Genomic DNA, 54,607 nt, shown 5'->3' with positions numbered 1-54,607 from the left:
TGATGCTCAGGCCCCGCGCACGCTACCTGGGATAGCCGGGCGCCGTCCGCCGCGTCTTCCCTCTAAAATCCGTGGTTTTGGGGGCCGAGTCTTGACCGAATACCTGTTGTGGGGCAGCGCCGCCGCTGCCGTGCTCGCGGCATTGTTCGCACTGTTGGCGCTGCTGCGCAAACCGGGGGCGGATCCGCGCCTGGACCAGATCCTGACCGAGCAGGAGCGCCTGGAGCGCACGCTGCGGGCCGACATCACCGAAAGCCAGCGCGGCCTGCGGTCGGAACTGGCCGAGTCCACACGCGGACTGCGCACCGAACTGGGCCAGACGCTGGCCCAGGGCCTGCATGCCCTGGGCGGCCAGCAGGCGCAACAGGCCCAGGTGCTGAACCAGCAGCTCGATGCCTTCGCCCAGAACCTGACCACGCTGACGGCGCAATTGCAGGAACGCTTCGAGGCGCTGCGCATTTCTCTGACCCGCGACGCCGCGGCCAACCGCGACGAGAGCGCGCAGGCCCTGCAACGCTTCGCCGACCGTTTCTCGGAACAACTGCGCGTGCTGACCGAGGCCAATGAGCGCCGCATGGCCGAGGTCCGTACCACCGTGGAGCAGCGCCTCAAGGACATGCAGGCCGACAACTCCGTCAAGCTCGAGGAGATGCGCCGCACCGTGGACGAGAAACTGCACGCCACGCTGGAACAGCGGCTGGGCGAGTCCTTCAAGCTGGTCTCCGACCGGCTGGAGGCCGTGCACAAGGGGCTGGGCGAGATGCAGTCGCTGGCGGCCGGGGTGGGCGACCTCAAGCGCGTGCTGACCAACGTGAAGACGCGCGGAACCTGGGGCGAAGTGCAGCTGGGCATGCTGATCGAGCAGACCATGACGCCGGCGCAGTACGCCCGCAACATCAAGCCGGTGCCCGGCAGCGACGAACTGGTGGAATTCGCCATCCGCCTGCCGGGTCGCGGCGACGATGCCGTGCCGGTATGGCTGCCGATCGACGCCAAGTTCCCCAAGGAGGAATACGAGCGCCTGGTGGACGCGCAGGAGCGCGCCGACCTCGATGCCGTGCGTACCGCCGGGCAGGCCTTCGAGCGCGGCGTGGAGCTGGAGGGGCGCCGCATCGGTTCCAAGTACATCGCGCCGCCGCACACCACCGACTTCGCCATCATGTTCCTGCCCACCGAGGGGCTGTATGCCGAGGTGCTGCGGCGCGCCGGATTGATGGACAAGCTGCACGCGCTGCGCATCAACGTGGCCGGCCCCAGCACTCTGGCCGCCTTGCTGAACAGCCTGCAGATGGGATTCCGGACGCTGGCCATCGAGCAGCGTTCGTCCGAGGTCTGGAAAGTGCTGGGCGCGGTCAAGTCGGAGTTCGGCAAGTTCGGCGATGCGCTGGCCAGCGTGAAAAAGACGCTGGAAACCGCCAGCAACAAGATCGGGCAGACCGAGGTGCGCACCCGCGCCATGCTGCGCAACCTGAAAACCGTCGAGGCCCTGCCGGAAGGCGAGACGCGCCAGTTGCTGGGGACCGAGGACGACAACCTCGCGGCCGACGAGGCCGATGGGGAAGCGGAAAACTAGGAGACGCGGGGCCAGACCCCGGGAGGCCGGCATGACCCTCGCATTCTGGTGTGTGTTCGTCGCGATACTGATGCCCTACGTCTGCTTCGGCATCGCCCGGAACCGCGCCCGGCCCCTGCGCGACAACCGCGATCCGCGCGATTTCCCGAACCGCATACAAGGCATCGCCAAGCGCGCCTGGAGCGCGCACCTGAACGCGTTCGAGACCCTGCCGGGTTTCGCCGCGGCCGTGATCATCGCCCACCTGGCGGGTACCCCGCAGAACCAGGCCGACGCCTGGGCGCTGGCGTGGGTCGCGGCGCGGCTGTTGTTCATCGGCTGCTACCTGGGCGACAAACCCGCCCTGCGTTCGGCCGCGCACGTCGCCAGCATGATGTGCGTGCTGGGGTTGTTCGTGTCGGCGGCGATGGCGGGGCGGACCGGGGGCTAGGAGCGAATAAAGAGAAAGAACGCAGGAGCAACAAAGGAGACAATTGCCTCGCATTGTCCGTCGTCTCTCGAAGCGGCGAGTGCCAAGATGGCGGCACTTGTTCATGGATTCGTGGAATGAAGATGACAGTGACAAACGGGCATTTCAGCGTTGGGCGCTATCTCGTCGGCGACAGGGTCGTCGTCGGCTGCCCCAAGGACGGCTACGTCGATATCGTGTGCGAGGGCGATGAGCTTCCCCGCATCCTGGAAACGGGCGCCGGCAGCCCCACCCGCAGGGTGTCCGCTGCCGAGGCACGGCTCCTTCCTCCCCTCGATCGGGCATCCCGGGTCTTTGCCGTCGCCGTCAACTACCGGGAACATGGCGCCGAAGCCAAGACGCTTCCTCCCATCCGCCCGGTCATTTTCTACAAGGCCCCTTCGAATTTCGTCGCGCACGGCGGAGTCTTGAATCCCAACGCGGGAATGACGGCGAAGTTCGACTACGAAGGAGAGATCGGTGTCGTCATCGGCCGCGTCTGCAAGGATGCGACGCTCGAAACGACACTGGATCACGTCGCCGGGGTCTGTGCGCTGGACGACGGCTCGGCGCGCGACCTGACCCGGGTGTCGCTCGGCCCTCCCGGACCGGACGCGAAGACCTGGCCCGACTGGACCGCGGCCAAGGGGCTGGACGGCGCGTCCGCCCTGGGCCCGACCATTGCCTGCGGGCCGGACATCGTCGACGCCTTGCGCGCACGCACCCTGCGGATCTCCACCCGGCTCAACGGCGAAGTCGTGCAGGACGAGAGCATGACCGAGATGATCTTCTCCACCGAGGAACTCATCGTTGCGCTGTCGTCCTACATGACGCTGCTGCCTGGCGACGTCATCGCGACCGGCACGCCGGCGGGGGTCGGTTCCGCGCGCAATCGCTTTCTCGCCACGGGCGACGATCTGCAAATCCAGGTCAGCGGACTGGAGCCGCTGTGCGTAAAGGTGGGATGAACATGGAAAAAATCGACGGCAAGAGTTCGCACAAGCAGGCGGAGCGCTTGAGGCGCCTGACGGAAACCGCGGGCGACACCACCATGGGCAAGGTGCTGCGGCAGTTCTGGCACCCCATCGCGCTTTCGAAAAGCGTGGCGGCGGGGACTGCCAAGCGCGTCCGCCTGTTGAGCGAGGACCTGACGCTTTACCGCGGCCAGGGCGGGACCGTCCATCTGGTGGGGGCCCGGTGCGCGCATCGGGGCACGCTGCTGCACACCGGCTGGATCGAAGGCGACCAAGTGCGCTGCATGTACCACGGCTGGAAATACGATGGCAGCGGCCAATGCACCGAGCGGCCGGCCGAGCGCCCCGGCAGCGAGGGCAGTGTGCGGATCGGCGCCTATCCGGTCCGGGAATACTGCGGCGTGATTTTCACGTACATGGGGGAAGGGGCGCCGCCGGATTTCGATCTTGTCCGCAGGAGCTCCTGCGAGCAGGAAGGCGTTTTCCTGTTGCAGCGCAAGGAGATATGGCCGTGCAACTGGCTCCAGGTCGCGGAAAATTCCCTGGATGCGGTGCACGTGAGTTTCGCGCACCAGATGGGGAAAGTGGGCGCCTTCGGCGAAGCCGTCCCCGCCGAGGTGCCGGAGATCAGCTATGAGGAAACCTCGGCGGGGATATGCCAGACCGCCGTCCGCAGGCTTGGTGAAAAGACCCAGGTCCGCGTCAGCGATTGGACGTTTCCCTATGGCAACACGGTCGTCATTCCCGGCGTCAAGGCCGGCGACCCCTGGATGGAAGTGACGAACTGGATGGTGCCCGTCGATGACGAACACACCATACGGATTTCCCTGCGGGCGGCTCCGTCGACGTCGCCGGAAGCGGACGAAGCCCTGAAGCGCTACTTCGACGAATGCGATGACTACAACTCGGCCGACCATCACGACGAACTGTTCGCGGGGCACTATCCCGACGACCCGCTCGTGCGCCTGACCAGCGCCCAGGATTACGTGGCGCTGATCGGCCAGGGAGCCATCGCCGACCGGGCCAGCGAATGCCTGGGGGCATCGGACCGCGGCATCTCGATGCTGAGAAAGATCCTCTGGCGCGAAATGGACGCCGTCGAGACAGGAAAGCCGCCCAAGCAATGGCGGCGGCTCGACCAGCCATCGAAGCTCATGGGCTACGTGAAAGAAACCGATTGAGTCGGGCTCCAAGGAGGAGAGAAAAATGAGACACCAAGCGATGAAGTACGCCTGCGCGTTGTTGGCGGGGGCCTGTGCCATGCCCGCCATGGCGGCGGCACCCGAAGGCAGCTTTCCGGCAAGGCCCATTACCCTGGTCGTGCCGTTCGCGGCGGGCAACGTCGCCGACGGCATCGCCCGCATCGTCGCGAACGCGCTGGGCGAGGATCTCGGCCAGCAGGTCGTCGTGGAGAATCGTCCTGGCGCGGGCGGGATCGGGGCGATCAGGCAGGTGGCCGCCGCGGCGCCCGATGGCTACACGGTGATATACATCGGCGTCGGGACGGCGATCAGCCAGTCGTTGTTCCGCACGCCTCCCTACGATATCGAAAAGAGCTTCGTGCCGATTTCGACCATGACGAGCAACGATGTGTTGATGCTCGCCAGCAGCAAATCCCGGCTCAAGAACGTTCAGGACGTGGTCCGCGAAGCGAAGGCCAAGGGCGACCGGTTCACCGTGGGCATATCGCTTATCGGGACGCTGCAGCATCTGACCGCCGAGCTGTTCAAGTCGAACGCGAAACTCGACTACACCATCGTCCCGTTCAAGACGGCGGCGAACTTGAATACCGCCTTGCAGAGCGGCGACATAGATATCGCGTTCGAGTATCTGCAGCCGATGTATGGCCTGATCGCCGATGGCGGCCTGAGCGCATTGGCCATAGGAAACGGCGCTCATCGTTCTCCCAGGCTGCCGGATGTGGCGACGTTCACCGAACTCGGCTATTCCAAGGTCCAGGTCGCGTCCTGGGGGATGCTGCTGGCCCCCGCGAAGACGCCCGACGCGGTGGTGGAGCGCCTGAACAAAGGGATGCAGAACGTCTTGAACAATCCGGAGATCAGGGCGCGCCTCGAGAGCAATGGGTCGCGTGTGCTGGGCGGCACGACGGCGCAGGCGCGCGAGCTGATCTCCAGCGAAATAGCCCGGTGGCGCAAGGTGATCCAGGACGCCAGGATCGAACTGCAGTAGCCGGGCCGGCCGGGCGGCTCTATACGTTCATCACGGATACGAGCCGCGTGTCGAGATGGGCCTCCAGGGCCTCCGGGCCGCCGTCCGAGCCGTAGCCCGAGTCCTTCACTCCGCCGAAAGGCAGCTCCGGCCAGGCGGCGGCAGGCTGGTTGATCCACAGCATTCCGGCCTGGACGTGTTGCGTCAACTGGTGTGCATGCTTCAGCGAGCGCGTGTAGGCATAGGCGGCCAGTCCATACGGCAGCCGGTTCGCCTCGGCGATCGCTTCCTCCAGCGTCGCGAACCCCTGGATGGTGGCAATCGGACCGAAGGGTTCCTCGTTGAGCAGTCTGGCATCCTGCGGCACGCCAGTTAGGACGGTGGGTGTCCAGAAGTTGCCGGCCGTGCCCAGCCGCTCGCCGCCGGTCTCGATCGAGGCGCCGCGCCGTACCGCATCTTCGGTGAGCTGCGCCATGGCCGCGAGCCGGCGTGGATTGGCCAGCGGTCCCATCTGGGTGTCCGAGGCGAGGCCGTCGCCAAGCCGCAGGCTCCGTGCATGGGCGCTCAGTGCGGACGCGAAGTCCGTGCGTATGCTGTCGTGCACGAGGAAGCGGGTGGGGGCGATGCAGACCTGGCCGGCGTTGCGAAACTTGGCGGCGCCGGCGGACCGTATCGCCAGGTCGATGTCGGCGTCGTCGGCCACGATGACGGGGGCATGGCCGCCGAGTTCCATCGTCACCCGCTTCATATGCCGGCCGGCGAGCGCGGCCAGCTGCTTGCCCACCGGGGTGGAGCCGGTGAACGAGACCAGGCGGATCGCGGGGTGGGCGATCAGGTGGGCGGAAATCTGGGCGGGGTTGCCGTAGACGAGGCCGATCACGCCCGGCGGCACCCCCGCGTCGGCGAAGGCCTGGAACAGGGCCGCCGCCGCCGCGGGGGTTTCCTCGGCGGCCTTCAGAATGATCGAGCAGCCCGCGGCCAGCGCCGCCGCGATCTTGCGCGTCGCCTGATTGATCGGGAAGTTCCAGGGCGTGAACGCCGCGACCGGGCCCGCCGGGACCTTCAGCACCAGTTGCTGGGCCCCCGGCACGCGCGAGGGTACGATGCGTCCATAGACCCGCAATGCTTCGTCGGCGAACCACTCGATCATTTCGGCCGCCATCGAGGTTTCGTGCTTCGCTTCGGCCAGGGGCTTGCCCTGTTCCCGGGTGATGATGGCCGCGATGCCTGGCGCGCGCTCGCGCAGCAGTGCCGCCGCGCGCCGCATGAGCCGTGCGCGCTCGGCTGCCGGTGTGTTCCGCCAGGTGTCGAAACCCTGCCGCGCGGCAAGGAGCGCGCGGTCGAGGTCGGCGATCCCCGCGTGGCTGACGCGGCCGATTTCCGTGCCGGTGGCCGGGTTGACGACCGGCAGGGTACGGCCGTCGGCCGCATCCTGCCACTGATTGGCGATGAAGAGCCGCGTATCGGGATAGTTCATGCCGGTCCCGCCTCGCGCGCTGCCTTCTCCAGGCGTTCCAGGGCCTGGGTGCGCAGCTGGGTCAACGTGGAAGAAGGCGTGATGGCCTCGGGGTCGATCACGCAGTGCAGCAGGCTGGGCAGGCCCGAGGCCAATGCCCGGCGCAGGGCGGGCCCGCAGTCCTCGGCCGTGGCCAGCCGCTCGGCGTACCCGCCGAATGCGCGGGCATAGGCGACGAAGTCCGGATTTTGCAAGGTCGTGGCGGAGACGCGCCCCGGATACCCGCGTTCCTGATGCGCCCGGATCGTTCCGTACATCCCGTTGTCGACCAGGAGCACGATCAGCGGAAGCCTGTACTGGACGGCCGTCGCGAATTCCTGGCCGGTCATCAGGAAGTCGCCGTCGCCGGCCAGCACCAGTACCGTCCGCTGCGGGTACAGCCGCTTGGCGCCCACGCCCGCGGGAAACCCATAGCCCATGGAACCGGAGGTCGGCGCCAGCTGGGTGCCGAACGCCTCGAACGGCCAGAATCGCTGGGCCCATGTGCAGAAGTTGCCGGCGCCATTGCAGACGATGGTGTCCCGCGGCAGTTCCGCCTGCAGGGCGCGCATGACGGCGGGCATCTTGACCGCTCCGGGAACCTGGATGTCGGACAGGTCGCGCCAGCGCAGCGCATCGGCTGCCGCCTCGCGCGTCCATTCGCGCACTTCGCGCCCGGGCGCGGCCTGGAGGGCCGCCAGGCTCTCGCAGAATCCTCGCGGAGTCGCATTGATGGCCAGATGGGCCCGATACACCCGGCCAAGTTCGTCGGGGTCTGCGTGCACGTGCACCAGTGTCTGCGCCGGGGTCGGCACATTCAGCAGCGAATAGCCCTGCGACGGGACTTCGGACAATCTGCCCCCGACCAGCAGGACGAGATCGGCCTGTCTGATCCTGTCCAGCAGCCTGGGGTTGGCACCGTAGCCGAGTTCTCCCGCATAGCAGGGATGGGCCTGCGAAAACAGCATCTGCCGCCGGAACGAACAGACTACCGGTAACTGGAAGGCCTGGGCGAAATCCTGGAAGCGCCCGACGTCGGCCGCGGACCAGCGGCTGCCGCCCAGGATGGCCAGGGGGCGCCGCGCGCCCGCCAGCAGTGTTCGCAGTTGCTCGATCTGATCCGGCGCCGGATGGGTCTCGGTGATCCGGTAGGGAAGCGCATCCGGCACGTCGACGGTTTCCGCCAGCATGTCCTCGGGCAAGGCCACCACCACGGGACCGGGACGGCCGGAGGTGGCCACGTGGAACGCGCGCGAGACCAATTCGGGAATGCGCCGGGCATCGTCGATCTCGACCACCCACTTGGCCATGGTGCCGAAAACGGCCTGGTAGTCCAGTTCCTGGAAGCACTCGCGGCCCCGGGTGCCGCGCTCGATCTGGCCGACGAACAGTATCATCGGCGTCGAGTCCTGGCTCGCGACGTGGATGCCGGCCGCGGCGTTGGTGGCGCCCGGGCCGCGCGTCACGAAGCAGATGCCGGGGGTTCCCGTCAGCTTGCCCTGTGCCTCGGCCATCATCGCGGCACCGCCCTCCTGGCGGCAGACGGTGACTTCCACGGGCACGTCGAGCAGCGCATCGAGCACGGCGAGATAGCTTTCCCCGGGAACGCAGAAAATGTGCTTGACGCCGTGCAGCGCGAGTTGGCCGGCCAGGACGGCGCCGGCGGTGCGCGCCGTGGCCGGTCCGGAGCCGGGAAGGGGAGGTGCCGTCATGTTCATCGCGGGTCCTTGATAGCATTGCTCTGGGCCAGGGGTGGCAGGCCGGCGCAAAGTGTAGGTAGCCCGGTATCTCGCAACAATGAGGAAAGCACGGCGATTGTCCTGTTTGTTGCTATGTGTCCGGCGGGAGAAGGCCTCTTCCGTGGTCGTAGGCAAGCACGAGGAAATCCGAGGTTATGGAAAATACGTTGGTCAGGCTGGTGATATCCCAGTCGGAGCTTTTCTCTACATGGCCCGCGGAGACGATTTCTCGCCTCGTGTCGGCAGCCGACCTGTGCACGGTCGAGGCGGACACCTGTCTGATCAGGACCGGGGAAACCGCCCACTTCCTGTACATCCTGGCAACGGGGTCCATGCATCTCGTGCGCGGGACGCCGTCGGGCAGGAACTTCACGGCGGGTCTGCACCTGCCGGGGGACTACCACGGCCTGGGGCCGGTCCTGACCCAGGTGCCCTATTTCTACACGGCGATATGCAAGCAGAAGAGCATCCTGGTCAGGATTCCGGCGCCCCTGCTGCGTGAAATCCTGTGCGAGGATGGGCAGCTGTCGTTCACGCTGTTTGCCGGGCTTGGCCAGCGGCACCGGCGCGCGCTCGATCATTTCGAAAGCGCGGCCACCCACCCGACGAATGCCCGGGTCGCGCAATTGCTGAAGGCCATCCATGCCCGATCCCGGCGCGGCATCGAGTCCGCGGACGTCAGCCTGTCGCAGGTCGAAATCGCCACGATGCTGGGAACGCGAAGGCAGGTGGTCAACCGGGTGCTGCGTGCCATGGCCGAAGAAGGCATCGTCGAAATCCGGTATGGAAAGATCTCCATCACGGATTGGGCGAAGCTGGAAAAAATGGCCGGGGAGCCGTCCTTGCCGCCCTCGCTGTAGAAAAACGCGCTGAAGCAACAAAGGAGACACTTGCTCCGCAATGTCCGTCGCCTTCCGCGGCGCCGAATGCCAACATGGCCGGCCGATAAGCGTTGAAACATGTCTGGACAAGGAGGTTTGCGGATGAACGGCGCGAAGAGCCTGGTGGAAACCTTGTTGGCCGCCGGGGTGGATACCTGCTTCGCCAATCCGGGGACCAGCGAAATGCATTTCGTCGCCGCGCTGGACCAGAGCCCCGGAATGAAGTGCGTGCTCGGCTTGCAGGAGAACATCGTCACCGGCATGGCCGATGGCTATTTCCGGCTGGCCCGCAAGCCCGCCTGCACGCTGTTGCACTGCGGCCCCGGCCTGGCCAACGGCATGGGCAACCTGCACAACGCGCGCCGCGCGCGCAGCGGCATCGTCAACATCGTGGGTGACCAGGCGACCTACCATCGCCCCTACGATGCGCCGCTGACCGCGGATACCGCCGGCATGGCGCGGACGGTTTCGGCCTGGGTGCGCACCAGCGCCGGGACTGCTGATCTCGGACGGGACGCGGTGGAGGCGGTGCGCGCGGCGCGCACCTTCCCGGGGCAGATCGCCACGCTGATCCTGCCCGCCGACGTGTCCTGGCAAGAGGGGGGCGTGCCCGGGGAACCCATGGATCCGCCGTTGCCCCCCGCCATCGACGGCCAGGCGGTCGAGGCGGCGGCGCGCCTGCTGCGCGATCGCCGCGACGTGTTGATCCTGCTGGCGGGGCATGGTGTGCTGAGCGAGGCGCAGGGTTTTGCCTGGCGGGTCGCCCATGCGACGGGGGCGGCGGTGATGGCCAGCTATGTGACCGCGCATCTGGCGCGCGGCCGCGGCCGCATGCCGCTCGAACGGGTGCCCTATGGCATGGACGACGCCATCCAGGCGCTCGATCGGTACAGGCACATCATCCTGGTGGGCGCCGAGCCGCCGGTCGGATTCTTCGGTTATCCCGGCAAGCCCTCGATCCAGTACCACCCGGATACCCGGTTCCATGTCTTGTCCCGCCCGGACCAGGATCCCGTCGAGGCGCTTCGGGCGCTGGCGCAGGCGCTCGATGCGCCGGCGGCGGCCATGCCGGATCCCGGCCCCCGCCCGAGCCCGGGAGCCGGCCTGCCCACGCCCGAAGGCCTGGCCCGCACGCTCGCGGCGACGATGCCCGAGCATGCCATCGTGTCCGACGAGAGCATTTCCTACGGCCGGGGCTTCTACCCGTTCACGCACGGCGCGCCCGCGCACGACTGGCTGCATCTGGCGGGCGGCGCCATCGGCGATGGAATGCCCGTGGCCACCGGTGCGGCGCTTGGCGCCGGCAAGCAGCGCAGGGTGATCAATCTGCAGGCGGACGGTTCCGCCATGTACTCGCTGCAGTCGCTGTGGACGCAGGCGCGCGAGGCGCTGCCCGTTACCACGATCATTCTCAACAACCGCAAGTACAACATCCTGATCGGCGAGTACGCGAGCGTGGGCGCGACGCCGGGCGAGACGGCGATGAGCATGCTGGACCTGGGCAACCCGCCCCTCGATTGGGTCAAGCTTGCCCATGGCATGGGCGTCGAGGCGGCGCAGGCCACCACGCTGGAGCGTTGCGCGGACCTGATGAAGAGCAGCTTCGGCAGGCAGGCGCCGTTCCTGATCGAACTGATGGTGTGACATCGCCTGGCCGGAAGGCCGGTTTCCGTAAGCGTGTGCAACAGAAACGTTGCGCGTCTGGATGGACCTGTATATTGCAACCAAACGGTTGCAATAGGAGTTCCGCCATGACATCGCTCGACCGCATCGAAAAGCAGGTCGTGTTGCGCGCGCCGGTCGAGCGCGTGTGGCGCGCCTTGACCGACATCCAGGAGTTCGCGCAGTGGTTCGGCGTCAAGCTGGACCAGCCCTTTGCCCCCGGCCGCGCCATTACCGGCAGCTTCGAGGGCGGGTTCGACCAGGACGAGATCACGCGCTACCAGGCCTCGCTGGGCCTGCAGCCGGCCGCGATACGCCAGCCGCTTCCCCACGCGGTGTTCTGCACCGTCGAGCGCATGGAAGCGCCGCGCGTTTTCAGTTTCCGCTGGGTGCCGTTCGGCATCGATGCCGAGTGCGATCACGAGCAGGAGCCCACGACCCTGGTCGAGTTCCAGCTGGAGAGCGTGCCCGAGGGTACGCGGCTGACCATCACCGAGTCGGGATTCGAGCGCGTGCCGGCGCACCGCCGCGAACGCGCCTTCATGATGAACGACGGCGGATGGGCCGCCCAGGCCGACAACATCCGGCGCCATGTCGAAGGGGCGTGAGCACGAGCTGGCGCGGGTGTTCGCCGCGCTGGGCGACGCGACCCGGCTGGCCCTGGTCGCCCACCTGCTGGCCGGCGGGGCCTTGTCGGCCACCGCGCTGGCCGAGGGCCGGGACATCTCGCGGCAGGCCATCGTCAAGCATCTCCAGGTGCTGGAAGCGGCGGACCTGGTCGTGCGCGAGCGCCTGGGCCGCGAGGTGCTGTACACCCTCGATCCACGCCGCGTGGACGAGGCAAGAGCCTTCCTGGACGCGGTCTCGGCCGGGTGGGACCGCGCCATCGGGCGCTTGAGGAAACTCGTCGAGGCGCCGTGACGCGGCGTCCGGCCACACACGACAGGAGCATCATCCATGAAAGACATCGCCACCTTCCTGATGTTCTCGGGCGAGCGGCATGGCCGGGCCGAGGAAGCGATCGGCTTCTACGTCTCGCTGTTCCCCGGTTCGGCCATCGACCGCATCGACCGCTACGGTCCCGGCGAGAGCGACCCCGAAGGCACCGTCCGCACCGCATGGTTCACGCTGCACGGCCGGCGCTTCATGGCGATCGACAGTTCGGCTCCCCATGCCTTCAACTTCACCCCGTCGGTGTCGCTGTTCGTGGAGTGCGACCAGGAGGAGGAGATCGACCGGCTTCATGCCGCGCTGGCCGACGGCGGCCAGGAACTGATGCCGCTGGGCAATTACGGCTTCAGCCGTCGCTTCGGATGGGTGGCCGACCGGTTCGGCATATCGTGGCAGCTCAACCTCGCGTGACGCCGGGCCTGATCCGTGGTTTGCAGGATCAGGCAAAACACAGGCAGGAATCGGTATTGTCCCCAGGTAGCCGCCTTACGTAACCTCTGTCACGGCCGGATAGGGATCCGGCATCTTTTCCGCAGGGGACGTGGCAATGGCGATTCAGCTCGAGATCAATGGCAAACAGACTGCGCTGGACGCGCCCGGCGAAATGCCACTGCTATGGGCCCTGCGCGATCTGGCAAACCTGACCGGCACGAAATACGGATGCGGGATGGCGCTGTGCGGCGCCTGTACGGTGCATGTGGACGGCGCGCCGGTGCGCGCCTGCGTGACGCCGGTCTCCTCGGTCGAAGGCAAGCCGGTCACGACCATCGAAGGCGTGGGGAACGACGCCGTGGGCCGGGCCGTGCAGGCCGCATGGCAGGAACTGGACGTCGTGCAATGCGGCTACTGCCAGTCGGGCCAGATCATGTCGGCCGCCGCGCTGCTGCGCACGAACCCGCGTCCCACGGACGAGGACATCGACGGGGCGATGAGCGGCAATGCGTGCCGCTGCGCGACCTATGTGCGCATCCGGGCCGCGATCCATCGCGCCGCCCAGGCACTGGCCTGAGGAGGAAGGCATCATGATCTTCACCCTCGACAACACGACGGATCGCCAGCAAGCCTCGCTGGTCAATGTCAGCCGCCGCCGCTTCGTGCAGGGCGCGGGCGTGCTGGTGCTGGGCTGGCAACTGCCCGGCGCCCTGGCCGCGACGCCGGCGGCGGACGGGGCGGATGCCTTCGCGCCGAATGCCTTTCTGTCCATCGATGCCCAAGGCCGGGTCACGGTGTATGCCAAGCACGTGGAGATGGGGCAGGGGGCCTATACGGGCCTGGCGACCCTGGTGGCCGACGAGCTGGACGCGGACTGGGCGCAGGTGCGGGTCGAAGGCGCGCCCGCCGACACCGCGCGCTACAAGAACCTGGCCATGGGCATACAGGGTACCGGGGGCAGCACGGCCATGGCCAACTCCTTCAAGCAGATGCGCGAGGCGGGCGCCGCCGCGCGCGCCATGCTGGTCGGCGCGGCGGCGCAGGCCTGGAAGGTCGACCCGGCCACGATTACCGTGCGCGAAGGCGTCGTCCGCCATGCCGCCTCGGGCCGGAAAGCCGGATTCGGCGAATTGGCCGGGGCCGCGGCGGCGCAGCCGGTGCCTGCCAAGCCCCGGCTGAAGTCGCCCAAGGAGTTCGGCCTGATCGGCAAGGCGTCGCTGCGGCGCGCGGACTCGGCCGACAAGGTGCACGGCCGCGCCCGGTTCACGCAGGACGTCAAGCTGCCCGGCATGCTGATCGCGATCGCGGCTCATGCGCCGCGCTTCGGCGCGACCGTGGCCGGCTACGACGCCAGTGCCGCCCTGGCCGTTCCTGGCGTGGTGGCCGCGATCCCCTTCGAGGGGTCGGCGCACCGCTCGGCCGGTGTCGCCGTGCTGGCGCGCAATACCTGGGCCGCTCGCACCGGGCGCGATGCCCTGAAGGTGCAATGGGACGAGCGCCGCGCCTATACCGAGGGCAGCGACGAACTTTTGGCCCGGTATCGCCAGGCCGCCGCGCGCCCTGGCCTGCCCGCCGCCGCGCGCGGCAATGTCGAGGCCGCGTTCGCCCAGGCCGCCAAGGTGATCGAGGCGGACTACGAGTTCCCGTTCCTGGCCCACGCCAGCATGGAGCCGTTGAACTGCGTCGTGCAACTGGGCGACGGCCGGTGCGAGATCTGGAACGGCGAGCAGTTCCAGACCATGGACCAGAAAGCCGTGGCCGACTATCTCGGCATTGCGCCCGAGCGGGTCACGATCAACCAGCTGTATGCCGGCGGCAGCTTCGGCCGGCGCGCCAGCCCGCATGCCGACTACGTGGTCGAGGCCGTCGCCATCGCGCAGGGCGCCCGCAAGGCGGGGTTCGACGTTCCGGTCAAGATGGTCTGGACGCGCGAGGACGACATGCGCGGCGGATACTATCGGCCCGCCTACCTGCACCGCGCCCGGCTCGCCCTGGACGAGCGGGGCAGGCTGCACGCCTGGCAGGTGCGCGTGGTCGGACAGTCGCTGATCAAGGGTTCCGTGTTCGAGGAATTCATGATCAAGAACGGTATCGACGCCACCTCGGTCGAGGGCCTGTCCGACCTGCCCTACGGCATCCCCAACCTGAGCGTGGAGTTGCATACCCCCGACGACGTGAGCGTGCCCGTGCAGTGGTACCGGTCGGTCGGGCACACGCATACCGCGTTCACGGCCGAGACGCTGGTGGACGAGGCGGCGCATGCCGCGCGCCGCGATCCGGTCGCGCTGCGGCGCGACTTGCTCAAGGGCCATCCGCGCCACCTGGCCGCGCTGGAGACGGCGGTGCGCGCCGCGCAATGGGACCGTCCGCTGGCGGCGGGGAAAAGCGGCATGCGCCGGGGCCGGGGCGTGGCGGTGCACGAGTCCTTCAACAGCGTGGTGGCACAGGTGGTCGAGGTGAGCGTGGACGCCGAGGGCGGACTGAAGGTGGACCGCGTGGTCTGCGCCGTGGCGTGCGGATTGGCGATCAATCCGGACGTGGTCAAGGCGCAGATGGAGGGCGGCATAGGCTTCGCGCTGTCGACCGCGCTGCATGGCGCCATCACGCTGGACAAGGGCGCCGTCGTGCAGAGCAACTTCCACGACTATCCCGTGCTGCGCATCAACGAGATGCCGCGTGTCGAGGTGCACATCGTGCCGTCCCAGGACGATCCCACCGGCGTGGGCGAGCCCGGCGTGCCGCCGCTGGCGCCGGCGCTGGCCAACGCGATCTTCGCCGCGACCGGCGAGCGCGTGCGGACCCTGCCGATCCGCACGCCTTTGCGCAAGGCGGTCTGAGCATGGCAATATCGTCGCTTGTCCTGCGCTTTCCACGATGACCATGTCCCAGCCGGCCTTTCCCGCCGATAGCGTCCCACGCGACGAGGAACCCGGTCAGCTGGCCGCCGCGCGGCGCGAGCTGGCCGGCCGCATCGCGCGGCACGCCCCGGTCGACGGGGCACACCCCAGCACCTACCCGGGGCTGTCGTTCGTGCGCTTCTCCGGTCCCTCTGAATCCAACTGCGGCTTCTACCGGCCTTCGCTGACGATCGCCGCGCAGGGTGCCAAGCGCGTCGAGCTGGGCGAGGCCGTCTACGAGTACGACGAACGTCACTTCCTGCTGTCCTCGTTCGACCTGCCGGTGCAGGCCCGCATCACCTGCGCGTCGCAGGCAGAGCCCTACCTGTGCGTGGCGCTGGACATCGACCCGCAGCGCCTGGGCGAACTGGTAGGCGAGCACGGCCTGCCGCCGGCGTCCGAGGCACCGGGCATGCGCGGGCTGGCCGTGGGCACGACCCCGCTGGCCCTGATCGAGCCCATGCTGCGCCTGGTTCGCCTGTTGGACACGCCCGAGCACCTGGCGGTGCTGGGGCCGCTGGCCGAGCGCGAGATCCTGTACCGGGTGCTGACCGGCGAACTGGGCCGGCGGCTGCGCCAGGCGGCCCTGTCGGCCGGGGCTTCCAGCCAGGTCGCCCGCGCCATCGCCTGGATCAAGGAAAACTACACCGTACCGCTGCGCATCGAGGCGCTCGCCCAGGCGGTCAACATGAGTCCGTCCTCGCTGCACCACCATTTCAAGGCCGTCACGGCCATGAGCCCGCTGCAGTTCCAGAAGCAGCTGCGGCTGCGCGAGGCGCGCACGCTGATGCTGTCCGAGCTGCTGGATGCCGGCAGCGCGGCGCGCCGGGTCGGCTACGAAAGCGCGTCGCAGTTCAGCCGCGAATACAGCCGCCTGTTCGGTTCGCCGCCCTTGCGCGACGTGGCCAGGCTGCGCAACGGCGATCCGGCGGAGACCGCGGCGGCCTGACCCGCTGGCGCTCGGCGCTACACTCGACGCATGGCGACGATGCCGCCGCGACGGCGGGGGAGCGATCATGACGGACAGCGACCGGGACGACGCGTTCAACGTGGTGGAGCCGTGCACCGGCTACAACCTGTACGACACCGATCCCGCGCTGCGGGAAGCGGTCCGGCGCGAAGGGGCCGGCCATGCCGAGGCCTCCCTGCGCGAGCAGGGACGCTGGCTGGGCAGCCGCGAGGCCATGGACGCGGGCCGCGACGCCAACGAGCACCCGCCGCGCTTCGTGCCCCTGGATCCGGTCGGGCGGCGCATTGACGAGGTGCGCTTCCATCCCGCCTGGCATGTCCTGATGACGGGCATCGTCGCGCGCGGACTGCATTCCGGGCCATGGGCGGCGCCCGCGCCGGGCGCCATGGTCGCGCGGGCGGCGGGCTACCTCATGCAGGGCCAGGTCGAGGCCGGCACGCTGTGCCCGGCCACCATGACCTTCGGCGCGATTCCCGTGCTGGCGCGCGAGCCGGCCGGTGACATCGATTTCGCCCGCGACTGGCTGCCGCGTCTCCATGCGCGCCACTACGATGCCTCGGATGCGCCGGTGGCCGGCAAGCGCGGCGTGTTGATAGGCATGGGCATGACCGAGAAGCAGGGCGGCTCGGACGTGCGGGCCAACACGACCCGGGCCGTGCCGTGCGGGGCGCCGGGCCGGGGGCGGGGCTATCTGCTCGAGGGCCACAAGTGGTTCTATTCGGTGCCCCAGTCCGATGCCCACCTGGTGCTGGCCCAGGCCGATGAAGGCCTGTCGTGCTTCTTCGTGCCGCGCTACGCGCCCGACGGCCGCCGCAACGGCGTCCGTATCCAGCGCCTGAAGGACAAGCTGGGCAATCGCAGCAACGCCAGCGCCGAGGTCGAGTTCCATGGCGCCTGGGGCGCCATGCTGGGCGAGCCGGGGCGGGGCGTGGCCACCATCGTGGAGATGGCCACCTACACGCGGCTGGACTGCGTGCTGGGCAGCGCCGCGCTGCTGCGGCAGGCCACGGTCCAGGCGCTGCACTTCTGCTCGCGGCGCCAGGCGTTCGGCCGGCCGCTGTGCGATCAGCCCCTGATGCGCCACGTCCTGGCCGATCTTGCGCTGGAAAGCGAGGCCGCGACCGCGCTGGGCCTGCGGCTGGCGCGCGCCTTCGAGTCCGATGCGCCGCTGGAGCGGGCCATACGGCGCATCGTCACGCCGGCGGCCAAGTACTGGGTCTGCAAACGCGCCGTGTCGGCCATTGCCGAATGCATGGAGGCATGCGGCGGCAATGGCTACGTCGAAGACGGCCCGATGCCCCGGCTCTACCGCGAAGCGCCCGTCAACGCGATCTGGGAAGGATCGGGCAACGTCATGTGCCTGGACGTGCTGCGCGCGATCCGGCGCGATCCCCAGGCGTTCGAGGCGCTGGGCGAGCACCTGCGCGAGCGCGGCGGCGGCAGCCCGGAGTTCCGCTCGGCCTGGCAGACCTGGATGGACTTGTGCGCGGGCAACGGCGAGGCCGAGTTCAAGGCGCGCCGCATCGCCGGCCTGCTGGCCGGGCTGATGCAGGCGGCGCTGCTGCTGGACGCGCCGGGGGGGCTGGTGGGGGACGCGTTCGTGGCGGCCCGGCTGGCGCAGGCCAGCTGGCTGTACGGCGACAGCGACACCGGCCACGGCGACGCGGCGTGCGCGGAACTGCTGGCGCGGGCGTGGCCGCCGGGGGATTGACTCCGATCTAACGCGGCGCCGGTTCCGCCTTGAAATAACGCTCGGCGGCGTCGTGCATGGGGATGGTCACGCCTTCGCGAGCCGTCGCGCGGGTGATCTGTCCGCCGGCCGGGCTGCCCGCCGCCACGAAATCGGCCTGTTCGAACACCGCCTGCAACACGCCGCGCACTTCGTCCGCGGGCGTGTCGGTGCCCGTGACCAGCAGCGCGGTGACGCCCACCGTCGCAATGGGCGCGCCCTGGCCCGGATAGGTGCCGGGGGCGAGCACGAGGCGCACGAAGGCGGGATCGTCCCGCGCGAGCTGTGCGATGGCTGGCGGCGACAGCGGCAGGATGCGCAGGCGATGGTCGGCGGCCAGGCGTTGCAGTTGGCGCGCCGGGGCGTGGATCACGCTGGCGATTGCGTCGACCTGCTTGTCGAGCAGGGCCCGTACCGCCTGGTCGAAGTTGGTACTGGAGACCAGTTCCACGCTGCCGGCCGGGAGTCCGTGCGCCGCCAGCACTTGCAGCGTCGAGGCGCGGGTGCCGGACGCGGCCAGGCCGGCGTCGAGCCGGCGGCCGCGCAGGTCCGCGATGGACTGGACCGGACCGTCGGCCAGCACCGCGATGTGGAAGGCTTCCGGGTACAGGCTCGCGATGGCGCGCAAGTCGGGGTTGTGGGCCGTGCCGCCGAAGGCGCCCTGGCCCAGGTAGGCCTGTCTGGCGATGTCGCCCTGCGCGAGCGCGATGTTGGCCGCGCCCCGTTGGAGCAACTGGAGGTTCTCGATACTTCCCTGGGTGGACGAGCCGCTGGCGCTGAAGCCCTGTGCCGTCAGGCGCGCGGCGATGGTACGGGCGACCAGGTCGTACTCGCCGGCTTCCGGTCCGCCCGCCACCACGAAGGCGCGGCGCAGCCGGTCCAAGCGGCGCGTGATCTGCCGGTCGGCCGCGGCGAGTTCCTCGGTGATGATGGCGCGGGCGCGCGGGCTGTTGGGGGGCAGGGTATTGAACAGGTTCTGGATGCGCTCGATGGTCGTCCGGGCCGGCGAGCCGGCTGCGGCCTGGCTGGCCGTGGCCTGTGGCGGCGGCACGAAGTCCACCGCCTGCCATCCGTCGGGACCTTCGCGGAAGGTGACCGAGCCGCGGACCTGCAGGAGGTCGCCGGCGCGGTTGCCGTCGCGCGCGATGCCTTCCACGCCGCGTTCGGTGGCGCCCAGCAGCGTGGCCAGCGCGGCCGGATTGAGCGACTGCCAGTCGCTGAAGGCATAGTCGCGGGCCAGGCGGAAGCGGCCGTTGAAATAGACGATGCGGCGGGCCGCGCCGTCGGGGGCGTCGGCCAGCGGACCGCTGCCCAGGCGCCGCAGGGATTCCACATCCAGCACCGGCTTGGCGAAGACCGCCTGCAGGCGGTGCTCCACGGCGGCCTGGACCTGGGACTGGTCGGGTCCGCGGCTGCAACCGGACAGCAGCACCGCGGCCAGGACGAGGAGAAGCAATCGTCGGATCATGGTTGCGCTCGCTGTCAAAAGCCGAAAAGAGGCAGGCTGAGATAACCCTGAATGACCAGCGCGTTGGTGATGTCGATCAGGAACGCGCCGACGATGGGCAGTATCAGGAAGGCCTGGGGGGAGGGGCCGTACTTGTTGGTGACCGCCTGCATGTTGGCGATGGCGGTGGGCGTGGCGCCCAGGCCGATGCCGCAGGCGCCCGCGGCCAGCACCGCGGCGTCGTAGTTGCCACCCATGATGCGGAAGGTGACCAGGCTGGTGTAGGCCGCGACGAAAGCGGTCTGTACCGCCAGGATCGCCAGGATGGGCAGCGCCAGCGACACCAGTTCCCACAGCCGCAGCGAGATCAGCGCCATGGTCAGGAACAGCGACAGCGCGACGCCGCCGAACAGTTGCACGGCGCCGTCGTCGACTTCGCGGATGCGCGCCAGGCCCAGCACGTTGCGCAGCACGACGCCGGTGAACAGTGTCCAGACGAAGGGCGGCAGGGTCAGCACCTTGCCTTTCATCAGTTCCCCCAGCGTGCCGCCGGCCACCACGCAGGCCACGATCAGCAGCAGAGTTTCGAGAAAGAGCGGAATGGTCAGCGGACGGGACGCTTCGGGTGGCGCGTCGGCGCTGGCCTGGCCGGATGGCGCCGAGGCGCCGTCGCCCGGCGTCAGGCCATGGCGCGTGATCAGGCGCTGGGCGACGGGGCCGCCGATGATGCCGCCCAGCACCAGGCCGAAGGTCGCGCAGGCCATGGCCAGTTCCATGGCGCCCTGCAGGTTGTCGACGTCGGAGAACTGGGTGGCATAGGCCGCGCCGGTGCCGTGGCCGCCCAGCATCGTGACCGATCCGGCCAGCAGCCCGTTCAGGGGATGCAGGTCCATGCTGAAGGCGCCCGCCAGGCCGATGGCGTTCTGGAGCATGAGCATGATGGCGATGGCGACCAGGAACAGGATCACGCCCCGGCCGCCGCGTACCAGCGTCCTGACGTCGGCGCTCAGGCCCACGGTGGCGAAGAAAGCCAGCATGAAGGGCGTCTGCAGCGCCATGTCGAACGACAGCTCGGTGCCGGCGGCGACCTTGGCGATCGTGATGACGATCGCCGCCAGCATCCCGCCCACCACCGGTTCGGGAATGTTGTACCGCTGCAGCGGCGGTATCCGGCCGATCAGCCAGCGTCCGATCAGCAGCACCACGATGGCGACCAGGAGTGTGGTGATGATGTCTATTTCTATCAGCATGAATGCCCCTTCAGTGCGCGCGTGCCCGCGCGTCGGCCGGAACGCCGGTGGCGTTCGCGCGTCCAAGTGCTAAAGTGTCTGCTGGCAACCCTTAGCACCGTCTTTGCACCACCTATTATGCTTTCTCAACAGGAACTGAAACAGCAGGCGGCCGACGCGGCGCTTGCCTTCGTCGCCGACGTGGCGGCGCCCGACGTGGTCATCGGAGTCGGCACGGGGTCGACGGCCGACCTGTTCATCGACGGACTGGCCGCCTACAAGGGGCGCATCCGCGGCACGGTCGCCAGTTCCGAGCGCAGCGCGGCACGCCTGGCCGGCCACGGGCTGCCGGTGTTCGACCTGAACGACGTGGCTTTCATGCCCATCTACGTCGACGGCGCGGACGAGATCGACGACCACCTGCACATGATCAAGGGCGGCGGCGGTGCACTGACCCGCGAGAAGATCGTCGCCTCGGTGGCCGAGCGCTTCATCTGCATCGCCGACGAGTCCAAGCTGGTCGAGCAACTGGGCGCCTTCCCGCTGCCGGTCGAAGTGATCCCCATGGCCCGCGAGGCCGTAGCCCGCGCGCTGCGCCTCTTGGGTGGGCAGCCCAGGCTGCGGGAAGGTTTCGTCACCGACAACGGTAACGTCATCCTGGACGTGCACGGCATGCGGATCGCCGAGGCCCAGGGCCTGGAAAAGGTGATCAACGACCTTGCCGGCGTGGTGACCTGCGGCCTGTTCGCGCTGCGCGGCGCGGACGTGGCCCTGCTGGCCACGCAGTTCGGCGTGCGCCGGCTCGACAAGCCGCGCCACGCCTAGCCTACATTCGTCGCGCGGCGAACCGCCAAGACATATTCCTGTCACATGACGTTCATATACTGCGCGATGCATTGCCCATGCGGCCGGGGCACAAACGGCCAGGCCCATTGTTCTTCCGCTGGGAGCCGGCATGACTGAACATACCCACAAACAATACGACGCCGAACTCGAGGAGGTCCGGTCGCGCTTCCTGCAGATGGGAGGCCTGGTCGAGTCCCAGATCACCGGCGCCATCGACGGCTTGGCCAACGGCGATCTTGCCGCGCTGGAGCGCGTGATCGTGCGCGATACCGAGGTCAACCGCTTCGAGGTGGACCTGGACGAGGCGTGCAGCCACATCCTGGCCCGCCGCCAGCCCACCGCCGGCGACCTGCGCATGATCATCACGGTGATCAAGATGATCACCGACATGGAGCGCGCCGGCGACGAGGCCGAGAAGATCGCCCGCATGGCCAAGCTCATCCACGAGGCCGGCCGCGTCAACATGCCCGCCGTCGAGCTCTGGCACATGGCCAATACCGTGGTCACGATGCTGCGCAAGGCCCTGGACGCCTTCGCCCGCCTGGACGCGCAGGCCGCGGCCCAGGTCGTCCGCCAGGACAAGTCGGTGGACTCGGAGTGGCAAGGGGTGATCCGCCAGCTGATCACCTACATGATCGAAGACCCGCGCAAGATCTCGCGTTCGATCGAGCTGCTGTTCATCGCCAAGGCGCTCGAACGCATCGGCGACCACGCCAAGAACATGTGCGAACTCGTGGTCTACATGGTCAAGGGCCGCGACGTGCGCCACACGGGCGTGGACAACGTCGAACGGGAAGCTGCTGCGGGGTAGTGGGGTAGACCCCCCCCTACGCCCTTCGGGCGCCCCCCAAGGGGGCGATGCGGGTGGACCGGAAGGGAAGCCCACCCCACGCGGCCATGGCCGCGCCCCTCAAGGGGCGGCGCTGGCGGACCGGCAAAGCCGGATCCGCTGCGCCCTGGGCCTGAACCGATCGCGAATACAAGAGCGGCCTTGCATCCTATGCAAGGCCGTTTTTTTGAATCCAAGCGGCTGCCAGGCAGTATCGCCAGTCCCCGCCAGTCCGTTGTTACCCCAGGATGCGGTGGATCCGGCTCCGCCAGTCCACCCGCATCGCCCCCTGGGGGGCGCGCGAAGCGCGTAGGGGGGGCTTAGTACGGGGGGGCTTAATTCGGCGGGACGTAGCCCTGGGCTTCCACGTTGCCGTCTTCGAACAAATAACGCTGCATTTGCTGTTGCAGGTACTTGCGGGCGCGGGCGTCGGCCAGGTTCAGGCGGTTTTCGTTGACGAGGCGGGTCTGGGTCTGGACCCACTCTTGCCAGGCCTCTTTGGAAATGCTTTGCCAGATCTTGGTGCCGAGTTCGCCCGGGTAGGGGGGGAAGTCCAGACCTTCGGCTTCTTTCTTGAGCTTGACGCAATAGATCATGCGAGCCATGTGACCACCTGTTCCGCGATAGTTTGCAATGGGCTCTATTGTAGCGGCCGCGCCGTGTCCTTACCTGGCCGCGCGGCGCAGGGCGTCGATGCGGAGCTGGTAGATGCGGCGCTTGTTGTCGCGGCTGCGGCGCACGTGTTCGCGCATCAGGCCTTCGGCGCGCGCGCCTTCGCCCAGTTCGATGGCCGCGACGATGTCGTCGTGGTCCTGTTGGGCGCGATGGATGTAGGCGTATTCGGGCTGCGGCATGGTGTCGTCCAGGCCCAGGCCCAGCACGGCTGCGCCCACCAGCGGGATCTGCGAGACGTGCGCCAGCGCGCTGGCCAGCGGCGGGTTGCCGGCGGCCTGGATCAGCACCGCGTGGAATTTCTCGTTCATGGCGGACCAACGGGGCGTTTCCACGCGATAGCCGTCGGCGGCCGCGTCCTCCAGCAGGTTCCAGCCTTCTTCCACGCAGTCGCGTAGCGCTTGCGCCACTTCCGCAGGCGCGCCTTGCTCGGCCACCAGCCGTGCCGCCATGCCTTCCAGCGTGCCGCGCACGTCCAGGGCGTTGGCGAGGTCGTCCAGGTCCACGGCCTTGACCCGGAAACCCCGGGTAGGCAGCCGCTCCAGCAGGCCTTCCTTGACCAGTTCCTCGAACGCGAGGCGGATAGGCGTGCGCGAGACGCCCAGGTCCGCCGCGAGCTGCAGTTCGACCAGACGTTCGCCGGGCGGGTAGGCGCCGGACATGATGCGTCGGCGCAGTTCGCCTGCGACCGTGTGTATTTGTGTGGCCATCTACCGGTAGAGCATGGGTGTCCTGTGTCGGAGGATAGTAACCGCTATGCCCGACAAACGATTATTTGCATGCAAAATTAGATTTATATTGAAGAAAAAATCGTTTTATCCAATAATTTGCACGCAATTTAATTATAGCTCTAAGTAAGAGGAAGCCATGATTCCATCTTCCGCCTTCGTGGGCCTGCCGCCTGCGCTGGCCGACTCGGTCGTACAGACCAAGCATTTCTTCCAGGCGCTGGACAATTTCGCCAAGGTGTTCGCCATCCGTCCGGGCGAACGCGTGCTGATGTTGACCGACCAGTTGCTCGACACCCGTGTGGTCGATGCGGTGGTGGGGCTGGCCAAGGCGCGTGGCGCGCAGGTGCGCGTCTATACCGAGCCCGACTCGCGCGTGACCGAGGTGCCGGAACCGGTGAAAGGTTTGCTGGAGCAGGCGGACTTCGTCGTGTCCACGTGGTTCTGTTCGATCGAGGATCCGTTCTGCATCGCGATGCGCAAGAAGGGACAGCGCTGGGTGAAGATCACCTATTTCCGCAATCTCGACCTGCTGCATACGCCCCAGGCGCGTTTCCCGAGCGAGATCGTCGGGGCGCTGTGCCGGGCCACGGCTGGCCGCTATCCTCAAGGCCAGGATTTCGACCTGCATTTCACCGATGCGCGCGGGACCGATTTCCGCATCGGCTTCACGCCGGAAACGCGCGACACGATGCTGTCGTCGAACCGCTGGCGCGGCGTGACGACGGCCGAGGAGCCCGGCTGCTACGTGCACTACCTGCCCACCCATGGTCCCAACCTGTGGGACCGGACGTCGGTGCGCAACGACCATGCCGTCAAGACGCCGATGTCGGGCGTGATCTATCCGCAGTGGGCCGTGGGCTTCGCCCGGCCCTTCGAGGAACGCATCGCCGTGCGTTTCGAGGGCGAGTACGTCAGCGCGGTCGAAGGCGGTTCCAAGGAAGCGGACATCCTGCGCGACATGCTGGTGGGCGGCCGGATGATCGAGGGCGGCGGCTGCGGCTTCAATCCGAAGGCGCCGCGCCACACGATTTATCCCGCCGGTTCGAACGCGCCGGGCGCGCTGCATTTCGGCATCGACCTGGCCAAGCCGAGCGACTACATCCGGCGCGTGCTGCCCGACTGGGAAGAGCCGCCCGTGCACATGGACCTGGTCTGCCTGGACGCCACCGTCACGGCGGGGCCCAACACCCTGATCGACCAGGGCTTCCTGTGTGCGCTGCGCGATCCCGAGGTTGTGGGGATCGCCGCCCGCTACGGTGATCCGGTCGAGTTGCTCGAGGCCGGCGTGGATTGACCGGGCCAGATCCGAAAACACAACAGGAGACAAGCATGCATGTGAAAAAGAACGGGAAGCCGGCCCGCATCCTCGGCACCCTGGCCCTGCTGGGCGCGATGGTGTCGGGTGCCGCAGCGGCCGGCGCTTCCGACTGGCCCCAGCGTCCGCTGACCATGATCGTGCCTTTCGTCGCGGGCGGCGGAGGCGATACGCTGGCCAGGCTGTACGCCCGGGAAATGGAAAAGCAGCTGCGCCAGCCCATCATCATCGACAACCGGGCCGGAGCGGGCGGCAATATCGGCACGGCCGCCGGCGCCCGTGCCGCCCCGGACGGGCAGACGGTGGTGTTCGGCACGAACGGCACGATGGCGACCAACCACTGGCTGTACAAGTCGGTGGGCTATGCCCCGGACGATTTCGAACCGGTCGCGCGCTTTTCGGTCATCTCGATGGTGATGTTCGTCAGCCCCGATTCGCCGTTCAATTCCACGCAGGAACTGATCGGCTACGCGAAGAAGCATCCGGGTGAACTGACCTGCGCCTCGGCGGGCAATGGCACGGCCTCGCACATGGCCTGTGGCCTGCTGCAGCAGATGGCGAAGATCGACCTCACGCACGTGCCCTACAAGGGCGGCGCGCCGGCATCGACCGACGTGCGGTCGGGCCGCGTGTCCTTCATGATCGACGTGGCGCCGTACCTGGTGCCGCTGGCCAAGAGCAAGCAGATCAAGGTGCTGGCGGTGTCGACGCCGCAGCGCATTCCCACGCTGCCGGAGGCGCCCACGCTGTCCGAGAGCGGGGTGCCCGGGTATGAGCTGTTCGCCTGGGATGGCCTGTTCGTGCCCAAGGGGACGCCGCCCGAAAGGCTGGATCGCCTGCACCAGGCGGTGAACGCGGTGTTGAGCGATCCGGCGTTCGAGCGTTCCATGGAGGAGCGCGGTTCGATCAACTCGCCGATGACCCGCCGCGAGTTCGCCGATTTCGTGCATAAGGAATACCGGCGCCAGGGCGAGCTTGCGAAGATGCTGGGCGTGCAGGTGGATTGAGCGTTGCGCGGCCGGCCGGGCATGGCGCCCGGCCGGCGCGCGGGAGGGGCGGCGCGGATGCGCCGCCCGCAGGCCAGGCTATTGCGCGGTCCCGCCGGAACGGGTTTCCTGCGCCGGCAGCACGACGAAGCCGCCCTGGTCGGGCGCGGACTGCTTGCGGTTCTGGGTGGCGGCCTGGCCGGCGTCCAGGCGTACCGAGAAGGCACTATGCCGCCCGTTGGCCGTGACGTACACGTTCAGGTAGTGCACGCCCGTGCCCAGCACGGTGACGGGCACCTCGACGACGGCGCGCCGCTGGGCATCCAGCGGGACGACGGTGGGCGAGGCCGCGTCCACGCGCACCGCGCCTTCGACGCCATACTTCAGTTCCACCTGGGTCACGCCCGGCGATCCGCGCAGCGACAGGCCCACGGAGGTGGGGCCGGTGGCCAGCGGCGCCGACGGAGCGCGGACCGAGACGGCAACGACGTCGCCGGGCTTGCCGGGCCGTGCCACGAAGGCGTTGGCGCCGGTAGCCGCGGCCGTCGCGGCGGGCGCCTGCCGGGCTTCATGGGCGCAGGCGGGAAGAATGGGAAGGGCGGCCGCCAGCAGGACGGCCAGGCGGGTGACGGCGGCGCGCGGCGCGCGAGCGCGCACGGCGGAGATGTTCAGAGGCGGGCGCATTACAGAGCTCCTGCGGAAGTACGTTCGAGACTCACCTGGTAGCAGACACGGGTGTTGGCGGGGACCGGGGTGGGGCCGGGGGCGGGCGCGGAACTGCCTTCCTCGTCCTCATCGTCGTCGCCGCTGGTCAGGGCAGTATCCACCAGGAAGGCGGTATAGGTGCCGGCTTCCAGCGCACCCTCGACCGCTTCGTCGTCTTCCTGGATCTTTACACCCTGGCGCGACAGCCACAAGTGAGCCTTGGTCACGAGAGCCGGGGGCGAGATCAGCGCCGCGCTCAGCCGGTAGGTGCCCGCGCTCGGCACGTCGAGCCGCAGGAAGCGGCCCTGGTCCAGCTTGTTGTATTCCCCGCCCAGCATGTTGGATACGCATACCTGCTGCGTGGCGGCGGGGGCTCCGGCGGCGGGCGCATCGAAGCGGACGTAGGGCTTGGCGATCTCGGCCGGCACGGTCGGAATCGTATAGGACGCGGGGCCGCCCCAGTCGTCCAGCTCGTCCAGCGTGGGCGTGCCGACCGAGGTCAGCAGCGTGTTCACCTTGCCGATCACGGTGGCGTCGGTCAGGCGCTTGGCCAGGGCGGTACCGAACGGGAAGATGCTGGTGAAGGCCGGCGTGAGCTTCTGCTCGTTGCGCAGGATGGAGATCGTGGTCTCGAAGCCGCCGGGCAGTTGCGCGAGCTGGTAGATGAAATACTGCATGGCCGCTTCGTTGTACCAGGCAGCATCGTTGGGCGGTGCGGGCAGGGCGCTGACGTCGAAGAAGAAGCTGTCCTGCTGCTTCTGGCCCGAGGTGTCGATGTAGATGGGATCGTTGCGTACGATGCCGGCCAGTCCGTTGCCCCAGCCTTCGCCCCAGGACACGCGCATGTCGAGCTTGTCGCCTTCGCCGTGCGCGCCGCCCACCGAGTCCGAGCGGGAGATCCGGCCCTCGAAGTAATGGCCCCATTCATGGACCAGCACGCCGGTGTCGTATTCGTCGGTGTCGACGTCGGCCTTGCCCAGGATGTACAGGCCGGGGGCGGGGCCTTCCGGATTGAAGTGACTGGTGCCGATGTCGCCGTTCTTGGGCTCGCCTTCGGACGGCGCGTTGTTTTCGCTCCAGTAGATGTTCAGGTGGGGGAAATTCAGGTCCGGCGCGATGGCCAGGAAGCGCTGCATGGCGCCATAGGCCTGGTCGAGCACCGAGAACGGCGCGGCGGCGCGGGCGCTGGCGTACTTGCCCGCGGCGTTGCTGCCGGTCCAGCCCGACGCCGCGTGCAGGTCGAGGACCACGCCTTCCTGGGGGACGGACAGCGACTTGCTTTCCATGGCATAGATGGGCGCGTTGGTGGGAACCGCCGTGTAGCCCGGCTTGGTGTTGTCGCGTATCGCCACGCTCCAGGCGCCTTCCTTGCTTTCGCGCAAGAGGCGCGCCTGCACCCGTATCTTGACCTCGCGGCCCGGAGGCAGCACGAGGGAATACTTGCCCTGGGCATCGGTCACGGTGCTGCCCAGGATCTCGGTCGCGCTGAAGGCTTCCACCACCGCGCCGCGCACGGGCAGGGCGCGGGCAGCGGCGTAGTCCAGACCCTTGGACCGGACGGCCGGCACGAAGTCGTAGGTGACGGCGCCGGATACCTTGCCGGCTTCGGGTTCCGGCTTGGCTCCGCTGCCGCCGCCGCAGGCGGCCAGCACGGCCGACAACAGCATTACGGCCACGGCCGTCCGGCCCTGGCGCATGCCATGATGCCCGGACCGGGCCGAGGGCGCGGTCGATTGCCCCTTTTCGGCGAGTATTCTCATCTGTGCGATTCCCCCATGGAATTGGAATTCAGTTACAGAATGATATACGGCGTGACGCAAGAAGGGCATTACTCATTTCTAGGTATTCTCGGGAAGGGCGGAAAAATGCATGGACCCGCGCGGCGTTATCGCACTTTCGACGAGTTCTACCGGTTCTACCTGGGGGAACACGCTCACCCGGTTTCCCGGCGCCTGCACGTCGTGGGCACGAGCCTGGCCCTGATCCTGGTGCTGCTGGCGGCCGGGCTGCGCCAGCCCTGGCTGCTCGTGGCCGCGCTGGCCTGTGGGTACGGCCTGGCCTGGACCGGGCATTTCTTCTTCGAGAAGAACCGCCCCGCCACGTTCACCCATCCCTGGTGGTCGCTGCGGGGCGATTTCCGGCTGCTGGCCGAAACGCTGGCCGGCCGCCGGAAGTGGTGACCCTAGGCCGCCAATTCGCGTTCGACGGCAAGGCCGAGCGCCAGCAGGGCTTCGTCGCGGCCGGTCGCCATGGCCAGGCTCATGCCGGCGGGCAGGCCCGCGCCGTCGGTGCCGCAGGGCAGGGCGAGCGTGGGCATGTCCAGGTAGCTGCCTATCATGGTGTTGCGCAGCACGCGCGCATTGCATTGCGCGAACCAGGCCGGATCGGCCGCCAGCGCCGCGATGGGCGGGGCCGCCATGGGCACGGTGGGGAACAGCAGCGCTTCGCCGGGAGCCAGGGCAGCGGCCATGGCGGCCACCAGCAGGGGTCGGTTGTCGCGCAAGGCCTGCCGGTTTTGCGCGGGAAGGGCCTGCCCCAGCCGCAGCCGCTGGACGATGCGGGCATCGACGCGGGCCAGCGCGGCCGGATCATCCAGCAGTTCGCGGTGCACGGCGGCCGCCTCGACGCCCACCAGCGTGCCGAAGGTGGCGAACAGGTGATGGGTCAGGTCCAGCACGGGGACGGCCCGGCGTTCGACGATGAAGCCGCGCGTGGCCAGGCGCTCGGCCGTGTCCTCGAACGCCGCGGCCACGCCCGGTTCGAGTTCGCTCATGACGATGCCGGAGGGAATCACCAGCCGTGCGGCGGGGCGGTCGGCGCCGGTCCGCAGGGTGGGCGCGCGGCCCAGCAGGGCATCGTCGATCAGGCAGGCATCGGCCACGGTCTGGACCAGGGGGCCGATGCTGTCGAGCGAGGGCGCCAGAGGAAAGACGCCGCGCTGATCGTAGCGGGCCGAACTGGGCTTCCATCCGACCAGTCCGTTCAGGGCCGCCGGCACCCGGATCGAACCCGAGGTGTCGGTGCCCATGGCGCAGGGGACGACCTGCCGGGCGACCGCCACCGCGGATCCCGACGACGAGCCGCCGGGGATGCGCGGGAACGCGGCGTCGTACGGGTTGGGCGGCGTGCCGAAATGCAGGTTGATGCCCAGCCCGGAGAAGGCGAACTCGCTCAGGTTGGTCTTGCCCACGCTGACCATGCCGGCGGCGGCCAGCGCGCGCACGGCGGGTGCGTCGTCGTCGGCGGGGGCAGCTTGCCGGCGCGTGTCCGACGCGCAGGTGGTGACGGTGCCCGCTATGTCGAACAGGTCCTTCCAGGCCAGGGGCACGCCATCCAGCGGCCCCAGCGGCCGGCCCTCGCGCCAGCGGGCCTGGCTGGCGCGGGCCTCGTCCAGGGCGCGCGCTTCCAGCAGCGTGATGAAGACCGCGTCCATGCCGGGGGCGCGGGCCTGGTCCAGCGCCTGGCTCGCGACCTCCACCGGATCCAGGCTGCCCTGGGCGTAGCCCTGGGCCAGTGCGGCGATTCCCCGTGCGTCAGTCATGGTGTTCCTTCGTGTCCTGGACGTGTCCGGCCAGCCAGTTGGCGATGACGGCGGCGGCCTCGATCTCGTGGCCGGCGTACCAATGGTTGCCGCCCAGCACGGCTGACGAGAACGATAGCGCGGATGTCGCATGGCCACGCAGCAGCTCGATCGCGCCGCGCACGCCGGCGGTGCCGACGATCTCGCCTTCGGATCCGTACAGCGACAGGATAGGCGCCGTTACCGCCGAGAGATCCCGGAAGGCCTGGGACGAGCGGCGGCCGTGGAAGTCGAAAGTATCGGCGGGCCGGCCTTCCTCGAAACGGTCCAGCAGGGTCTGCGCCGAGATGCGCTGCCGCAGCAGGCCCAGGACACAGTCTTCCCCCATCAGCACGCGGCCCTGGCCGGCATCCACCAGTTGCCGGGCCTGGGCCAGGAAGGCCGCGGCCTGGTCCTCGCCGTGCAGGGCGAAGAAGGCGCCGCGCAGGTCGGCGGCGGAGGCCAGCACCAGGCCGCGCACGCGCGCGTCGCCGGTTGCCGCGGCATAGCGCAGGATTTTCGATGCGCCCAGCGAGTGGCCCATCAGGACGATGGGGCCGCCGTGCGACCGTGCGGCGAAATCCATCCACGCCGCCAGGTCGGGAATGCAGTCGTCGAAGTATTCGAACGCGGAGCCGGTCAGCTTGTAGGCCGGCTCGGCGCCGACCCGCGACATGGCGATGTTCCCGTGTCCGCTGCAGCCGATGGACAGCAGGTGGATGCCGGCCAGGTCGGGACTTTGCAGGAAGTCGTAGGTGAAGCTCGTGTCGAAGTTGCCGCTCAGGCCGTGCAGGCTGATCAGCAGGGGCGCGTCCGCCGTGGGGGCGGGCGCGAGGAATCCGGTCAGTTCGACGTGCTGGGTGGTGCGCACGCGCACCAGTCGGCCGTTGCGCGGCTCAATCTTCATGGTCATGGGTACGTCTAGTACGCGCTTAGCGCGCCATGTCGGGAAGGAACAGCACCAGGCTGGGGAAGGCGATCAGCAGGCCGATCCGCAGCAGGTCCACGAGGATGAAGGGCGTGACACCCTTGTAGATGGTCCAGATGTCGGTCCGCTTGGACAGGCCCTTGATCACGAACACGTTCAGCCCGAAGGGGGGTGTGATGAGGCCCAGCTCCACGCACATGGTCACGATCACGCCAAACCAGATCGGGTCGAAGCCCAGCTGCATCACGATGGGATAGACCAGCGGCACGATCAGGATCACCACCGCCAGCGCATCGATCAGGCAGCCCAGCACCAGCATGATGCCGATGATCACGAGCAGCGTGCCGTAGCGGCCCAGGTTGGCGTCGATGAGCAGTTGCGCCGCTTTCTGCGGGGTCTCGGTCACGGCCAGGAAGTAGCCGAACAGCACGGCGCCCGCCATGATCAGCAGGATGGCCGCGCCCATGCGTACGCTTTCCGCCAGCGACGAGAACAAGGTGTTCCAGGACAGGCGCTTGCCCAGCGCGACGATGGCGATGGCGCCGGCGGCGCCCACGGCGCCGGCCTCGGTGGGCGTGAACAGGCCGCCGTAGATGCCGCCGATGACGAACATGATGAGCAGCATGATGGGGCCGAGCCGCGTCAGGCTGGACAGGCGTTCACGCATCGCGGCCCGCTGGCCCACCGGCGCATCCTGCGGGCGCACGGCCAGCCATACCTTGACCACCAGCATGTACATGGCGATGGCCAGGATGCCCGGCACGACGCCGGCCATGAACAGCAGGCCCACGCTTTGCTGGGTCAGCAGGCCGTAGACGGCCAGCGCGATCGAGGGCGGGATCAGCACGCCCAGCGTGCCGCCGGCCGCGATCACGCCCGTGGCCAGCCGCTCCGAATAGCCGTGCTTCTTCATTTCGGGCAGGGCGACCCGGGTCATGGTGGCGGCGGTGGCGGCCGACGAGCCGCAGATGGCGGCGAAGCCGCCGCACGAGGCCACCGTGGCCACGGCCAGTCCGCCGCGGAAGTTGCCCAGCCAGAGCTGGGCTGCGCGGAACAGTTCCCCGCTCATGCCCGAGGTCACGGCCACCGCGCCCATCAGGATGAACAGCGGCACCAGCCCCATGGTGTAGTCGGAGAACGTGGAGATGACGGAGTGGGACAGCAGCTTGAAGGCGGGCTCGAAGCCGGTCATCAGGCCGAAGCCCAGGATGCCCGCCGTGCCCATGGCCAGGCCGATGGGAACGCGCAGCAGGCAGAGCAGAAGCAGGGAGCCGAAGCCGATGAGGATGGCGAGGTTGGGGCCGATCATGGTGTACGTCCGTTCAGACCGTGGCGTCCGGGTGGCCGTCATGGGCCTCCGGTTCCGGGGGAGCGATGACTTGCTGGAGCAGGATGAAGAAGCAGGCCAGGGTGCCCAGCCAGGCCGCCGTGTAGAAACCCCAGACCGGCAGTTCCAGGTCCACGGTCAGCAGTCCCGCTTCGAAGACGTCGACGACCTTGGTGCCCAGGGCGTAGGCGAAGCCGCCGATGATGCACAGGCACAGCGCCGCGCCGATGCGGGTCAGCGTGCGCTTGGCGCGCGGGCCGAGCACGCTCCAGAAGATATCGAGCTGGATGTGGTCGTTGTGACGGAAGGCCGCCGCGATGCCCCAGCACACCACCACGCTCAGCAGCAGGCGCGAGATCTCGTACTCGTCCGGAAGCGGGTAGGCGAAGAGGTAGCGCGAGGCCACCGACACGGACGTGAGTATCGCCATGAACAACAGCAGTACCGATGGCACGAACTCGAGGAAGGCAAGCAGACGTTGTTTCATGGCGATGCTCGTCGGACGGTCAGTAGGCGGCGTTGTATTTCTTCAGCGTGTCCTGCAGTTCGCCGAACACCTTGGCGCCGTCGACGCGGTTCTTCTTGACGCTGGCTTCCCAGTCGGCGCGGACCTTGGCGGCCATGGACTTCCATTCGCCGACCTTGGCGTCCGAGATCGTGTAGACCGTGTGGCCCGGCTTCTTCAGCAGCGCGGCGCGGCCTTCCTGTTCCCAGTTGTACCAGGGCATGGGCAGGCGTTCGGCCCAGTCGGCGTTGCAGTGGTTGTCTATGACCTTCTTCTGGTCGGCCGACAGTTTCCCGTACGACGACTTGTTCATCAGGATGGCCGTGCCCAGCGAATAGAAATTCATGTCCAGGTGATAGGTCAGCGCGCGATCGGCGCCCAGCGCCTGCAGCAGGTTCCACGGGAACGAGATCGCGTCCACCACGCCGCGCTCGACCGCCTCGGCCGCGTCGGAGGCCGACAGCTGGACGGGCGAGGCGCCGGACAGGCGGTAGAAGTTGGCCGCCATGACGTTGGGCGAGCGGATCTTCAGGCCGGCCAGGTCGGTGGGGCTTTCGATGCGCTTCTTGGAATGGATGGTGCCGCCGCCGTCGTAGAACATGGTGCAGACCTTGACGTCGGCCATCTCTTTCTTGGCGTAGGGCTGGTACCACTCGTACAGCGCGCGCGAGCCCTTGGCGGTGTCGGCCACCAGGAAGGGCATTTCGGCGGCGGTCACGATGGGGAAGCGCCCCGGCTCGATGCCGACCAGATAGAAGGCCAGGTCGGCGATGCCGTCGCGGGCCAGGTTGTAGTGGTCCTTGGCGGGGCCCAACTGCTGCGCCGGGAAGACCTGGATCGCGATGCTGCCGCCCGAGTCCTTCTCGATCGACTTCGCCCACGGCACCAGCACGCCGTAGTGCAGGGGGTTGGTGGTGGGCAGGTTGTGCGACAGCCGCAGGCTGACTTTCTTGTCGGCGGCGTGGGCCGGACCGGCCAGGACGGCGGCTGCCATGGCGGCGGCCACGAGCGGCTTCAAAGCATGGTTCTTACGCATGGAGTTCCCCACTGGTTCGATGAAGAGAGCCGGTCTGGCTCGGCAAAAAAAGTTCCGTTTTTCGGAACTAATCTATCGTTATATGGAACATAATGCAGGTTTCGGTGTAATTTCGTCAAGACGTTTCATTGCGGGCAAAATTTCGCCTGGTCACATGGGGGGTGATGTGGAAGAAGAGTCGTCCAAGAACCGGTTCCTGCTGGAACGGCAGATGGAAGTGATCGAACTGGTCGCCCGCCATCCCGCCGGACTGGCGTTCGGCGAGATACAGGCCGCGCTGGACATGCCCAAGGGCACGCTGCACCGGATGCTGGCCGGCCTGTGCCGCGCCGGCTGCCTGGATGCCGAGCCGCCGTTCGAGGCGGAGGCCGGCAACGCGCGCCGCACCTATCTCCTGGGCGGACGCATGCGCCGGCTGCTGGGAACGGCGATCTCGCCCGACCAGATGGCGGCGGTCGCCCATACCGTGCTGTACGGCCTGGTCGAGCAGTTCCAGGAAACGGCTTTCCTGAGCATGCTGCGCGGCAACCGCATCGAGAGCATCGTCATGGCCACGCCGCCCAAGGACTGGCACGGCTACGTCAACCCGGGCCACGTCATGCCACCCCATGCGGCGGCCTCGGCCAAGGCCATCCTGGCCTTCCGCGACGAACGGGAATGGGAGGCGCTGCTGGACGAGCCGCTGCCGGCGCTGACGGACCGCACCATTACCTCGCCGCAGCTGTTGCGGGACGAATTGCGGCGGGTCCGCAAGACCGGCATCGCCTATTGCCGCGAGGAGATCGATCGCGGGCTGGTCGCGGTGGCCGCGCCCATACCGCTTTCGCAGGTCGGCGTGATGTTCTCGGTGTCCATCGTCGGGCCCTCGCAGCGCATGCAGGGCTACGACGACGAGAAGATGAAGCGCGCCCTGCTCGATGCCGCCAGCAAGCTCGCGGCGATTTTTTCCAAACAGATGAACGCGGACCTCAAATGACCCGACCCACCATAGCCGTGATCGGACTGGGCGGGATCGCCCGCGGCCTGCTGGATGCCCTGGCCGGCGATGCCTGCGCCGACGTACGCAACGTCGTCGTGCGCGCGGGCAAGGAAGGCGAGGCGTCGGCGTCGCTACCGTCCTCGATCAAGCCGGTGGGCGACATCGCGTCGCTGGCAAGGGACGTCGACCTGGTGATCGAGGCGGCGGGCCAGGGCGCCGTGGCGCAATACGGCGCCGACGTGCTGCGCAGCGGCCGCCATTTCGCGCTGGTGTCGGCCGGCGCGCTGGCCGACGACGGCCTGCTGCGGACGTTGAGGCAAGAAGCGGCCCGGGCCGGCTGCCGGCTGCATCTGATCAGCGGCGCCATCGGCGGCCTGGATGCGCTGGCGACGGCCCGCGCCGCCGGCGCGGTCGAGGTCCGCTATACCGGCATCAAGCCGCCGCGCGCGTGGCTGGGCACCCCGGCGGAACAGGCCTGCGACTTGCAGGCCCTGGCCGGACCGGCCGTCGTGTTCGAAGGCAGCGCCCGCGAGGTCGCGCGGCGCTATCCGCAGAATGCCAACGTGGCGGCCACCGTCGCCCTGGCGGGAGCCGGGCTGGACGCCACCCGGGTCACGCTGATCGCGGATCCGGCCGCCACGCGCAACAGCCATCGGGTCGAGGCGCGCGGCGTGCTGGGCGAGTTCCGCTTCGACACGCAGGCCGAACCCTCCGCCGCCAATCCCAAGACCTCGGCCAGCACCGCCTGCAGCATCCTGGCCTACCTGAAAGGCGGCCCCAACGCGCTCGCGCTGCAAGGCTGAGGGCGGGCGGATCAGGCCTCGCGGTAGAAGCAGAACTCGATTTCCACCGTGGCGTTCAGCGGCAGCGCCACGACGCCCATGGCGGTGCGAGCGGGCGGGGTCGCGCCTTCGGGGAAGTAGCCTTCCCAGACACGGTTGATCTCGGCGAACTGATCGAAGCGGGTGGTGAAGATGCGGGCGATGACGAGCTGGTCCAGGGCCAGGCCGTATTCGGGCAGGGCGGCCAGCATGTTGCGCATGATCTTGTCCGTTTCCGCGGCGACACCGCCGCTTTCCAGCTGGCCGCTCTGGGCATCGAGCGCGATCATGCCGGCCAGTTGGTAGTAGGGGCCGGCCTGGATGCAGGGGGTGTAGCGGAAGCGGGGCTTGGGCAGCGTCTTGGCGTAGTGGGCTTGCAAGGGCATGGTGGAGGGCCTGGAAGGAAAGGCCCGTAGTCTACTCCGCGTAGGGTTGGCCGAGTTCGGGGTGCGCGCGCAGATGGGCCTGGAGCGCGCCGCGCATGCCGCCGTTTCCGATCATGGCGCGTATCTCGGGCGCCAGGGGCGGGTAGCGGTGCATCTCGCCGGTGGCGCATCGTGTGACGGTGCCGTTGGCGTAGTCCACTTCGATTTCGTCGCCGTCGGACAGCGTATCCACGATGCCGTGGCAAGAGGCCAGCGCGGGTACGGCCAGCGCGACCACGCCCTGGAAGGCGCGCACGGACATGGACTCGCACAGGATGCCCAGGCCCAGCGCCTTCATGGCGATGATGCCGGTGTTGTGCGCCTTGCCGGCCAGGAAGTTGCGGCCGGCGACGATCAGGTCGCCTGGGCGGATGCGGCGGCCCAGGCCGGGATCGAGTTCGGCGAAGAGATGCGGGATCAGTTCGTCGGGATTCGTGTTGCGGGAAAGCACGATGTCGAACGCCATGACTCCGCCGTCGTGGGGAACGTCATGGCCCAGCACGTGGGCGGTGCCGCGTTGTATCCAGTTCATCGACGGGGACTCCTCAATGTGCCCGGGCGCGGATCGGCGATCCTGCCGGCGACGGCGGATGCGGCCACGGTGAGCGGACTGCCCAGGTAGCAATGGGCATCCTTCGCGCCCATGCGGCCCTGGCCATTGGTGGCGGCGGTCGAGATCGACACTTCGCCGGAGGCCAGCGGCCCGCCGGCGCCGCCGGCGCAGGGACCACAGCCGGGTGGGAGCAGGATGGCGCCGGCGTCGAGGAAGCGCTGGGTGAGGCCGTCGCGCGCCATGCGCCCGGCCGTCTCGACCGTGCCCGGCACGACGATGAAACGCACTCCGCTTGCCACGCGGTGGCCGGCAAGCACGTCGGCGGCGGCCTGGAAGTCTTCATACATGCCGGATCCGCAGGATCCCAGGTAGGCCTGGTCGATCGCGACGCCCAGCGTATCGCCGACGGGCACGGCCCGATCGGGGGCGCCCGGCAGGGCCACTTGCGGCTCCAGGTGCGAGACGTCCAGCACGAGCGTATGTTCGAACCGGGCGTCGTCGTCGCTTTCCAGCCAGCTAGGGTCGCGGGCCGAGCCCAGCGGCGACATGGGCGGAAACAGGATGTTGAGCACGCCGATCTCGGTCAGGGTATTGCACAGCGCGACGCGGCCCGACAGTGGCAGGCGGTCGCAGTACGCGCCGCCGAACTCGACCACGCGATAGTCGAATTCGACGCCCAGTTCACCCGAGGTCAACCGATGGGCCAGCCAGAAGCCGACGTCGCGGGGATGCACGCCGGGCGGCGCCTCGCCCTCCAGCGTGACGCGCAGCGTGTGCGGCACGACGGTCCAGGTCGTGCCCGTGGCCAGCACCGACACCACGTTGGGCCCCGCGCGCATCGCGAATGCCCCGATGGCGCCGAAGTTCGTGCAGTGCATGTCGTAGGCGAAGAGGAACATGCCGGGCCTGACCAGGCCGCTTTCCATGGGAAAGAGGTGGCCGTGCCCGCCCTGGCCGGCATCGTGGAAGTGGCCGATGCGCCATTCTCCGGCGATGCGCCGGTTGGCGCGGCCCCGCAGGATCGAGGCGGGCGTGGTGTAGACCACCTGGTGGTCGGTGACGAAGACCACCCGCTCCGGATGCGTGACGCGGCGATAGCCGATGTCGTGCAACTGCTTGTAGGCGGTCTCGACGTAGCCGTCGTGCAGGATGACCAGTTCGGGCTCGGGCAGCACGATGTCGCCCGGCCTGACCGAAGTCTTGCCGCTGGCGCGCGCCAGCATCTTTTCAACGAGAGTCATGCCCATGTGGCAGCTTCCATGCTTGGGGCCGGTCATGGCCGGCCGCTGACGGCCTGCGCGTACGAGGCGCCGGCACGCACCTGGGCATCGGCGTCGCGCTCGAAGGCCAGGCGGGCGGCCAGCCGCTCGGCGAAGGTGTCGAAATACTGCCGGCCGATGACGACGACGCCGTCATCGTCGGCGCAGACCAGATCGCCCGGATGCACGATCTGGCCGCCCATCGCCACGGGTATCTGGAACTCGGCCGTACCGTCCTTGCGGCTGCTGCGCACCGTGCCGCCGCGCGCGAATACCGGGAACCGCAGCGCGCGGATCTCGGCCAGGTCGCGCACGCGGCCGTTGGTGACGCAGCCGGCCAGTCCGCGCATCTGCGCGGCCAGCGAACCGGTGCCGCCCAGTGCGCACGTGTCCGGGTCTGCGCCGGTGTCGATGACCAGCACGGAGCCGGGGGGCGCCAGGTCCAGCGCCCGGTTCGCCGATCCGCTGCGGTGGGGCGGCGCGCTTACGGTGTATGCCGGGCCGACGCAGACCGCCCCCTGCACTTGCGCGGCGATGGACGCATCCAGGTCGCCGCGGCGGCCCAGGGCTTCATAGGCCGCGGCCGCGGAGGCGCAGGCCAGCAAGCCCACGAGTTGTTCCACATCCATTCCCATGACGTTCCTCAGTCGAGTTGAATCTTCACTTCCTTGGCGACGCGTGCCCACTTGCCTCGCTCCGCGTCGATGAAGCGGGCGAACTGTTCCGGCGTGTTGGGCATGGGCAGGAGGCCCTGGCCGCGCAACTGGCGCACCACGTTCGGCTCGGCAAGAATGGCCGCGATGGCCTGGTGCAGCGTGCCGATGATGGCGGGGGGCGTGCCCGCGGGCGCCATGAAGCCGTTCCAGTCGAACATCTCGTAGCCCGGCAGCGTTTCGGCCACCACCGGCGTGTCGGGAAATTCGGCCACCCGTTGGTCGCTGGTGAGCGCCAGCGCGCGCAACTTGCCCGCCTTGACCATGGGCCAGGCCGGCGGTTGTCCGCCGAAGGTCAGGGTGACGGCACCGCTGGCGACGCCGGTCAGGGCTTCGGGCGCGGTCTTGAACGGCACGTGGGTGATGGAGATGCCCGCCAGCGTCTTGAAGTATTCACCCGACATGTGCGAGGCCGTGCCGTTGCCGGCCGACGAGAAGGTCAGCTTGCCGGGATCGGCCTTCGCGGCGGCGATGACGTCGGCGATCGACTTGTAGGGTGACTCCGCGGAAACGACGACCAGCAGGGGCGTGCGGGCCGACAGCATGATGGGCGCGAAGTCCTTGACCGGGTCGTAGGGCAGCTTGCTGTACACGTTCGGGTTGATGGTGAGCGTGCCGATGTGGCCCACGGTCAGCGTATAGCCGTCCGCGGGGGCACGGGCGGCGGCGCCCAGGCCTATGGTCCCCCCGGCGCCCGCGCGGTTCTCGACCACGAACGGTTGCCCGAGGCGCTCGCCCAGGTGCTGGGCGATCAGGCGCGTGATGGTATCGGGCGACGAGCCCGCGCCATGCGGAACGATGATGCGCACCGGGCGAGCCGGATAGGACTGGGCGCTGGCGCCCTGGGGCGCGGCGGCGAGGGCGGCGGCCAGGGCAAGCGCCGTAGCCAGGAGCCGAGAGTGCAGCGGCATGGTGTGTCTCCTCGAGGGTTGGAAGGCCTGTTCGCCTTTTTGTATGACAAATATTATTTTTATAGGCGAAAATATGCCATGAAATGGGGTGAATTTTCAATAATGTAAGACAATTTTGGAGGGGCAATGAAAATGCCCGGATGGGAAGACCGCCCGGCCGCGTCGTTACAATGCAATTCCCGTTGCCGCGACCATGACCCATGGACCGAAAAATCGTTGCCTTGAGCGAGACCGCCATGCCGGCCGGCGATCCGGCCCGGCAGCAGCTGGCCGACCGTTTGCGCGATGCCATCACCGAGGGGGTCTATCTTCCGGGTGACAAGCTGACCGAACGGGAGCTTTGCGAGCGTTTTGCCGCCAGCCGCCCCTCGATGCGCGAGGCCATCCGGCAACTCGACGGCGAAGGCTTGCTGGAAGTGGCGCCGCATCGCGGACCTGCCGTGCGGGCGATCGATGAAGCCCAGTTTCAGGAGCTTCATGAAGTGCGGGTGGCCCTGCAGAAATTGGCGGCGGCGTGTTTCGCGTTGCGTGGCACGCCCGGACAGATGGACGCCTTCGCCCTGCGCATCGACGAATTCGAGCAGGCGCTGGTTTCGCGCGACGTGCCGCGCATACGCGCGACCAAGCATCAGTTGTTCGAGGCTTTCATCGCGGGGGCGCGCAACGAGCCGCTTGCCGCCTTCATCCGCAAGATCAATGCGCGTCTGGGGTTCCTGTGGGCGTCATCGATGAACCATCCGAACCGGCCGGCGGAAAGCGTGGATGAGTTCCATCGTCTTCTGGGCGCGATACGTGAGCGCGACCCGGAAGCCGCGCAGGCGGCCATCGTGCTTCAGAACCAGCGTGCCCGCGCCGTCGGGCTGCACGCGCTCGAACTGTTCCAGAAACGGCGGGCGTCGTCGTGAGCGCGCTAGCGCTGGCGCAACGGCGCCAGCAGGTGCGACAGGCCGTTGTGGTCGATCTCGTGCATCAGCGCCAGCAGGCGCCCCAGTTCGCCGGGCGGGAAGCCCTTGCGGGCGAACCAGGCCAGGTAGGGGCCGGGCAGGTCGGCGATCAGCCTGTCCTTGTATTTGCCGTAGGGCATGGCGACCGTCGTCAGGCGTTGCAGGTCTTCGGGATTCATGGAAGGGGACGGCGTGGCGGCAAGGATGGCCTCGTGGATCTTGCCCGCATTGTGCACGAAGCGCGGGTGCCGCGGCATGCGCCGCCATGGCGGATAAGTATTTGACATTTAAAGATTGTCGGGATCACACTGGCGCCTTCCAACGACGAGAGGGGCGGGCCATGGATACGATGGTTGGCGGGTCTTGGGGACGGCGTGTGGCCGTGGCGGCCGCCGTGGGGCTATTGGCCGCATGCGCGGCACGCGGGCCGGGGGGCGCGGCGACGTCGGAGGCCGCGGATGCGGTCTATGTCAACGGCAAGGTCGCCACGGTCGACGCCGCTTCTTCCGTGGCGCAGGCCTTCGCGGTGCGCGCCGGGCGGTTCGTCGCGGTGGGGACGACCGAGCGCATCATGGCCTATGCGGGACCCGCCACGCAGGTGGTCGACCTGCGCGGGCGCACGGTCGTGCCCGGCCTGGCGGATTCGCACCTGCACGCCGTGGGCGGGGGGCCCGGCATCGACCTGTCGGCCACGCGCTCGATCGCCGATCTGGCCGCCAAGGTGGCCGAGGCGGCCAAGGGCGCCAAGCCGGGACAGGTGCTGGTGTCCAACAGCGACTGGCACGAGGCCCAGCTGAAGGAACAACGGCTGCCTACCGCGGACGAACTGGAGGCGGCCGCGCCCGGCGTGCCGGTGATCCTGGTGCGCGGCGGCCACAGCTATTTCCTCAACAATACGGCGTTGGCCAAGTACGGCATCACGCCGGCGACGCCGGTGCCGCCGGGCGGCGCGATTCCGCGCAACGCCGCCGGACGCCTGACCGGCGAGCTGACCGACACGGCCAAGCGCCTCGCGCCGCTGCCGCCTCCGCCGCCGATGACGCTGGCGCGGCTCGAGGCGCAGCAGAAGAAGCTGAACGAATACGGCCTGACCAGCATCCGGATACCGGGCACGAACGTGGCGGCCTATCGCCAGTTCCAGCAACTGCGCGACAGCGGCAAGGCCACGGTCCGCTACAGCATCCTGTTCCGTCCCAAGGACCTGGCCGACTTCCGGTCCAGCATCGTGGGGGGCGGCATCCGGCAGGGCGAGGGCGACGAGTGGGTCAAGGTCTGGGGCATCAAGATCAGCGTGGACGGTGGCTTCGAGGGCGGCTACATGACCCGGCCCTACGAAGGGGAGATGGGCAAGGGCGGTACCTACTACGGCTTGCAGACCATTCCGCAGGCGACGTTCAACGAGTACGTGGCGGGCATCAACCAGGCCGGCTGGCGCGTGGCGGTGCACGCGGTGGGCGATGCCGCCGTGGACGAAGTGCTGCAGGGCTACGAGCGGGCCCATGCCCAGCGCGACATCCGCGCGCAGGGCTGGACCATCGAGCACGCCTTCATTACGCGCCCCGACCAGTATCCGCGCATCAAAGCGATGAACCTGCGCATGTCGGTGCAGGACCATCTCTACCTGGCCGCGCCGGTGCTCAAGCGCTACTGGGGCATGGACCGCGCCTCGCAGGTCACGCCGCTCAAGACCTACATGGAGCAGGGCTTCATGCTGGCCGGCGGCACCGATTCGCCGGTGATTCCGGTCAATCCATTCTGGGCCATGTACCACTTCCTGACGCGGGACACGATTTCCGACGGGGTCTACGGTGCCGACCAGGCCGTGCCTTCGCGCGACGCGGTGCTCAGGCTGATGACGATCAACAACGCCCGCCTGACCGACGAGCAGGACATCAAGGGGTCGATCGAGCCCGGCAAGCTGGCGGATTTCGTCGTGCTGTCGGCCGACTATCTCAGCATCCCGGCGGCCGAGGTGCAGCGGCTGAAGGCGCTGGCGACCTACGTGGGCGGCAGGCAGGTGTACCGGGCCGAGTCGTTCTGAAGCGGGGTGGTCACGGTTTCAGGACCACCTTCACGCAGCCGTCCTCCTTGTCGCGGAAGATCTCGTACATGTCCGGTCCGTCCTCCAGCGCTTCGCTGTGGGTGATGACGAAGGAGGGGTCGATCCGGCCTTCGGCGATGAGTTCGAGCAAGGCCTGGCTCCAGCGCTGGACATGGGTCTGGCCCATGCGCCAGGTCAGGCCCTTGTTCATCGAAGCGCCGAACGGAATCTTGTCGATCAATCCGCCGTAGACGCCGGGAATGGACAGCACGCCGGCCGGGCGGCAGACGTAGATCATTTCCCGCAGCACGTGGGGACGGTCGCTTTCCAGCATCACCGCCTGCTTGGCCCGGTCGTACATGGCGTCCAACGAGCGCGCGGCGTGCGATTCCAGGCCCACCGCGTCTATGCATTTCTCCGGCCCCTTGCCGCCGGTCAGGTCGCGCAGGCGTTCGACCACGCTTTCCTGGTCGAAGTCGATGGGGGTGGCGCCCGCCTGGGCCACCATGGCCAGCCGCTCGGGAACGTGATCGATCACCACCACCTGCCGGGCGCCCTGCAACTGGGCGCTGCGCATGGCCATCAGCCCCACCGGCCCGGCGCCCCAGATGGCGACCGTGTCGGAGGGCTGGATGTCGCACTGGGCCACGGCCTGCCAGCCGGTGGGCAGGATGTCGCCCAGGAACAGCACCTGTTCGTCCGGCAGATCGGCGGGCACCTTGATGTGGGTGGTATCGGCATGCGGCACGCGCACGTATTCGGCCTGGCCTCCGGCATAGCCGCCCGTCAGATGGGTATAGCCGAACAGGCCCGCCGTGGCATGCCCGAAGACCTTGTCGGCCAGTTCCTTGTTGCGGTTGGTGCGCTCGCACACCGAGTAATTGCCGCGCCGGCATTGCTCACAGGCGCCGCAGGCGATGGTGAAGGGCACGACCACGCGGTCGCCCACCTTCAGGTCGCGGGTGTCCGATCCCACCTCGACCACTTCGCCCATGAACTCGTGTCCCATGACGTCGCCGGCTTTCATGCCGGGGATGAATCCGTCGAACAGGTGCAGGTCGGAGCCGCAGATGGCGCAGGCGGAGACCTTGACGATGGCATCGCCCGGTTGCTCGATGCTCGGGTCCGGCACGGTTTCGTACCGGATGTCTTTCTTGCCATGCCAGCACAGTGCTTTCATGACGTTCTCCTTCGTCGTACGCGCCGGGTTGCGCGAGCCTGGACGAGCAGCAAGCGCCGTGCCGTCCGCGCCGCGCACTAAAATCCACGCATGAGCAGCCATTTCCGTGTCCGTCGCGTCGATATCGTCGTCTATCCCGGGTTCAAGTCGCTGGAGGCGATCGGCCCCTTGTGCGTGTTCGACTACGCCAATGTGCACTTGCGCAAACGCGACCTGCCGCCGGCCTACCAGGTCGAGATTGCCGCACCGCAACCCGGGGTAGTGCAATCGGATACCCTGATGTCGCTGCACGCCAGCAAGGGCCTGGACAGCCGCGATCTGCCCGATGCCGCCATTCTGGTGGGCGCGCGCAACATCGAGGAAGCCATGCGGCACTCGCCGGCCATCGTCGACTGGGCGGCGGCGGTCGCGCCCCGCATCGCGCGGCTGGCCGCCCTGTGCTCGGGCAGTTTCTTTCTTGCTGAAGCAGGGCTGCTGGACGGCCGGCGCGCCACCACGCACTGGAGCGTGTCGCGCCTGCTCCAGCAGCGCTATCCGCGCATCGACGTGCAGGCCGATGCCATCTACATCCGGCAGGGCAACATCTGGACCTCGGCCGGCGTCACGGCCGGCATCGACCTGGCGCTGGCCATGGTGGAAGAGGACTGCGGCCGCGACCTGGCCCTGGAGGTCGCGCGGGACATGGTGGTCTACCTGAAGCGTCCGGGCGGGCAGTCGCAGTTCAGCATGCACCTGAACAGCCAGACCACCAGCCATCCGGGCATACGCAAGACCCAGGACTGGATCCTGTCCAACCTGCACCAGCCGCTGGCCGTTTCCGACCTGGCCGCCCATGCGGCCATGAGCCTGCGCAACTTCACGCGCGTGTTCGTGCGCGAGACCGGCGCCACGCCGCAGGCCTTCGTCGAGACGGCAAGAGTGGACCTGGTGCGCCGGCTGCTGGAGGACGCGGCCCTGCCGCTCAAGACCGTGGCCGCGCGGGCCGGCTTCGGCTCGGACGCCCAATTGCGCAAGGTGTTCCAGCGCCACCTGGGCGTCACGCCCCGCGCGTATCGCGAGCGTTTCGCCAGCGCGGGCAGCAGCGGCGGGGAAGGCTAGGCCTCGATCGGCAACCCGGTGAAGTTCTCCGAGAAGGCCCGCCGGCCCGGCTCGGATCCCGTCATGTAGTCCAGGTCGGCCCGTTGCAGGCGCCGGGCGAAGTCGCTCTGCCCCGGGAAGCTGTGCACCATGGTGCACAGGCCGGCCGAGAACCGGTGCACCAGCCACATGCGCCGCAGGCAGGTTTCCGAATAGCTGTCCAGGAGCCGGGTGGAGCCCTGGCGGTAATACGCTGCCAGCGCGCGGCCGAGCACGCGTATGTCCGCCACGGCGGAGTTCAGCCCCTTGGCGCCGGTGGGCGGGACGATGTGCGCGGCGTCGCCGGCCAGGAACAGGGCGCCATGGCGCAGCGGCTCGACCTGGAAGCTGCGCATGGCGGTCACGCCCTTCTGCACGATGGGGCCTTCGATCAGCGGCGGCATGCCGGGAACGTCCAGGCGTTCGTGCAGCGCGCTCCAGATGCGGTCGTCGGACCAGTTGTCCGGATCGTCGTCCGGTTCGCATTGCAGGTAGAGGCGGCTGCGCGTGGGGGAGCGGAAGCTCAGCATGGCGAAGCCGGTCTCGTGGCAGCCCCAGGTGACGTCGGGCGCGGCCGGTGGGACCTCGGCCAGGATGCCCAGCCAGCCGAAGGGATAGACGCGGTCGTAGGTCTTCATCACCGACGCCGGGATGGCGTCGCGGCAGATGCCGTGGAAGCCGTCGCAGCCCGCGATGAAGTCGCAGCGCACCGGCCTGCCTTCCGGGCCGGCCAGGATGGTGGGCGAGGGGCCTTCCAGGTCCCGGATGGCGGTGACCGGGGTGTCGAAGCGCAGGTCGCCGCCGGCGGCCAGCCGTGCCTCGATCAGGTCGTGCACCACTTCATGCTGGGGATAGACCATGACCGTGCGGCCGATTTCCTGCGCGAAGTCTATGCGGTGCGAGGCCCGGGCGTAGCGGAAGTCGAGGCTGGTTTGCGGCATGCCCAGGCGCTGCATGCGTTCGCCCAGTCCGACCTCGGCCAGTAGATCGACCGTGCCTTGTTCCAGCACCCCGGCCCGCAGGCGCTGCTGCACGTGTTCGCGGCTGCGGTTGTCGAACACGATGGATTCGATGCCTTCCCGGTGCAGCAGGTGGGAAAGCAGCAGTCCGGCGGGGCCGGCCCCGACGATGCCGACCTGGGTACGCTCGCTCATACCGGCTCCTCCAGCGTGATCAGGCCCATGCCGGTGGTCATGGGGGCGTAGTAGTGGCGGTGGACGCGCCGCGCCCGGTTCGACAGCGCGCCGCGCATGACCAGCCACATGATCAGCTCGATACCCTCTGCGCCGTAGCGTTCCATCAGCGTCTGGTGGGTGAGCTCGCACAGGCTGTCGGGGTCGCGTTCGATGCGGTCCAGGAAGTCCTGGTCCCAGTCCTGGTCCATCTTGCCGAAGTGGGGGCCGGTCAACTGATGGGACATGCCGCCGGTGCCCAGGATGACGACGCGCAGATCGGCCGGGTAGGATTCGACGGCCCGCCGTATGGCCTGGCCCAGCCGGTAGCATCGGCGCGCGGTGGGCAGAGGATGCTGCAGCACGTTGACGGCGAAGGGCACGGCCGCGACGTTCCATCCGGGCGTATGGTCGAAGCACAGGTGCATGGGCACGAGGAATCCGTGTTCGACCCGCATTTCCTGGCAGACCGTCAGGTCGAACTCGTCGTAGACCAGCGATTCGCACAGGTGCTGCGAGAATTCCAGGTGGCCGTCTATGGGCGGCAGCGGGCGTACGCCGAAGCCTTCGTCGGCGATGTCGTAGCGGTCGGCCGCGCCCACGGCGAAGGTCGGATATTTGTCGAAGAAAAAATCGGCGCCGTGGTCGTTGTAGACCATGATGGCCACGTCGGGCTTGAGCTCCTCCAGCCACTCGCGCACCGGGACATAGGCGTCGAACAAGGGGCGCCAGGCCGGCGTGGCCTGCTTGCCGCGGTCGTAGGCCGCGCCGATGGAGGGCACGTGAGAAGTGCCTATGCCTGCGATGATGCGTCCCATGTCAGACCGCTCCCTTGTCGTTGCGGGTGGCCAGGAAGGCCTCGTAGCTTTCTCCGCGCATACGCGCGCCCATGACGTAAAGGCCGTTGCCGGTGACCACGCCCAGCTTGAGCAGGAAGTAGATGTTGGCGCCGGCGTCGAGCAGGCCGGTGAAATCGCGCGCGCGTATCAGCGCCTTCTGTTCGTGGGACAGGCCGAAGCGGGTCATGTAGGCTTCTTCGTCCGCCCGGTAGGCATCGCGGTTGGCGGCCTCGCTAAGCGAGTTGCAGAGCTTGTTGATGCGGTATCCCTTCCATGAAAGACGCAGGTCGAAGACGTGCGAATCGGCGATCGGCCGTGTCCGGTCGCGTTGGGGAAGTGTCATGGGCAATGCTCCTTGGGTAGAGGGAAAACGACCAGGGCCGCGCCGGCGTATGGCGTTGCGGCTGCTGGGCTTTTTATGGAGAATGACTCTAGCTTTCATGTCCTTGATTGTTCTAATCAACCGCCGTCGGCACAGGAGCAGCCATGTCCTTCGAGCAGCCCGCAAATTGCGAGGAACTCCTGAACTACCGGATAGCCAGGCTGCTGTCGGTCAGCGGGGCGCTGGTGATCCGGTTGTGCGAAGGCCGCTACGGCATCAGCCGGCGGGAATGGCGCTTGATCGCGATGCTGGCCGACTACGGCACGCTGGCGCCTTCCGAACTGGCCGAACGCGCGCATACCGACCGGCCCCTCGTGTCCCGCGCCATCAGCGACCTGGTCGCCAAGGGGTTGGTGTCGCGGGTCGGCCGCAGCAGCGACCGGCACCGCGTGGCCATCGAACTGACCGACAAGGGCAGGGCCCTGCACGCCGAGCTGTTTCCCATCACCGCCGACATCAACGGCCGCATCCTGCAAGCACTGGGGCCGGAAAGAATCCGGGAGCTCGACGGCATGCTGAACGTCCTGACCCGCACGGCCGAACAGATCAACCAGGACTACCCGCTCAAGGAAAAGGCCGATCGCCGGAACGGCGGGAGCCGCCAGTGGACCTCGTCGAAGCCGGACCTGGCGGGCGTCTGGTAGGCCGCCCGCGCCGGCCTGTCAGTTGTTCGACGTGGCGCCCGAGGCCTTGATCAGGCGCGCCCATTTCGTGATTTCCGCTTGTTGGAATTGGCCCAGTTGCTCCGGCGAGGACGCCGAGACCGTCAGCCCTTCCTGCACGAATGCGGCCCGCGTCGAGGGCTTGCCCATGGCACGCGCGATCTCGTGGTTCAGCTTGAGCACGATGTCGGCCGGCGTGCCCTTGGGGGCGAACACCGAGAACCACAGCACGATTTCGTAGCCGGGGACGCCGGCCTCGATCATGGTCGGCAGTTCGGGCGCGGCGGGCGAGCGTTCGCGGCTGGTCACGGCCAGCGCCCGCAGCTTGCCGGAGCGCACGATGGGCATGCCGATCGCGACCGAGTCGAACAGGATGTCGGCATGGCCGCCCATGACGTCGCTGACGGCCTGCGCCGGACCGCGCGCGGGGATGTGGACCATGTCGATGCCCGCCAGCGACTTGAACAGGTCGCCCGACATGTGGCCCGAGGTACCGATGCCCTGCGAGACGAAGTTGAGCGAGCCGGGCTTGCGCTTGGCGAGCTGTATCAACTCCTGCACGCTGTGCGCCGGGACCGAGGGATGCACCATGAGGACGTTGGGCACCGTCGCCAGCAGGCTGACGGGCTCGAAGTCGCGCACCGCGTCGTAGGGCAGGTTGGCAAGCAGGGTGACGTTGATGGCGTGGGTCGCATGGGTGCCCAGCAGGATCGTGTAGCCGTCGGCGGGCGCCTTGGCCACCAGGTCGGCGCCGATGGTGCCGCCCGCGCCGGGCTTGTTTTCCACGATGACCGGCTGCTGCCAGGCTTCCTGCAGGTCGTGCGCCACGCTGCGCGCCAGCTTGTCGGTCAGCCCGCCGGGCGTGAAGGGAACGACGAGGCGGATGGGCTTGCCGGGGTAGGCGTCGGCGGCGCCGGCACAGGCCTGCGTCGCCGCCAGGGCGAGCGCCAGGCCGGCCAGCAGCGGCGAGGCTCGGTGGAAACGAGGGTATGGACGGTGGGACATGGTGGCCTCCTTGGGCGGCACGCAAGCGGAACGGGTGGGTGGGCGGGCGACCGGCGGGCGTCAGGGCGCCGTCGAGGTCGCGGGGGCGGCGGCCGCGGCGTCGGCGGCCGCCATCTTCTCGATCATGCGGCGGGCGCGGCTCGGGCCCGCGTCGATGCGCAGCCAGGCCAGTTGGCGCACGCCGGTGGCATCCTGTTCGCGCTGCATGGCGGACACGATGACGTTGTCCTCTTCGAAAGTGCGGCCCATGTCGCGCATCAGCCGCTGGTCGAGTTCCTGGTCGCCCACGCCGAAGTTGCGCACGTGCAGCCAGAAGAAATGCGTGGCCGTGTCCGTCTCGGGCGTCAGGAACTTGTAGCTGAACGCGCGCAGGCCGAGGTCCATGTTCGCTTCCGTATGCTCCTGGCCGGCCTGCATCGTCACCACGTCCACGCGCGAGGTGCAGGGCGGGAAGAAGTGGTAGTACTGGCAGCGGTCGGCCAGCCCGCTGAAGTTGGCGTTCTTGCGGTCGATGGGCGGCGGTTCGGCGTCGAGCGTCCAGCGGTAGGTCACGATGTGGCCCTCGCTTTCCTCGATGACGGGAGCAATGTCGCTCGATGCCGGATTGCCGATGGTGCCCGGATGAACGTAGGTCGTGTGGGCCGGGTCCTGAAGGTTCTCGACGATGTTCAGGTAGTGCGAGCGATGGTGCTGGGGGGCGCCCCAGATGACGGTCCAGCCCGGCGCGCCATAGCGTTCGATGGCGGGAATGAGCCCGGGGTCGGCCTGTTCCGGGTCGCCCATCCAGATCCAGGCGGCGCCGTATCGTTCCGTGACGGGAAAGCTGCGGACGCGCGCGGCGGGGGGGATGTTGGCCTGGCCGGGAACGTGCACGCAGGCGCCGGTGTCGTCGTAGCGCAGGCCGTGATAGCCGCATTGCAGCGTGTCGTCCACCACGCTGCCCAGCGACAGGGGCACGAGGCGGTGCGCGCAGCGGTCCAGCAGGGCCGCAAGCCGGCCGTCGCGCTGGCGGAAGGCAACGACGGGTTCGTCCAGTACCCGCCGGGCGAAAGGCCCGGTGCCGATTTCTGCGGTCCAGCCCAGTACGTACCAGGCGTTGCGAACGACGTGCTCCACGAACGAATCTCCTTGAACCGGACCGCCACGGCGTGGCGGCTTCGATGCGGGAGACTCTATCGGCGGCGAACTGAATTGTTCTATACAACGACGGGCGGGGGTTTTCCCGCCCGTGCGTCTAGTTCAGCCGGATGCCGGCCTGGGAGATCAACTGGCGCCAGGTGCGGATTTCGTTCGCCAGATAGGCCCGGAATTCCTCGGGGGTCGAACCTACCGTGTCCACGCCTTCCGAAGTCAGGTAGGCCTGGATGTCGGGCGAGGCGAACGCCTGGCGGATGGCTTCGTTCAGCTTGTCGACGATGGGGCGGGGAGTGTTGGCGGGTGCGGCGTAGCCCCACCAGCCTTCGGCCTCGTAGTCGGGAAATCCCGCCTCGGCGATGGTCGGCACCTGGGGCAGTTTGGCCCAGCGCTTCTTGGACGTGACCGCCAGGGCCTTGAGGCGTCCCGCCTTGATCGAGCCGCTCGCGCCCGCGTAGGTGGCGAAAGTGAAATCGACCTGGCCGCCGATGGCGTCGTTCATGGCCGGGCCGGCGCCCTTGTAGGGGACGTGCAGGATGTCGATCTTCGCCATGCTCTTGAGCATTTCGCCCATCAGATGGGCGTTGCCGCCGGTGCCGGAGGACGAATAGGACAGGGTGCCCGGCTTTTCCCGCGCCATGCGCACGATGTCGGAAACGGAGTTCGCGGGAAACGCCGGCCCGGACACCAGCAGGAACGGCGAGGTGGCGACCATGCTGATGAAGCTGAAGCTGTTCAGCGAGTCGTAGGGCAGCTTGTCCATCGCGACGGCGTTGATGGCGTGCGCGCCCGGCAGCTGCAGCAAGGTATAGCCATCGGGCGGGGCCTTGGCCACGAAATTCGTGCCGATGACGGTTCCGCCGCCGGGTCGGTTGTCGACGATGACGGGTTGGGACAGGGAGTTGGACAGCTTCGCGGCGATGGCGCGGGCGAGCGCATCGTTGAATCCACCGGGACCGAAAGGCACGACGATGCGTATCGGCTTGCCGGGAAAACCGTTCAGAGGATCCGGGGCGGCCGCGTGCGAGGCGCGGGCCACCAGGCCTAGCGAAAAAAGGACCGACAGGCCGATGACCAGGCCATGCTTCATGTTCGTGCTCCTCATGATCCGGCCAGGCGGCCGGGGTTGTCTCGAAGAATGGCGATCCGGTCTTCGACCGGAAATGCGCGGATGAGTGTTTCGAAAAGCGTGCCGTCGTCCGGCGTGCGCGCGGGCGCGAAATAGCCGGTATGGGGCCAGTCGCTGCCCCAGGTGAGCCGGTCCAGCGCGTTTTCCGCCAGCCGCCGCATCAAGGGGATCGCGGTGTCGAACGAGGCGCCGGGCGCGCAGACCCGGTCAGCGCCGGACAGCTTCACCCAGACGTGGCGCTGCTGCGAGAGCCGGAGCAGCGCGCGCTGGGGCGCGCTGTCCAGGCCGTCGGCGATGGCGACGCGGCCCAGATGATCGATAAGGACCGGTGCGTCCAGGCCGGCTATCCAATCTTCGAGTTCAGGCAGCCGGGCGCCGTCGAAGTGGAGTTGGACGAACCACCGCCATGGACGTATGCATCGCAGCACGTGCTGCACGATCGAGGGATCGAGGCGGCCGCCGTGCTGGGGATTGAAGGCGAAGCGGACGCCGCGCGCGCCGCGCCGGTGCAGGTCGCGCACGGTTTCCGGCGTGCAGGTTTGGTCCAGGCGCACGACCGCCAGCAGGCGTTCCGGCGCCTGGCCGACGGCCTCCAGGTAGATGTCGTTGCACGGACCCTGGGTATTGGCGTGGACCACGAAGGCGCGTTCCAGGCCCAGCGCATCGAGCAGCGTGAAATAGTCTTCCAGCCGCGCCGCGGGCGGGGTGTAGTGCCGGTCGGGGGAATAGGGATGGCGGCTTTCGGGACCGAGGACATGGAACTGCGTGTCCCAGCATCCCGCGGGCGGGCGCCAGGAAGGGGCGGACACCGTCGTGCGCGGACCCAGGCAGGGCGGGATCTGATGGCTCATATGCGGGTTCCAACCTGGCGCACGACTTGATCGACGACGGCGCCGGCCGCGCCGAGATAGCGGCACGGATCCAGCAACTGCCGCAAGGTGTCGCGGGACAGCGCGCCGCGGATCGCGGGCATGTCCAGCAGGGCATCGAGCAACGGGCGGTCCTGATCCACCGAATCGGCGCAGGCCTGGTGGACCAGGTCGTGCGCGCGCAGCCTGCCCAGCGCGGGCGCCAGCGCCATCTGCACGGCTTCGGCGACGATCATGCCGCCGGTCGCGTCCAGGTTGCGGCGCATCCGCCGGGTATCGACACGCAGGCCATCCAGCAGCGCCAGCATCTTTTCCAGGCAGGCGTGGCTCTCGATGAAGGCTTCGGGCACGACGCGGCCTTCGATGAAACCGTGTCCGGAGCGTTCCTGCTCCTGCCGGACCGCGCCGATCATGGCGTCGGCATTGCGCTGCACCAGCGTGGCGCCGGTCATGATCTGCCAGGACAGGATGGGGTTGGCCTTGTGCGGCAGCGTGCTGGACATGCCGGCGGTGCCGGCCGTCGGTTCCGCCAGTTCGCCGATTTCGGTCCAGGCCAGGTGGGCGATGTCCTGGGCGATCTTCGCCAGGCTGGCGGTCAGCAGCGCGAGGAACTGGACGACTTCGGCCACCGCGTCACGCGCGCTGGACGCGGAGGCCAACGGGATGGGCAGCCCCAGGCGGTCCAGCACCTCGCGCTGCACGGCCAGCGCCTCGGTTCCCATTGATGCCAGGGTGCCCATGGCGCCCGCCAGTTCTCCGTCGATGGGCCGGGCAAGCAGGGTCCGCAGGCGCTCGGCATGGCGCAGCAGCGGCACCGTCCAATGGCTCAGCTTCAACCCGAAGGTGATAGGCAGCGCGTGGCCGCCGAAGCCGCGTCCCGCCATCGGGGTATCGCGGTAGCGCGCGGCCAGCACGGCCAGGCGCTCCAGGACGCCGGCGAGCAGGCTATCCAGGCGCGGCAGGGCCGCGTTGACCTGGCGCGCGCGAGCGCTCAGGAGCAGGTCCTGCGTGGTGCTGCCCCAGTGCAGATATTCACCGGCTTCGCCGCATGCATCGGCCAGTTGGCGCACGAAGGCAGCGACGGGGAATCCGACCTGTCCGCTCGCACGCTCCAGCGATGCCAGGTCTATGGCCGAGACCTTGGCGTCGCTGCCGATGCGTTCGGCGGCCCATGGCGGAATGAGTCCGCGTTCGGCTTGCACCTGCGCAAGTACCTTTTCGTATTCGACGAAGAAAGCAACCGTGGCATGGGTGGAAAACAGTTGGTCGAAAGAGGGCATGAAGGCGTTTCCACGTTCTCGGTTTAGTAGTAATAATAGATACTACTAAAAAAATGAGCAAGCGGCCGTGCAGTAAACTCGGGAAAACCGCCACCACGCCAAGTCCATGCCCAAGACCATCGATCGCGAATCGCGCAGTGCGCGCGAAGATCTCCAGCAGACCTTGCAGCGCCTGGGATTCAACGAAAACGAGGCTCGCGCCTATATCGCGCTGGCCAATTCCTATCCCGCCACGGCCTACGAGATCGCCAAGCGCTCGGGGCTGCAGCGTGCCAATGCGTACGGCGTCCTGCGTTCGCTCGAGGCCAAGGGGGCCATCCAGGCAGTCAACGAATCGCCGGTGCGATACGCGCCGCTCGACCCCGAGGACTATTTCGGCAACCTGGCCCATTCCACGCAGGCGCTGTGCGCGTCCGCGGCGCGCGACATGGCCGCGCTGGCGCAGCCGGACAACGACACGTTCATGTGGTTCTACGAGGGGGCCGATGCGATCGACCGGAAGACGGTGGACCTGATTCAGGCCGCCGGCCAGCGGATCTGGATCAAGGGTCCCGATGCGCTGATCTCGCCGCTATTGCCGGAGCTGCAAGCGGCGTGCGAGCGCGGCGTGCAGGTCATCATCATCGGATTCGGCTCCGGCATCCAGGACCTCAAGCGCCACCCGGACATGGTGGTGCTGCCTCACGAAGGCGATGCGACCGTTTCACGCGGCGCGACGGACGTGATGCTGACGATGACGACCGATTTCGACGGCGTGCTGATTTCCACGCGGGCGCCCGGACTGGCGCCGAGCGCGTCCTATGCGCGCAACCGCTCCATCATCTACGTTGTCCAGACGCTGCTGTTGCACGAGATCTATCTCGCGGAAATGCTGACCAGCATGGGTGAGGAGATCGAAGGCCGGTTCGGCAAGGGGCTGTCCAGGCTGCGCAAGAAATACCGGCCGCCCGGGATGGAAAAGCACGTGCTGGAAGGGTCTTGAAAGGTCCCCCGGGGCGCCCGATGGGCGTCCCGGGGAAACCGGGGCCGTCAGTACAGCACGACCGAGCGGATGGACTGCCCGCTCTTCATGAGGTCGAAGCCCTCGTTGATGCGTTCGAGCGGCAGGGTGTGGGTGATGAGTTCGTCGATCTTGATCTTGCCGTCCATGTACCAGTC

Annotated in this window: 55 protein-coding genes and 1 pseudogene (1 of these 56 cut by a window edge); 27 read left to right on the top strand and 29 right to left on the bottom strand. The window is 68.1% G+C overall.

Annotated elements, in window-relative coordinates; genetic code table 11:
• From WKR98_RS28535 to WKR98_RS28510, 6 genes are all read left to right on the top strand, one after another.
• A protein-coding gene (locus tag WKR98_RS28535) for a citrate synthase (RefSeq protein WP_161567848.1) crosses the window boundary here: on the top strand, positions 1-35 show its 3' portion. It extends 1,213 nt beyond the left edge of the window; only the last 35 of its 1,248 coding nucleotides appear in the window; its start codon lies off the left edge, out of view; it ends in the stop codon at positions 33-35.
• Between the two features lie 56 nt (positions 36-91).
• A complete protein-coding gene (rmuC, locus tag WKR98_RS28530; RefSeq protein WP_341435333.1) occupies positions 92-1,573 on the top strand; it encodes a DNA recombination protein RmuC in 1,482 nt (493 codons plus the stop codon).
• A 31-nt stretch (positions 1,574-1,604) separates the two neighbouring features.
• Positions 1,605-2,003 carry an MAPEG family protein gene (locus WKR98_RS28525; protein WP_341435332.1) on the top strand — a complete coding sequence of 133 codons (399 nt, stop codon included), beginning with the start codon at positions 1,605-1,607 and terminating at the stop codon, positions 2,001-2,003.
• A gap of 122 nt (positions 2,004-2,125) precedes the next feature.
• Complete coding sequence (locus tag WKR98_RS28520; RefSeq protein WP_341435331.1) at positions 2,126-2,989, top strand: fumarylacetoacetate hydrolase family protein; 864 nt, start codon at positions 2,126-2,128, stop codon at positions 2,987-2,989.
• A gap of 2 nt (positions 2,990-2,991) precedes the next feature.
• On the top strand, positions 2,992-4,176 hold the full coding sequence (locus tag WKR98_RS28515; protein WP_341435330.1) for a Rieske 2Fe-2S domain-containing protein: 1,185 nt from the start codon (positions 2,992-2,994) through the stop codon (positions 4,174-4,176).
• 25 nt (positions 4,177-4,201) lie between these two features.
• A complete protein-coding gene (locus WKR98_RS28510; protein WP_341435329.1) occupies positions 4,202-5,185 on the top strand; it encodes a Bug family tripartite tricarboxylate transporter substrate binding protein in 984 nt (327 codons plus the stop codon).
• Between the two features lie 19 nt (positions 5,186-5,204).
• Here WKR98_RS28510 and WKR98_RS28505 read toward each other — a convergent pair whose 3' ends face one another.
• Entirely contained in the window at positions 5,205-6,641 is a 1,437-nt protein-coding gene (locus WKR98_RS28505) for an NAD-dependent succinate-semialdehyde dehydrogenase (protein ID WP_341435328.1), read from the bottom strand.
• Positions 6,638-8,371, bottom strand: coding sequence for a thiamine pyrophosphate-binding protein (locus WKR98_RS28500; RefSeq protein WP_238160028.1), 1,734 nt, complete (start codon positions 8,369-8,371; stop codon positions 6,638-6,640). The genes WKR98_RS28505 and WKR98_RS28500 overlap by 4 nt, the downstream gene beginning before the upstream one ends.
• A gap of 263 nt (positions 8,372-8,634) precedes the next feature.
• Here WKR98_RS28500 and WKR98_RS28495 point away from each other — a divergent pair, with 263 nt between their 5' ends.
• From WKR98_RS28495 to WKR98_RS28455, 9 genes are all read left to right on the top strand, one after another.
• Entirely contained in the window at positions 8,635-9,258 is a 624-nt protein-coding gene (locus tag WKR98_RS28495; RefSeq protein WP_161567846.1) for a Crp/Fnr family transcriptional regulator, read from the top strand.
• A 123-nt stretch (positions 9,259-9,381) separates the two neighbouring features.
• Positions 9,382-10,923 carry an acetolactate synthase large subunit gene (locus WKR98_RS28490; RefSeq protein ID WP_341435327.1) on the top strand — a complete coding sequence of 514 codons (1,542 nt, stop codon included), beginning with the start codon at positions 9,382-9,384 and terminating at the stop codon, positions 10,921-10,923.
• A gap of 107 nt (positions 10,924-11,030) precedes the next feature.
• Positions 11,031-11,549: an SRPBCC family protein gene (locus WKR98_RS28485; protein WP_341435326.1), complete on the top strand. Its 519-nt coding sequence runs from the start codon at positions 11,031-11,033 to the stop codon at positions 11,547-11,549.
• Positions 11,533-11,862 (top strand): ArsR/SmtB family transcription factor, encoded by a 330-nt coding sequence (locus WKR98_RS28480; protein ID WP_341435325.1) that lies wholly within the window; start codon positions 11,533-11,535, stop codon positions 11,860-11,862. Before WKR98_RS28485 ends, WKR98_RS28480 begins: the two co-directional genes overlap by 17 nt.
• Positions 11,863-11,898: 36 nt before the next feature.
• The gene (locus tag WKR98_RS28475; RefSeq protein ID WP_124690047.1) at positions 11,899-12,303 is read left to right on the top strand and encodes a VOC family protein; all 405 of its coding nucleotides are present in this window, start codon (positions 11,899-11,901) and stop codon (positions 12,301-12,303) included.
• 136 nt (positions 12,304-12,439) lie between these two features.
• Positions 12,440-12,901, top strand: coding sequence for a (2Fe-2S)-binding protein (locus tag WKR98_RS28470; protein ID WP_124690046.1), 462 nt, complete (start codon positions 12,440-12,442; stop codon positions 12,899-12,901).
• A 13-nt stretch (positions 12,902-12,914) separates the two neighbouring features.
• Positions 12,915-15,161 carry a xanthine dehydrogenase family protein molybdopterin-binding subunit gene (locus WKR98_RS28465; protein ID WP_341435324.1) on the top strand — a complete coding sequence of 749 codons (2,247 nt, stop codon included), beginning with the start codon at positions 12,915-12,917 and terminating at the stop codon, positions 15,159-15,161.
• Positions 15,162-15,198: 37 nt separating this feature from the next.
• Positions 15,199-16,170 carry an AraC family transcriptional regulator gene (locus WKR98_RS28460; protein ID WP_370282411.1) on the top strand — a complete coding sequence of 324 codons (972 nt, stop codon included), beginning with the start codon at positions 15,199-15,201 and terminating at the stop codon, positions 16,168-16,170.
• Positions 16,171-16,237: 67 nt separating this feature from the next.
• Positions 16,238-17,902: an isovaleryl-CoA dehydrogenase gene (locus WKR98_RS28455; RefSeq protein WP_341435323.1), complete on the top strand. Its 1,665-nt coding sequence runs from the start codon at positions 16,238-16,240 to the stop codon at positions 17,900-17,902.
• 7 nt (positions 17,903-17,909) lie between these two features.
• Here WKR98_RS28455 and WKR98_RS28450 read toward each other — a convergent pair whose 3' ends face one another.
• Both WKR98_RS28450 and gltS read right to left on the bottom strand, forming a co-directional pair.
• Complete coding sequence (locus WKR98_RS28450) at positions 17,910-19,388, bottom strand: TAXI family TRAP transporter solute-binding subunit (RefSeq protein ID WP_341435322.1); 1,479 nt, start codon at positions 19,386-19,388, stop codon at positions 17,910-17,912.
• A 14-nt stretch (positions 19,389-19,402) separates the two neighbouring features.
• The gene (gene gltS, locus WKR98_RS28445) at positions 19,403-20,617 is read right to left on the bottom strand and encodes a sodium/glutamate symporter (protein WP_238160027.1); all 1,215 of its coding nucleotides are present in this window, start codon (positions 20,615-20,617) and stop codon (positions 19,403-19,405) included.
• 117 nt (positions 20,618-20,734) lie between these two features.
• On the opposite strand from gltS, the gene rpiA reads away from it, so the two are divergent.
• Positions 20,735-21,421 (top strand): ribose-5-phosphate isomerase RpiA, encoded by a 687-nt coding sequence (gene rpiA, locus WKR98_RS28440; RefSeq protein WP_341435321.1) that lies wholly within the window; start codon positions 20,735-20,737, stop codon positions 21,419-21,421.
• Between the two features lie 130 nt (positions 21,422-21,551).
• Positions 21,552-22,253: a phosphate signaling complex protein PhoU gene (gene phoU / locus WKR98_RS28435; protein WP_124690040.1), complete on the top strand. Its 702-nt coding sequence runs from the start codon at positions 21,552-21,554 to the stop codon at positions 22,251-22,253.
• A gap of 353 nt (positions 22,254-22,606) precedes the next feature.
• Here the strand turns inward: phoU and WKR98_RS28430 are convergent, their stop codons facing one another.
• Both WKR98_RS28430 and WKR98_RS28425 read right to left on the bottom strand, forming a co-directional pair.
• Positions 22,607-22,876: an oxidative damage protection protein gene (locus WKR98_RS28430; RefSeq protein WP_124690039.1), complete on the bottom strand. Its 270-nt coding sequence runs from the start codon at positions 22,874-22,876 to the stop codon at positions 22,607-22,609.
• Positions 22,877-22,936: 60 nt separating this feature from the next.
• Entirely contained in the window at positions 22,937-23,653 is a 717-nt protein-coding gene (locus tag WKR98_RS28425) for a GntR family transcriptional regulator (protein ID WP_124690038.1), read from the bottom strand.
• A gap of 157 nt (positions 23,654-23,810) precedes the next feature.
• Here WKR98_RS28425 and WKR98_RS28420 point away from each other — a divergent pair, with 157 nt between their 5' ends.
• Together WKR98_RS28420 and WKR98_RS28415 are read left to right on the top strand one after the other, a co-directional pair.
• Entirely contained in the window at positions 23,811-24,968 is a 1,158-nt protein-coding gene (locus tag WKR98_RS28420) for a hypothetical protein (RefSeq protein ID WP_124690037.1), read from the top strand.
• Positions 24,969-25,003: 35 nt separating this feature from the next.
• Positions 25,004-25,996 (top strand): Bug family tripartite tricarboxylate transporter substrate binding protein, encoded by a 993-nt coding sequence (locus tag WKR98_RS28415; RefSeq protein WP_124690036.1) that lies wholly within the window; start codon positions 25,004-25,006, stop codon positions 25,994-25,996.
• 78 nt (positions 25,997-26,074) lie between these two features.
• Here WKR98_RS28415 and WKR98_RS28410 read toward each other — a convergent pair whose 3' ends face one another.
• Together WKR98_RS28410 and WKR98_RS28405 are read right to left on the bottom strand one after the other, a co-directional pair.
• Positions 26,075-26,659, bottom strand: coding sequence for a hypothetical protein (locus WKR98_RS28410; protein ID WP_124690035.1), 585 nt, complete (start codon positions 26,657-26,659; stop codon positions 26,075-26,077).
• Positions 26,659-28,440 carry a hypothetical protein gene (locus WKR98_RS28405; RefSeq protein WP_341435320.1) on the bottom strand — a complete coding sequence of 594 codons (1,782 nt, stop codon included), beginning with the start codon at positions 28,438-28,440 and terminating at the stop codon, positions 26,659-26,661. The genes WKR98_RS28410 and WKR98_RS28405 overlap by 1 nt, the downstream gene beginning before the upstream one ends.
• Positions 28,441-28,545: 105 nt before the next feature.
• Between WKR98_RS28405 and WKR98_RS28400 the strand changes: the two genes are divergently transcribed.
• A complete protein-coding gene (locus WKR98_RS28400; protein ID WP_124690033.1) occupies positions 28,546-28,860 on the top strand; it encodes a DUF962 domain-containing protein in 315 nt (104 codons plus the stop codon).
• Between the two features lie 2 nt (positions 28,861-28,862).
• On the opposite strand, the gene WKR98_RS28395 is transcribed toward WKR98_RS28400, so the two are convergent.
• Genes WKR98_RS28395 through WKR98_RS28375 form a run of 5 tightly spaced genes read right to left on the bottom strand, consistent with a single transcriptional unit; the run spans position 28,863 to position 34,035 of the window.
• The gene (locus WKR98_RS28395) at positions 28,863-30,221 is read right to left on the bottom strand and encodes an amidase family protein (RefSeq protein WP_341435319.1); all 1,359 of its coding nucleotides are present in this window, start codon (positions 30,219-30,221) and stop codon (positions 28,863-28,865) included.
• Complete coding sequence (locus WKR98_RS28390; protein ID WP_124690031.1) at positions 30,214-31,152, bottom strand: alpha/beta fold hydrolase; 939 nt, start codon at positions 31,150-31,152, stop codon at positions 30,214-30,216. The genes WKR98_RS28395 and WKR98_RS28390 overlap by 8 nt, the downstream gene beginning before the upstream one ends.
• Before the next feature lie 19 nt (positions 31,153-31,171).
• Positions 31,172-32,476 (bottom strand): TRAP transporter large permease, encoded by a 1,305-nt coding sequence (locus tag WKR98_RS28385; protein WP_124690030.1) that lies wholly within the window; start codon positions 32,474-32,476, stop codon positions 31,172-31,174.
• 13 nt (positions 32,477-32,489) lie between these two features.
• Complete coding sequence (locus WKR98_RS28380) at positions 32,490-32,981, bottom strand: TRAP transporter small permease (RefSeq protein ID WP_202865543.1); 492 nt, start codon at positions 32,979-32,981, stop codon at positions 32,490-32,492.
• Between the two features lie 19 nt (positions 32,982-33,000).
• Positions 33,001-34,035, bottom strand: coding sequence for a TRAP transporter substrate-binding protein (locus WKR98_RS28375; RefSeq protein WP_341435318.1), 1,035 nt, complete (start codon positions 34,033-34,035; stop codon positions 33,001-33,003).
• A gap of 166 nt (positions 34,036-34,201) precedes the next feature.
• On the opposite strand from WKR98_RS28375, the gene WKR98_RS28370 reads away from it, so the two are divergent.
• A complete protein-coding gene (locus WKR98_RS28370) occupies positions 34,202-35,011 on the top strand; it encodes an IclR family transcriptional regulator (RefSeq protein WP_202865541.1) in 810 nt (269 codons plus the stop codon).
• Positions 35,008-35,817, top strand: a complete 810-nt coding sequence (locus WKR98_RS28365; protein WP_124690028.1) for an aspartate dehydrogenase — start codon at positions 35,008-35,010, stop codon at positions 35,815-35,817. The genes WKR98_RS28370 and WKR98_RS28365 overlap by 4 nt, the downstream gene beginning before the upstream one ends.
• A gap of 11 nt (positions 35,818-35,828) precedes the next feature.
• Here the strand turns inward: WKR98_RS28365 and WKR98_RS28360 are convergent, their stop codons facing one another.
• Genes WKR98_RS28360 through WKR98_RS28340 form a run of 5 tightly spaced genes read right to left on the bottom strand, consistent with a single transcriptional unit; the run spans position 35,829 to position 39,696 of the window.
• Positions 35,829-36,221: a RidA family protein gene (locus WKR98_RS28360; protein ID WP_124690027.1), complete on the bottom strand. Its 393-nt coding sequence runs from the start codon at positions 36,219-36,221 to the stop codon at positions 35,829-35,831.
• A gap of 31 nt (positions 36,222-36,252) precedes the next feature.
• Entirely contained in the window at positions 36,253-36,792 is a 540-nt protein-coding gene (locus WKR98_RS28355; RefSeq protein ID WP_124690026.1) for a hypothetical protein, read from the bottom strand.
• Positions 36,789-38,054 carry a 3-isopropylmalate dehydratase large subunit gene (locus tag WKR98_RS28350; RefSeq protein WP_341435317.1) on the bottom strand — a complete coding sequence of 422 codons (1,266 nt, stop codon included), beginning with the start codon at positions 38,052-38,054 and terminating at the stop codon, positions 36,789-36,791. The genes WKR98_RS28355 and WKR98_RS28350 overlap by 4 nt, the downstream gene beginning before the upstream one ends.
• A gap of 32 nt (positions 38,055-38,086) precedes the next feature.
• Positions 38,087-38,701, bottom strand: coding sequence for an RraA family protein (locus tag WKR98_RS28345; protein ID WP_341435316.1), 615 nt, complete (start codon positions 38,699-38,701; stop codon positions 38,087-38,089).
• A 14-nt stretch (positions 38,702-38,715) separates the two neighbouring features.
• On the bottom strand, positions 38,716-39,696 hold the full coding sequence (locus WKR98_RS28340) for a Bug family tripartite tricarboxylate transporter substrate binding protein (protein WP_341435315.1): 981 nt from the start codon (positions 39,694-39,696) through the stop codon (positions 38,716-38,718).
• 221 nt (positions 39,697-39,917) lie between these two features.
• Here WKR98_RS28340 and WKR98_RS28335 point away from each other — a divergent pair, with 221 nt between their 5' ends.
• Positions 39,918-40,601: a GntR family transcriptional regulator gene (locus tag WKR98_RS28335; RefSeq protein ID WP_341435314.1), complete on the top strand. Its 684-nt coding sequence runs from the start codon at positions 39,918-39,920 to the stop codon at positions 40,599-40,601.
• A gap of 5 nt (positions 40,602-40,606) precedes the next feature.
• On the opposite strand, the gene WKR98_RS28330 is transcribed toward WKR98_RS28335, so the two are convergent.
• Entirely contained in the window at positions 40,607-40,819 is a 213-nt protein-coding gene (locus tag WKR98_RS28330; RefSeq protein ID WP_341435375.1) for a DUF3820 family protein, read from the bottom strand.
• A gap of 161 nt (positions 40,820-40,980) precedes the next feature.
• On the opposite strand from WKR98_RS28330, the gene WKR98_RS28325 reads away from it, so the two are divergent.
• Positions 40,981-42,681, top strand: a complete 1,701-nt coding sequence (locus tag WKR98_RS28325; RefSeq protein WP_341435313.1) for an amidohydrolase — start codon at positions 40,981-40,983, stop codon at positions 42,679-42,681.
• Between the two features lie 10 nt (positions 42,682-42,691).
• On the opposite strand, the gene WKR98_RS28320 is transcribed toward WKR98_RS28325, so the two are convergent.
• Positions 42,692-43,861, bottom strand: a complete 1,170-nt coding sequence (locus WKR98_RS28320; protein WP_341435312.1) for a zinc-dependent alcohol dehydrogenase — start codon at positions 43,859-43,861, stop codon at positions 42,692-42,694.
• 90 nt (positions 43,862-43,951) lie between these two features.
• On the opposite strand from WKR98_RS28320, the gene WKR98_RS28315 reads away from it, so the two are divergent.
• Entirely contained in the window at positions 43,952-44,959 is a 1,008-nt protein-coding gene (locus WKR98_RS28315) for a GlxA family transcriptional regulator (RefSeq protein WP_341435311.1), read from the top strand.
• On the opposite strand, the gene WKR98_RS28310 is transcribed toward WKR98_RS28315, so the two are convergent.
• The 3 genes from WKR98_RS28310 to WKR98_RS28300 are packed head-to-tail and all read right to left on the bottom strand — an operon-like array spanning position 44,956 to position 47,331.
• Positions 44,956-46,131 (bottom strand): 4-hydroxybenzoate 3-monooxygenase, encoded by a 1,176-nt coding sequence (locus tag WKR98_RS28310; RefSeq protein ID WP_341435310.1) that lies wholly within the window; start codon positions 46,129-46,131, stop codon positions 44,956-44,958. The genes WKR98_RS28315 and WKR98_RS28310 overlap by 4 nt on opposite strands.
• Positions 46,128-46,967 (bottom strand): class III extradiol dioxygenase family protein, encoded by an 840-nt coding sequence (locus WKR98_RS28305; protein ID WP_124690018.1) that lies wholly within the window; start codon positions 46,965-46,967, stop codon positions 46,128-46,130. Before WKR98_RS28305 ends, WKR98_RS28310 begins: the two co-directional genes overlap by 4 nt.
• A gap of 1 nt (position 46,968) precedes the next feature.
• Entirely contained in the window at positions 46,969-47,331 is a 363-nt protein-coding gene (locus WKR98_RS28300) for a protocatechuate 3,4-dioxygenase (RefSeq protein ID WP_341435309.1), read from the bottom strand.
• Positions 47,332-47,474: 143 nt separating this feature from the next.
• Here WKR98_RS28300 and WKR98_RS28295 point away from each other — a divergent pair, with 143 nt between their 5' ends.
• Positions 47,475-48,014 carry a MarR family winged helix-turn-helix transcriptional regulator gene (locus WKR98_RS28295; protein ID WP_341435308.1) on the top strand — a complete coding sequence of 180 codons (540 nt, stop codon included), beginning with the start codon at positions 47,475-47,477 and terminating at the stop codon, positions 48,012-48,014.
• 18 nt (positions 48,015-48,032) lie between these two features.
• Here the strand turns inward: WKR98_RS28295 and WKR98_RS28290 are convergent, their stop codons facing one another.
• The 5 genes from WKR98_RS28290 to WKR98_RS28270 all read right to left on the bottom strand — a co-directional run bounded on the left by WKR98_RS28290 (position 48,033) and on the right by WKR98_RS28270 (position 53,449).
• The gene (locus WKR98_RS28290) at positions 48,033-49,037 is read right to left on the bottom strand and encodes a tripartite tricarboxylate transporter substrate binding protein (RefSeq protein ID WP_341435307.1); all 1,005 of its coding nucleotides are present in this window, start codon (positions 49,035-49,037) and stop codon (positions 48,033-48,035) included.
• Between the two features lie 60 nt (positions 49,038-49,097).
• A complete protein-coding gene (locus tag WKR98_RS28285; RefSeq protein ID WP_341435306.1) occupies positions 49,098-50,153 on the bottom strand; it encodes an aromatic ring-hydroxylating dioxygenase subunit alpha in 1,056 nt (351 codons plus the stop codon).
• Positions 50,154-50,271: 118 nt separating this feature from the next.
• Positions 50,272-51,261, bottom strand: coding sequence for a tripartite tricarboxylate transporter substrate binding protein (locus WKR98_RS28280; RefSeq protein WP_161567840.1), 990 nt, complete (start codon positions 51,259-51,261; stop codon positions 50,272-50,274).
• Between the two features lie 11 nt (positions 51,262-51,272).
• Positions 51,273-52,151 (bottom strand): amidohydrolase family protein, encoded by an 879-nt coding sequence (locus tag WKR98_RS28275; protein WP_341435305.1) that lies wholly within the window; start codon positions 52,149-52,151, stop codon positions 51,273-51,275.
• Positions 52,148-53,449, bottom strand: a complete 1,302-nt coding sequence (locus tag WKR98_RS28270; RefSeq protein WP_124690011.1) for a class-II fumarase/aspartase family protein — start codon at positions 53,447-53,449, stop codon at positions 52,148-52,150. Before WKR98_RS28270 ends, WKR98_RS28275 begins: the two co-directional genes overlap by 4 nt.
• 106 nt (positions 53,450-53,555) lie before the next feature.
• Between WKR98_RS28270 and WKR98_RS28265 the strand changes: the two genes are divergently transcribed.
• On the top strand, positions 53,556-54,431 hold the full coding sequence (locus WKR98_RS28265; protein ID WP_341435304.1) for a TrmB family transcriptional regulator: 876 nt from the start codon (positions 53,556-53,558) through the stop codon (positions 54,429-54,431).
• Between the two features lie 47 nt (positions 54,432-54,478).
• On the opposite strand, the pseudogene WKR98_RS28260 reads toward WKR98_RS28265, so the two are convergent.
• Positions 54,479-54,607 (bottom strand): annotated as a pseudogene (locus WKR98_RS28260) (S-(hydroxymethyl)glutathione dehydrogenase); the annotation flags it as partial.

Origin of the sequence: Pigmentiphaga sp. YJ18, assembly GCF_038066655.1 — a bacterium.
Lineage (GTDB): Bacteria > Pseudomonadota > Gammaproteobacteria > Burkholderiales > Burkholderiaceae_B > Pigmentiphaga.
The sequence above is the reverse complement of the archived record's forward strand: the minus strand, read 5'-3'. Positions and strand labels throughout refer to the sequence as shown.

Coding starts and splice junctions, on each gene's coding strand:
- WKR98_RS28525 (WP_341435332.1), top strand. CDS start 1,605: ATGACCCTCGCATTCTGGTGTGTGTTCGTCGCGATACTGATGCCCTAC.
- WKR98_RS28520 (WP_341435331.1), top strand. CDS start 2,126: ATGACAGTGACAAACGGGCATTTCAGCGTTGGGCGCTATCTCGTCGGC.
- WKR98_RS28515 (WP_341435330.1), top strand. CDS start 2,992: ATGGAAAAAATCGACGGCAAGAGTTCGCACAAGCAGGCGGAGCGCTTG.
- WKR98_RS28510 (WP_341435329.1), top strand. CDS start 4,202: ATGAGACACCAAGCGATGAAGTACGCCTGCGCGTTGTTGGCGGGGGCC.
- WKR98_RS28505 (WP_341435328.1), bottom strand. CDS start 6,641: ATGAACTATCCCGATACGCGGCTCTTCATCGCCAATCAGTGGCAGGAT.
- WKR98_RS28500 (WP_238160028.1), bottom strand. CDS start 8,371: ATGACGGCACCTCCCCTTCCCGGCTCCGGACCGGCCACGGCGCGCACC.
- WKR98_RS28490 (WP_341435327.1), top strand. CDS start 9,382: ATGAACGGCGCGAAGAGCCTGGTGGAAACCTTGTTGGCCGCCGGGGTG.
- WKR98_RS28485 (WP_341435326.1), top strand. CDS start 11,031: ATGACATCGCTCGACCGCATCGAAAAGCAGGTCGTGTTGCGCGCGCCG.
- WKR98_RS28480 (WP_341435325.1), top strand. CDS start 11,533: ATGTCGAAGGGGCGTGAGCACGAGCTGGCGCGGGTGTTCGCCGCGCTG.
- WKR98_RS28475 (WP_124690047.1), top strand. CDS start 11,899: ATGAAAGACATCGCCACCTTCCTGATGTTCTCGGGCGAGCGGCATGGC.
- WKR98_RS28470 (WP_124690046.1), top strand. CDS start 12,440: ATGGCGATTCAGCTCGAGATCAATGGCAAACAGACTGCGCTGGACGCG.
- WKR98_RS28465 (WP_341435324.1), top strand. CDS start 12,915: ATGATCTTCACCCTCGACAACACGACGGATCGCCAGCAAGCCTCGCTG.
- WKR98_RS28460 (WP_370282411.1), top strand. CDS start 15,199: ATGACCATGTCCCAGCCGGCCTTTCCCGCCGATAGCGTCCCACGCGAC.
- WKR98_RS28455 (WP_341435323.1), top strand. CDS start 16,238: ATGACGGACAGCGACCGGGACGACGCGTTCAACGTGGTGGAGCCGTGC.
- WKR98_RS28450 (WP_341435322.1), bottom strand. CDS start 19,388: ATGATCCGACGATTGCTTCTCCTCGTCCTGGCCGCGGTGCTGCTGTCC.
- gltS (WP_238160027.1), bottom strand. CDS start 20,617: ATGCTGATAGAAATAGACATCATCACCACACTCCTGGTCGCCATCGTG.
- rpiA (WP_341435321.1), top strand. CDS start 20,735: ATGCTTTCTCAACAGGAACTGAAACAGCAGGCGGCCGACGCGGCGCTT.
- phoU (WP_124690040.1), top strand. CDS start 21,552: ATGACTGAACATACCCACAAACAATACGACGCCGAACTCGAGGAGGTC.
- WKR98_RS28430 (WP_124690039.1), bottom strand. CDS start 22,876: ATGGCTCGCATGATCTATTGCGTCAAGCTCAAGAAAGAAGCCGAAGGT.
- WKR98_RS28425 (WP_124690038.1), bottom strand. CDS start 23,653: ATGGCCACACAAATACACACGGTCGCAGGCGAACTGCGCCGACGCATC.
- WKR98_RS28420 (WP_124690037.1), top strand. CDS start 23,811: ATGATTCCATCTTCCGCCTTCGTGGGCCTGCCGCCTGCGCTGGCCGAC.
- WKR98_RS28415 (WP_124690036.1), top strand. CDS start 25,004: ATGCATGTGAAAAAGAACGGGAAGCCGGCCCGCATCCTCGGCACCCTG.
- WKR98_RS28410 (WP_124690035.1), bottom strand. CDS start 26,659: ATGCGCCCGCCTCTGAACATCTCCGCCGTGCGCGCTCGCGCGCCGCGC.
- WKR98_RS28405 (WP_341435320.1), bottom strand. CDS start 28,440: ATGAGAATACTCGCCGAAAAGGGGCAATCGACCGCGCCCTCGGCCCGG.
- WKR98_RS28400 (WP_124690033.1), top strand. CDS start 28,546: ATGCATGGACCCGCGCGGCGTTATCGCACTTTCGACGAGTTCTACCGG.
- WKR98_RS28395 (WP_341435319.1), bottom strand. CDS start 30,221: ATGACTGACGCACGGGGAATCGCCGCACTGGCCCAGGGCTACGCCCAG.
- WKR98_RS28390 (WP_124690031.1), bottom strand. CDS start 31,152: ATGACCATGAAGATTGAGCCGCGCAACGGCCGACTGGTGCGCGTGCGC.
- WKR98_RS28385 (WP_124690030.1), bottom strand. CDS start 32,476: ATGATCGGCCCCAACCTCGCCATCCTCATCGGCTTCGGCTCCCTGCTT.
- WKR98_RS28380 (WP_202865543.1), bottom strand. CDS start 32,981: ATGAAACAACGTCTGCTTGCCTTCCTCGAGTTCGTGCCATCGGTACTG.
- WKR98_RS28375 (WP_341435318.1), bottom strand. CDS start 34,035: ATGCGTAAGAACCATGCTTTGAAGCCGCTCGTGGCCGCCGCCATGGCA.
- WKR98_RS28365 (WP_124690028.1), top strand. CDS start 35,008: ATGACCCGACCCACCATAGCCGTGATCGGACTGGGCGGGATCGCCCGC.
- WKR98_RS28360 (WP_124690027.1), bottom strand. CDS start 36,221: ATGCCCTTGCAAGCCCACTACGCCAAGACGCTGCCCAAGCCCCGCTTC.
- WKR98_RS28355 (WP_124690026.1), bottom strand. CDS start 36,792: ATGAACTGGATACAACGCGGCACCGCCCACGTGCTGGGCCATGACGTT.
- WKR98_RS28350 (WP_341435317.1), bottom strand. CDS start 38,054: ATGACTCTCGTTGAAAAGATGCTGGCGCGCGCCAGCGGCAAGACTTCG.
- WKR98_RS28345 (WP_341435316.1), bottom strand. CDS start 38,701: ATGGATGTGGAACAACTCGTGGGCTTGCTGGCCTGCGCCTCCGCGGCC.
- WKR98_RS28340 (WP_341435315.1), bottom strand. CDS start 39,696: ATGCCGCTGCACTCTCGGCTCCTGGCTACGGCGCTTGCCCTGGCCGCC.
- WKR98_RS28330 (WP_341435375.1), bottom strand. CDS start 40,819: ATGAATCCCGAAGACCTGCAACGCCTGACGACGGTCGCCATGCCCTAC.
- WKR98_RS28325 (WP_341435313.1), top strand. CDS start 40,981: ATGGATACGATGGTTGGCGGGTCTTGGGGACGGCGTGTGGCCGTGGCG.
- WKR98_RS28320 (WP_341435312.1), bottom strand. CDS start 43,861: ATGAAAGCACTGTGCTGGCATGGCAAGAAAGACATCCGGTACGAAACC.
- WKR98_RS28315 (WP_341435311.1), top strand. CDS start 43,952: ATGAGCAGCCATTTCCGTGTCCGTCGCGTCGATATCGTCGTCTATCCC.
- WKR98_RS28310 (WP_341435310.1), bottom strand. CDS start 46,131: ATGAGCGAGCGTACCCAGGTCGGCATCGTCGGGGCCGGCCCCGCCGGA.
- WKR98_RS28305 (WP_124690018.1), bottom strand. CDS start 46,967: ATGGGACGCATCATCGCAGGCATAGGCACTTCTCACGTGCCCTCCATC.
- WKR98_RS28300 (WP_341435309.1), bottom strand. CDS start 47,331: ATGACACTTCCCCAACGCGACCGGACACGGCCGATCGCCGATTCGCAC.
- WKR98_RS28295 (WP_341435308.1), top strand. CDS start 47,475: ATGTCCTTCGAGCAGCCCGCAAATTGCGAGGAACTCCTGAACTACCGG.
- WKR98_RS28290 (WP_341435307.1), bottom strand. CDS start 49,037: ATGTCCCACCGTCCATACCCTCGTTTCCACCGAGCCTCGCCGCTGCTG.
- WKR98_RS28280 (WP_161567840.1), bottom strand. CDS start 51,261: ATGAAGCATGGCCTGGTCATCGGCCTGTCGGTCCTTTTTTCGCTAGGC.
- WKR98_RS28275 (WP_341435305.1), bottom strand. CDS start 52,151: ATGAGCCATCAGATCCCGCCCTGCCTGGGTCCGCGCACGACGGTGTCC.
- WKR98_RS28270 (WP_124690011.1), bottom strand. CDS start 53,449: ATGCCCTCTTTCGACCAACTGTTTTCCACCCATGCCACGGTTGCTTTC.
- WKR98_RS28265 (WP_341435304.1), top strand. CDS start 53,556: ATGCCCAAGACCATCGATCGCGAATCGCGCAGTGCGCGCGAAGATCTC.